Source organism: Halochromatium roseum, from assembly GCF_016653315.1.
Taxonomy (GTDB): domain Bacteria; phylum Pseudomonadota; class Gammaproteobacteria; order Chromatiales; family Chromatiaceae; genus Lamprobacter; species Lamprobacter roseus.
The window spans coordinates 1-41,148 of record NZ_NHSH01000067.1 but is presented as its reverse complement, the minus strand read 5'-3'; the positions used below and the strand labels follow the sequence as shown (position 1 = coordinate 41,148).

Sequence of the window (41,148 nt, the reverse complement as noted above, 5' to 3'; positions counted from 1 at the left end):
GCAGAATAAACAAACTGTTTGTTGCTGTCTACCTAGCGCTGTTTAGACTGCCCGGCATGAATCCAATGGCGAACGTCGAAGCAGAAATCCGAGCGCGCGGTGAGACGCTTGCGTCCTTTGCCGCCCGAATCGGCGTGCGTAGTCAAGACATCAACAACTGGAAGCGCCGGGGCATCCCCAGGACGAAGCAGACCGCTGTGGCCGAGGCGTTGGGCTGGAGTCTCGATCGGTTGTTGACGGGGGAGCCCGTGGCGCCTGACCTAACGGACCAGCTCCAAGCGGACCAGCCCCAAATGGATCAGCGCCAAGCGGATCAGCCGAACAGCCATGCCAGGTCGCTGGCTGATACGGGAGTCACTCATGCATATCCAGCGATCGCTGGATTTGCGATCCGTGAGACGGAAGACAGTGATCCGAGCGAGCCCGCACCATGGCTTCCCAAGCAACGCCTAGCGCTCCAAGCGGGGCAGGTGGTGATGATTGAGGAGCGACGCTCGCCCGTGGCCTTTCCTCCCGACTGGTTGCAGCGCCGCGGGCTGCGGCAAGAGAACCTGGCCCTGTATCAAGCCGAGGGCGATGCGATGGCGCCCCTCATTCGGGCCGGCGATATCCTGCTGATCGACCTCTCAGACTCCGGTCCTGTCGAGGAAGGCGTGTTTCTCCTGCACGATGGTCGGAAGTTCCTCATCCGCCGAATCTACGTCGACTATGATGGCGCCTGGATTCTCCGCGCCGACAACCTCGCTCGGTATCCGGATCGGAGAGTCTCGCCGGCAGCGCAGGGGACTCAGGTCAATTTGGTGGGGCGCGTCTACTGGCGTGGAGGGGAGATCAACCCATGAGGGTTGCCAGACACCCGTGATGCTGTGCGAGCGCGGCGACGAGCGCGCATTGATTCTGCCGCTCTTCCGCCAAGAAAGTGATGCCATTCCGGTTTTCTCACGGCTCACTCGCTTTTCACCTTGGCTAAACTGGCTAAGCATCCTAGACTGTCAGTCTGTCTAGCGCTTGGAGCAACCCTTCCATGCAAGTCAACATGCTTGAGGCCAAAAGTCAGCTGTCGAAACTCGTCAAAGCCGCGCTCGCCGGTCAGGAGGTTGTGATCGCCAGTCACGGTGAGGCCCAAGTTCGGTTGGTCCCCTGCACGCCCGCTGCCGGATTGCGCCACTGCGGCATCTGGGCAGATCGCGGCATCGGGATCGATGCGGCCTTTAGCGAAGAGTCGGATGCCGAGGTCGCCAATCTGTTCGCTGGCACATGACGCTGTTGCTCGACACCCAGATCATGCTCTGGTGGCTGCTGGGCGATGCCCGGCTGCGCAAGGAGACGCGAGAACTGATCGCCTCGACCCGTGCCCTGGTGTCCGTCGCGAGTGTCTGGGAAGTCGCGATCAAGCACCGGTCAGGGAAACTGCCTGTCGATCCCGTCAGCTTTCGCGATGAATGTCTCGGCGCCGGGGCGACGCTACTCGAGATCAAGGATCTGCATGTCATCGAAACGGGCAGGCTGCCCGGCATCCATGAAGATCCATTTGATCGGCTCATCATCGCGCAAGCCCGCACCGAGGGCATGGTTGCGGTCTCCTCTGATGCCCGATGGGCTCAGTACGACGTTGCGCTACGACGCCCCTGAGTGCATCGACGAAGGGCGTGATACTTCCGAACAACTCAGCGCCATCGACAGCCCGCTCAGCGGCATCATCCAGGTCGAGATCGCCTCAGGCGATCGCGCCTCCCTGCGAGCCGCCGTCCATCGGCTGGTGCGCCTGATCCAGACCGACCCCAACAAGACCCGCCTCGACCGGCTCATCACCCGCTGGCTCAAGCGCCATCTCCAGCGCCTTGGCGCGAAGATCGACCTCACACCGGTTCATTCACTGTCCCGGGTTTCCCAATAATGACGATGCGGAACTGATGGCCAGAGCAGAGGCACTAATGCTACCGTAATACGGTAATACCAGCTCGGAGGCACCATGAGCCAAATTGTCAAAATCACCACCAAGGGGCAGACGACCATCCCGCAAGAGATACGCCTCGCCCTGCACGTAGAACCCGGCGACTTCGTCTTCTGGGAAATGGTCGAAGAGGGCATCGCCCGGGTGCGCCGGGTACAACCGCTTGATCTTGATTACCTAAACGCCTTGCAAGGCACGCTCGGCGAGTGGGCTGGGGATGCCGACGAGGCCGCCTACCGTGACCTTTGAGCGCTACACCCTGGTGCGGGTTCCGTTTCCCTTCACCGACCGTAACGCAGCCAAAAACCGGCCCGCGCTGGTGCTCTCGGATGCCAAAGCCTTCAACACACCTGTCGGCCACTCGGTGATGGCCATGATCACCTCCCAATCCAACGCACCCTGGCCCCTCGACTGCCCGATCACCGATCTGGTCAGCGCCGGGTTGCCGGCGCCCTCCAAGGTGCGCTTCAAGCTCTTCACATTAGACCACCGCCTGGTGCGTGGCCGCTTGGGCCAGCTCTCGCTGCCGGATCAGCACGAGGTCTGGCGACATCTCGCACGCTTACTGCAGGAACCCCTTGACCATCAGTAGAGCTGCGCATGCCGGCGATCGCACCCCCCTGCAAGCCGCCGTCGATCGGCTGGTGCGCCTGATCCAGGCCGACCCCAACAAAGCCCGCCTCGATCGGCTCATCACCCGCTGGCTCAAGCGTCATCTCCAGCGCCTTGGTGCACAGATCGACCTTACCCAGATCAACTCACTCGTCGAGGACAAAGCGATGTTGGCCGAAAATCGACAACACTGGGCAGAACGCGAGCGTGAAGAAGGCCACAAAGAAGGCCGTCAAGAAGGACTCGAAGAAGGCCGACAACAAGCCAACCGGGAAACCGCCTTGCAACTCATTAGTATCGGTCTGCTCAAAGACAGCCAGATCCCTCAAGCCACCGGCCTGAGCCTTGCCCAGATCGAAGCGCTACGGTCTCAGCCTCCGTCTTGACACAATGCGCTGGCCCAATCCGCTAAACTCAGCCCACGGCGACCACCGAAACCAACACCGACAACACCCCGGCTGCAACGGTCGCAACCAATAACGACCAAGGCAGCCCCAAGCACGACGAAGGCGGCCCCAGAAACGACCAAGACAGCCCCTGGAAAGAAGCCCTCGAGCGCTTCTTCCCCGAGTTCCTCGCGCTATGATTCCCGGCCATCCACGCCGAGATCGACTGCAACACCCCCTACCGCTCGCTCGACAAAGCACTGCAGCAGATCACCGGCGATGCCGACAGCGGCCGACGCTACGCCGACAAACGCATCGATGTGCGTACCCGAGAAGGCCATGACCTCTGGGTGCCGCTAGTTTCGCCCCACAGACGACGAAGACGGGCGTTGGGGCTGTCGCATCCTGTTTGAGTTTCCTCAAGACTGCAGGCACCCAGCCGCCAGGCGCCGAGCCCCCAGCAACCCCCAACCCCTCAAGCCTGAAGATTCACCAAGTCACCGCGCGCGGCCTGGGTCATCTCCATGATCTTCTCGGCCATGCGCAGCACCTCCTCCGGCGGAATCTGGCGGATCACATCGCCCGACTCGATATCCACAAGACGCGTGATCAAGCGTTCGCCGGGCGGCTCGCTCATCTCGAACTGCACGCCATAATTGTTCATCACCTCGTTCACCCGCTGCAGCGGCTCCTCCAGATCAGTGCGGCCCGGGGCCTGATTACTCTGCGCTTGCGCCAGCGTGCTGCCGACGCTGGGCAACGCCTGCTGCAGCAAGCCCTCCAAGCGCTGGCGCGGATTGAGCTGGTTGACCGGAGCGGTGTTGGGGGCGGTTTGGCTGATATCGGTAATGGCGCTGGACATGGGAATCGGCTCCTTGTCAAACGGTTAGCAGATCGGACGCTAGGGCGAAGCGCGGCCCGATAGCCCCGAAGGCGAGGGCGGCACAGCGCCCACCGAGACGTCTTCTGAAAAGGGCTATCGGCCAACCGCGGCCAAACTTGAGCCTGAATGCTCCGGTCTGTGCGCTGAGTCCCGACTTGGCGCAGACCAACAAAAAAATTCAGCACAACCCTCAAGACTTGCCCGCCGCAGCCGTTATTACAGGCAACGGCCAACACTGGTGCCGTTTGCGACAGGCCCCGGCGGTAAGACACCTCCCCCTGACGCCTTCACCACGTACTCGGAAGGAGCGAACCATGTCCGTCATTAACACAAACATTACCTCACTGATTGCCCAGTCCAATCTTGGCAAGAGCCAGCAATCACTCGCCACCGCCATGGAGCGCCTGTCTTCCGGTATGCGCATCAACAGCGCGAAGGACGACGCCGCTGGCCAAGCCATCGCCAACCGCATGACCGCGCAGATTACCGGCCTGAACCAGGCCCAACGGAATGCCAATGACGGCATTTCTGTCGCGCAGACTGCGGAAGGCGCCCTGAATCAGGTCAACGATAACCTGCAGCGCATCCGCGAGCTGTCGGTGCAAGCAGCCAATGAGACCAACTCCTCCGCTGACCTGGGGTCCATCCAGGATGAAATTACTCAGCGGCTCAATGAAATCGATCGTATCTCGCGGGAGACCGATTTCAACGGCGTTAAGGTGTTAGAGAATACAACACAATTTAAGGTTCAAGTCGGCGCGAATGACGGTGAGGTGATCAACATCGGCTTAGAAGAGATTACCTCTGGAACGTTGAACGTTGACAAGCTTGATGTTAGAAGCATGGTGTTTAGCTCAGATCTAACCGCAGCTGCCCCGCTAAATCTGACGGATGTGACGAGCGTCCAAGCTGCGGATTGGGAAGATATTACCTTTGAGCTGGACAATTTGGACTTTCATCAGTACGTTGGCAATAGCGATCTAGCTGGCACCGATGCCGATGCTTACGCGAATAAACTTGTCCTGATGACCGGTGGTAACTACTATGAGGCGGCATTCGATGCCGATACGAATACGATTAGCCTTGGAACAGCGATCACTGGCTCGGCAGCACTCACTTTAGCGGCTAGTGTTGCAACCTTCGCGGCTGGTGTAGATTTCCTGGACGGCGATGACAACCTCGTTACGTATACAGAAGCAAGCAATGCTGCTATATCGGCTGATGTTGTAGACATTACCACTCTCTATCAGGCCAATACTGCCGGCGGCACCTCGGAGTATTATGCTGAAGACGCGGATGGCAACTTCTATGCGGCGACTGTCAATTACACCACTGGAGTGGTCTCGGTCGATTTTTCAGATTCAATCACTGCAGGCCACTCGCTACAAAGTCTGGGTGGTGTCAGCACGGACACAGCCGGTGTCGCGGTGACTGGACAAGAACTCCTAACGCAGATCGGCGTGGGTGTTGATATGAGCGCGACTGGCGGTGGCATTACCGCAGGCGCCACCGTCGATAGCCAGCTGGCCGGGACAAACACGCTGCAGCAAAACGAGGATGGTGACTATTTTGTCCGCAATGTGGATGCGGATGGCAACACCACCTACTATAACGCTTCGATTGTCGAGACGGGTGGCGTGGCTTTGGTCGACCTCGGTACTCAGGTTGCGAACCTTGATTCGCTCGCCCTTGAAGGCACCAATACGCTACTGCAAAACACGAACGTGAATGGTGATGCGAGTGAATACATCATCGAAAACGTGAATGGTGGGGTCACGACCTACTACGCGGCCACCTATGACCCAGACTCTGGGGAGGTCACGCAGGGCGATGAGATCGTAGTTGACCCGCTAGCGACCCTTGACAGCGCCTTGGCTCAGGTCGATAGCCTACGTTCCGATCTTGGCGCCATCCAGAATCGCTTCCAGGATGCCATCACGAACCTGGACACCAATCAGACAAATCTGTCCAGTGCGCGCTCACGCATCGAGGATGCCGACTATGCGCTAGAGGTTGCCAATATGACCCGTGCCCAGATCCTGCAGCAGGCGGGTACCTCGGTCTTGGCACAGGCTAATCAGTTGCCGCAGAACGTGCTCTCGCTGCTCGGCTAAGCGCTGATGTACCAACCTTGGCAGGGCGACGTGCCCTGCCATAGACCAGGCCGGTCCGTTATCAACGGGCCGGCCTAAATTCGTTTAGACGGCTGCACCCCGGCTTGCGTGCTATCCTCCGATAACGCGAGAAAGCAGCGATCTCTTCAGCTTGGTGTGTGCTGCGCGCGCTAAGCCCCCCCGGATGCGGGTAACACCAGATGGCAAAGTCTTCTTCCCGGCAGCGAGCAACCCGCCGGTTGTCTCCGCAACAGTTACGTCCCGTCACCACCCTTGATCCCGCCAAGGCTGCCAGTGCGGCGCTGGAAAAGGCGCGCCGGGCCACCGAGCGGCAGCCTGAGGACGCCGCTGCCTGGCGCCACTACGGGCTGCTGTTGGCGCGCACGCTGCAAAAGCCCGTCTTGCATGAGGCGCAAGCCGCGCTGACGCGCGCACTCGCATTCGATCCGCAAGCCCTTGAACCCAGAGCCTGGCTGGCGATGGTCTGCTACCATCTCGGCGACAGCGAGCGCGCGAGCGAACACGCCCAGACGGTGCTGGCCGAGCAGCCGCAGCAGCCGCAGGCGCTTTGGGCGCAAGCCCACCTTGACAACGATGCCGGGCGCCGCGAACAGGCGCTGGCCGGGGTTGAGCTTGCCCTTGAACATAGTCTGGATGATGATCGCCGGCTACAGGAGTTTCGAGGGCTGCTGCTGAGTGATGTCGGTCGTCTTGAAGACTCAGCGCAGGTCTACAAGGATCTGCTCGTCAAAGTGCCGAATAGTTGGAGCTATTGGAACAACCTCGGCACCGTGTATCGCGACCTGAGTGACTTGCCGGCGGCAGAAGATGCTTATCGACGGGCGACAGATGCGGTTGGCCAGAAGAATGCGACGCCCTATTCCAACCTCGTCACCTTGGCGCATTATGATCCGGCCAAGAGTCGAGAGCAGCTGTATGCGCTGAGTCAGGAATGGCAAACACGCTTTGCGCCCACCAGGGTTCCCGCACGCCCGCGACCAGAAGACCGCTCAGCGCATCGGCGCTTGCGCATCGGCATGTACTCCGACGGCTTTCGCGCACATCCAGTCGGTCACATGATTGGTGCCGCCTTAGGACGGCTGCATCCCGACGAGATCGAGCTCATCCTCTATCCGACACACGCGCAAGGCGATGTCATCACTCGCGCGCTGAAGGGGTTTGCCACGCAGTGGACGCCGGTCCACGCCATGAGCGAGGATGAATTCTACGAGCAGCTGATCGAGGATCGCATCGACATCCTGTTCGATCTCGCGGGCCATAACCGGGGCACCCGCGCCCGGGTGATCGCCCGGCAGCCGGCGCCACTGATCGTGAAATGGGTTGGCGGGCTGATCAATACCACCGGCATTCACGCCATTGATTATCTGCTCAGCGATGCCATCGAAACCCCGCCAGGCGCTGCGGAAGACGCCTTTTATACCGAGAAGCTGATTCGCCTGCCGGATGATTACATTGTCTACCATCCAACGCCCTATGCGCCGCCGGTTGGCCCCTTGCCGGCGCTTGAGCAGGGCAGGCTGACCCTTGGCTGCTTCAACAACCCGACCAAGCTCAATACCGAGCTGATCCACCAATGGTCGCAGTTGCTGCACGCGCTGCCGGGATCGCGCCTGCTGCTCAAGGGCAAGGCCTTCGACAGCGAGCCAGTCTGCGAGCGCATGCGCGCTGCGTTCGCCGCCGAGGGTATCGAGAGTGACCGCGTTTTGCTCGAAGGTTTCGAGCCTCACCAGGCCCTGCTAAACACCTACAACCGCGTCGACATCGCCCTCGACACCTGGCCCTATTCAGGCGGCCTGACCACCTGCGAGTCGCTACTGATGGGCGTGCCGGTGGTGACCTTGCCTGGACCGACCTTCGCCGGCCGCCACAGCGCGACTCATCTCACGAATGCCGGGTTGCCCGAGCTGGTGGTCTCGAGCTGGGACGAATACCGCGCGCGGGTCATCGAGCTCGCCAGCGATCTCGACAGCCTGGCCACCATCCGCCAACATCTGCGCCAAGTACTGCGCGAATCGCCGGTCTGCGATAGCCAGCGTTTCGCGCGTCATTTCATGATCGCCATGCGCGCCATCTGGCAGCGCTATTGCGAGGATAAGCCGCCAGCGGCGCTGACCCTCGACAAACAAGGCCAGGCCTGGTTCGACGGCGAGGCCGAGCCGATGGCGGTCAGTGTGCCCGAGCCGCTCCCGCTCACCAAGGCCGAGGCGCGCCAGCTCGACGCCTTCAACTGGAAACTCCCCAGCAAGCTGGTGGTGCTCGACAACAGCAGCAAGCTGCTGCGCGGCGGTGCCCTGCCGATCCTGCTCAAGACCGGCGCCTTTGGGATCGTCGCCTTCGACCCACAGAGCCAGGTCGAGCAGCCGGAACGCTTTAGCAACACCGAGCAGGTGCAACTCTTCCGTCACGCCCTGCTCGGCGACGGCCAGCCCGCGACCCTATATGCTTGTCTGGAGCCGAGGCTGAGTAGCACCTTGGCGCCGCTGCCCGCTGAGCAACTGCCGCGAGAAGTGCGCGAGGGCGCGCGTGTGCTCACCCAGCTGCCCATCCAGACTATCGCCCTGGATCAGATCGAGGGTCTCGAGAGCCTGGATTGGCTGCTCCTCGACGGACTCAGCGATGCCTCGACCATCCTTGAGCACGGGACCCAGGCGCTCAAGAACGGCCTGTTGATCGAGGTCCGCATCGATTTCGAGCGTACCCACCAGCGTCAGCCCAGCCTAGACGAGATCAGCTATTGGGCCAGTCGCAACGGCTTCCGGTTCTATTGCTTCCACGATATCGGTCGCCGCAGCCATCTGCCCGAGCGCGATGATCTGCTGAAAAAGCAGAGGAGCGAGCTGATCGTCGCCGATGCCCTGTTCATCCCCAGCGTTGCTCGCCTGGCCGAGCTGACCGACGAACAGTGCCTGAAGCTCGCCTTCCTGCTGCATACCATCTACGGGATTCGTGACCTCAGCTATGAACTGTTGGCGCGGGTCGACGCCGATAAGGCCGAGGCGTATCTGATCGCCGAAGGCATCGTCAAACGGCCCTTGGAAGAGGGACTGAACGAGGCCGAGGCTGAAGGCAACATCATCGTCGATGCCGGCGGCGGCGCGGTTGAGCTGGACGAGGATGGAATGGTGGATGACGTCCGCGCCCAGACGAAGGAGGATATGTCTACATTATTAGACTCAGAGCAAGAAGACGAATTCGTCTTTGACTAATCGCGGGGGAAGTCCCCGGCAAGCAAGCGTACTCTCGGCATCTGGGAGGCAGGCTGCCATGACTCTACAAGGAGCGCCGGGGGGTGAATGGCTGACCTGGATCAAGCAGACCCAGCGCAATCCGTGACAGCGCCTACAGAATCGCCGATTGAGCCGATGATACAGTGAGCAGATCTGTCAAAATCACTTCCGTCATGTCTTGCGTCAGTGTTAGAAGATCCCAACAGCAGGCCTGAGTGACCGTGCAGCCCCATTGGACCCTCAACCTCAACAACGGCCTCAAGGTCAACGTCCCGGCTGATCTGGACAACCCGGTCACCCTGACACTGCTGGAGTACGAAGACTGGCCCGAGCCCGAGCATGCCTTCCTGCGCCAGCTCATCCAACCCGGCATGCGCCTGTTGGATACCGACACCGGTCTGGGACTGGATGCGCTCGCTATGGCGAGGGGCTTGAACGGAGTAGGGCAGGTGACCGCCCTCAACCCGGATCCCCTGTTCGCGCGCTCGGTAGCGGACAATGGCCTGCAAGCGGTGATTCAGACGCCAACGGCACCTCACACAACGGCCCAACCGGCACCCGAGCAGGCCGCTAGCGACGGCGCCTTCGATCTGATTCGCCTCGGCGCCGAGACCCCGCTCGATCCGCGCTGGCTGCCACCCGCCGAGGCTGAAACAGATCCCGATCCGCTGATCATGCTCCCCAGCACAAGCCCATTGATCCCCGACCTGCAGGCCGCTGGCCTCGACCTCTACCGGCTGATCCCAGCCCTCAACGCCCTGGTGGCCGTGGCCGTAGAGGCCGACGCCGAACAACCCGCGACCCTGTTTGCCTGTCGAGCGTCCCGCGCTGCCTGGCTGCGCGAGCAGGGACGGTTGATTGCCACTGACTGATGTACCACACGACACCCGCCATGCCCGCCATCCCTCTCTGGTCCCAAGCACTCAGCCGCTATCCCTTTGCCACCGTGCTGATGGCCGGCTGGCGCGAAGCCGCCGCCGAGCTACCCGAAGTGTACAGCGCCGCACTGGATGCCGCACTCGCGGCCTTCGACCCCGAGCGCCCGCTGACCGAGCGCTATCAGCAGCTCTGCACCAGCCGCGCCCGGCTCGTCGAGTTAGCCATCGCCGGAGATCAGCATCTTGCCACCCAGTTGGTGCGCCTGCGTGTTTGGAGTGCGTTTGGCGAGCTTCGCGCGGCTCGGCAACTGTGTGTTGAATTGCTTGAGCAGCGCGAGCAGGCAACCCCGTCTGAAGGCGAGCGCCCACCCCAGCAGCAGCCCCGCGAACTCCCGCAAGATCTGGCCGCAACGCTGCGCGAACGGCCCTTTTTGCCAAGTTGCGCCCGGTTCGACAGCTGCCCGCCGCAAGCAGAGCAGGGCCTCCATGTTCAGCCTCACGACCTCAACGCTTGGCTAAACGGCATGCTGATCGAAACCGACATTCAACTCAACGTCGAGCGCCGCCACAATCAACCGCAAGCCGAACTGGCGCGTCTGGCTCAGCGCCATAAGTTACCCAATGCTGAGATTGAAAGCGAACGAATGTTGGCTTTGGCTGCGCTACGGCTGCAGAAAAAGGTGACGATTAAGCCGGGGAGTCGGTTGCTGGTGGAGGGGAAAAATACTGAACATTGGAAAAGACTTGGAGAGAAGCAGACTGCAATGCCGTCTCTAGAACAACAGAAATTGAAATCGGCTGATCAGCGTTCCCAGCAAATACCTGTCGCTAATCATGAAAAAAAAGCATCTGCCATTCATGCAGGATCTCAATCCAAAAAACCGCATGCGCACTTGCTGGATAAAGCCAGAAATAGCAGTGCTAAAGAAAATGAAGGCAAACTATTGTCATTGCTGCGAACAGCAAGTAAAAATGAAATTCAAGAATTTGCGAAGATATTAATGCCATTTATAGCGGATGCAGAGCTCAGGCAAGTGCGTGTGTGGGGCGATCGTAGTCGCCTGCATCTTGAGAATATAACAATCCCCGTTAATGATTTACTGATTAACACTCGCTCAGGACATGTCACAATAAAAGAAAACTGTTTTTTCGGGCATCGTTGCATGCTGTTGACAGGGACGCATGACTATAGGAAAAAAGGAATAGAAAGGTTGAAAGCTGTTCCCTCAGGCGGTCGGGACATAACCTTAGAAAAAGGGGTTTGGCTAGGGTCCGACGTCACTGTACTGGGTCCAGTGCATATTGGTGAAAATGCAGTTGTAGCCGCCGGTAGTTTGGTTACAAAAGATGTCGCGCCGAATACAATCGTTGCTGGAAGACCAGCAAGTTTGGTCAAAACGATTCAATTTGATGAATCTGCTCAGCATAAACCACTGGTAAAAAAAAGAAAGAGAGAAAGCCTCGATGGCAGAACAGGCACGAGCAACAATATAGATAAGTTATTGGTGCGGGTTAATGGTTTACATGCCAAAGGAAAAACACTTGAGGCTAAAAAAATACTGCACAATACCTTTAAATTGAAAAAAAGCGGATTTTCAGTAGAGCATTTTTTCAAAAAAACCGGTCTAGTTGAAAGAATTAATACTAAGGTTGGGGGGAGTGGTGAGCACAAAAAAGTATTGGTTTTAGGATCGAAGCCCGATGCTTGTATTCCAAAAAAATGGGATTTGGTTTTTGGTGCAAATTCTAGCATTAAGTATTATTCCAATGAGATTTCAAACTATTTATACAAAATTGGAGTATGGGGTCCCATTGGAATTGAGAGCTTAACACAGCTTGCAGAAGGGGGGGCAGATGAAATAGTAACGCTGGGAGATAAAGTAGGTTTGTTTGAAGGAAAAAGCGGACAGTTTAGAGTCGCGCAGAAAGGTGAAATGGAAAAAAATATTTTTTATTCGATATTAAGTTTCTCAGAAAGAAGAGAGATGATAGGGGATGTGGTTGGATTAGATACCCCCTTTTTTCATGATATATTTTTTAGTATCGATTACCAGTATCAATATCAGCTTTTGAAGCACTGCATTGATTTTAAATTTTGTCATGAGCGAGGAATAAATAAGGCTTATGATTGGCCTTTACCTCTGCGGCCTTCTTCTGGTGTTTTTTCTTTAATTGTTGCCATTGTATTATTCAATAAAAATGCAGAATATCGATTGGCCGGGATAGGCAGTGGACTAAAGGATGACACGAGATATATTCATCCGACGAGGCTTGGGGATTTGTCGCAAAAAAATCAGATGGAAAAAATTTTTGGTTTAGATGCGCATGTTACAGCAGATCTAGAGATTATAGAACTGCTCAGCAAAAAATTCATAATTACTACAACCGATGCCAGCTTAAGCGAAATGGCAAAAATAAAGCTGGTGAACTAACCAGGTAAACCGCTATCAACTGTAAGTCCTGCAAAATCCCATTCATGAAGCGAGTGTATAATCGCAGAGTCTTTGGTTAAAAAGTATCCATAATCGCAGCCATTAAGGTAAATAGATGAATCCTATCCAGGTCAGAATCGATCACAGTTTCCACATGGTTAACATTGATCGCATTGAACAATGGGAAAACAAACAACCTCCAGAATACCATGAATACCGGAGGATGTGGAACGATAATCCCAAAAATGATGTACTTGGAGCTGTTCCCTTACACCTCGATATCGAAGCCACCTCTGATTGCAACCTAAAATGCACGATGTGCCCAAGGACTGAGATGGTCGACTTGAATCGCTTCTGGAAAGTTGAGTCCTTTTCAATGGATCTGTTTTACAGGCTCATTGATGAGGCGTCTTCTAAGGGGTTGAAGTCGCTAAAGCTACAATACTTAGGCGAGCCACTTCTGAATCCAAGGATTTTTGAAATGGTAAGTTACGCGAAAAGTAAAGGCGTTATTGATGTCATGTTTAATACAAACGCAACATCATTGACAAAGGCTAAGATTGATGAAGTGTTTGAATCTGGACTTGATAAGCTTTTTTTTTCATTTGACTCACCTAACAAGGAGCATTATGAAAAAATAAGAGTCAATGCTAATTATGATAAAGTGCTTCGGAATATTCAAAATTTTTCTGAGGCTAAACGACAACGTGGTTTAGATAGGCCATTCACAAGAGCGAGCATGGTTAAGCTTCCGGGCTTCGAAGAAGAATGGAATCAGTTTCAGGCTCTATTTGAGCCATTAGTGGATGGAATTGCTGCCCTTGATGAAATGGATCACCATGAACCTGCCGAGCATTTTGAAGACCCTTTTTCATCTGAAGTGATGCTGAAGATAAAACAGCAAATTGAAGACGAAAAAACTACTGTGGATGCAGGGGGGAATAGTGAATCATTGAAGCCAGAGTTTTGTTGTCCACAACTTTGGCAACGTATGTTTATCCATCCGGATGGTATAGTAACCCCGTGCTGCGTGGACTCTTACCGGACGCTTAAAATGGGTAACATTCATGAAAATAGTATTGAGGAGATATGGCATGGTGAGCAGTACCAGTATCTGCGCGAGATTCATCGTAGTGGCAATCGGAAGTTGATTGAAACCTGCCGCCGCTGTGGTCTTGCAAATCTGGATTAGATAATGACTGTCACATCTGCCTAGCCGCTCATGAGACCCTTACTTGAGTACACCATCGCTGAGCATGCGTCTGTATGGGATGCAGTTCGGGTTATCGATAAAGCCGAAGCCCAGATTGCGCTTGTGGTTGACTCCAATAGAAAACTTCTGGGTACAGTGACGGATGGTGATGTTAGACGCGCGTTGCTTTGTGGGCATGACCTCAAGCGCCCGGTAAGAGAGATCATGCAGTGCCATTTTCGCTGGTTGCCAGAGCCGGCAACGGAGCGTGATGCATTAGCATTTATGGGACGGAACTCACTTCGACAAGTTCCTGTTCTGGATGCTGAAGGGCGTTTGATTCAACTGCATAGACTAGAGGATATTCTCAGGCCTAAATCTCGACCTAATTCGGTTGTGATTTTGGCTGGGGGAAAAGGAAAAAGGTTGAGGCCGATGACGGATCATTGCCCCAAACCGATGCTAAAGATTAATAATCGGCCCTTATTGGAGATCTTGCTGCTACAGTGTGTGGATGTTGGTCTGACAGAATTCTATTTTTCAGTCGGTTATCTAAAGAATCAAATAAAAGAATACTTTGGTGATGGTTCAAACTGGCAGGTTCGTATTCATTATCTTGAGGAGAGTATGCCGTTAGGCACGGCAGGGCCATTATCTCTTTTACCAGGCACCTTGAGCGAGCCAGTGCTTGTAGTAAACGGCGATGTCTTGACTCGAGTTGATTTCACGCGATTGCTTGATTTTCATGCGGAACATCGTTCTGCTGCTACCGTGTGTGTTCGTGAACACAGATCTCAGATTCCCTATGGAGTGGTGGAGACCGAAGATGTTCGCGTAGTTTCTGTCATAGAGAAACCGCAATTGACGCACTATGTAAATGCTGGCGTTTATGTTTTAGACTCAAATTTGATTCAACATGTACCAGTGAATACATTTTTTGATATGCCATCTTTGATCACTGAAGCTCTCCGTTGCGGTCAATTAGTCAATGCCTTTCCGATTCATGAGTATTGGCTTGATATTGGTTTGCCTGAAACCCTAGAGCAAGCGATAGGTGACTGGAGTTGAATTGTTTCGCTTTAATTCCAGCTCGGGGTGGCTCTAAAGGTATCCCAAGAAAAAACGTCCGTCTTTTGGCCGATAAGCCTTTAATTGCCTGGACCATTGAGTCGGCCTTGCAGGCTATATCTGTTGAGCGCGTGGTCGTCAGCACAGAGGATGAAGAAATCGCTTCAATAGCTGAGGCATATGGAGCGGATATTCCATTCATGCGTCCCCGTGCTTTGGCTGGAGACGACACACCGACCATGGATGTGGTCTACCACGCTTTAGATCAGCTGTGCGAGTACGATTGGGTTCTGCTATTGCAACCCACATCTCCATTGCGAACGGCAGAAGACATTGATGGTATGGCAGCGTTTTGCGAGCAAGCACAAGCCCCGGCTGCTGTTTCAATTTGTCCCTGTTCAAAGCATCCGTTTTGGTCTTATTGGCAAGCTCCTAACGGTTTATTGCGCCCGTATGTCACAGATCAACCATTGATTGCGCGCCGTCAAGATTGTCCTCCTGCATTCGAGCTTAACGGCGCGATGTATTTGGGTAAAGCTTCTTGGTTGAGACAGCAGTCGCATTTCGTGACGAGCGAGACGGTTGGCTATCGTATGCCGCGATCGCGTTCTCTCGATCTCGATACTCCTGATGATTGGCTTTTGGCCGAGTTTTTAATTGGTAGGCAACGTAGTGAAGAAGATTTTGATCACCGGAGCTGATGGGTTTATTGGCTCCCATCTCACCGAAACCCTAGTGCGCGAGGGTTACGATGTCAAAGCCTTCGTTCTCTACAACTCCTTTAACACCTTGGGCTGGCTCGATGAATGCGCGGAAGACATGCGCGGTCAATTCGAGGTCTTCGCCGGCGACATTCGAGATCCGCATGGGGTGCGCACTGCGATGATGGGCTGCGATGCGGTGCTGCACCTGGCGGCGTTGATTGCCATTCCTTATTCCTATCATTCACCGGATACCTATGTCGATACCAACGTCAAGGGTTCGCTCAATGTGGTACAAGCGGCGCGCGATCTGGGCATCTGCAAGGTCATCCACACGTCGACCAGCGAGGTTTATGGGACCGCGCGCTTTGTGCCTATCACCGAGGCCCATCCGCTACAAGGACAGTCGCCTTATTCGGCGAGCAAGATCGGTGCGGATCAAATCGCCCAATCCTTCTATCTGTCCTTCGGCACACCTGTTGTCACGCTACGGCCCTTCAACACCTATGGTCCCCGGCAGTCGGCGCGTGCGGTCATCCCGACCATCATGACCCAACTCGCCAGTGGCCAGCGCCAGATCAAGCTTGGCGCCGTGCATCCGACGCGCGATTTCAACTTCGTCGCTGACACTGTCAACGGCTTTATCAAGGCGTTGCAGAGCGAGGCCGGCATTGGCGAAACAATCAACCTTGGCAGCCATTTCGAGATCAGCATCGGCGATACCGCCCGCATCATTGCTGAGTTGATGGGCGCCGAGATCGAGATCCTGACCGACGAACAGCGTCTGCGTCCGGACAAGAGCGAGGTCGAGCGACTCTGGGCGGACAACAGCAAGGCGCGAGAACTGCTCGGCTGGGCGCCGCAGTACGGTGGCCTAGAAGGTTTCCGACGCGGCCTGTCCGAGACCCTGGACTGGTTCACGGAGTCGGCCAACCTGGTTCGCTACAAGGTGGATCGCTACAATATATGAAGGCGCTCCCTGTGGATGCGTTACCGGTGGCGATCATTGAGACATTGCGTGCAGTACTGGGGGAGGGCAATGCAGCGCTGCATGAACCCTGCTTCCAAGGCAACGAACAGCGCTATGTGCAGGACTGCATCGCCTCCACTTTCGTCTCCTCGGTTGGCGCCTATGTCGGGCGTTTCGAGCAAGCACTCGCTGAAGTCACCGGCGCCCGCCGTGCGGTGGCGGTGGTCAACGGCACCGCTGCCCTGCAGGTCGCGCTGCAACTCGCCGGCGTGGAGGCCAAAGATGAAGTCATCATTCCCGCCTTGACCTTCGTCGCGACCGCCAATGCGGTTCACTATCTGGGCGCGATCCCGCATTTTGCGGATAGCGAAGACCAAACACTCGGCCTCGATCCAGCAGCCCTGCGCGACTGGCTCAGCACAATCGCCGAACGTTCAGGTGCGGGCGCTGGCCGGCGTAATCGTCACACCGGCCGGCGCCTGCGCGCACTGGTGCCCATGCACTGCTTCGGCCATCCTTGTGACCTCGACGCCCTGCTCGCCATCGCGCAGGATTACCAGTTGGCTCTGGTTGAAGACGCAGCAGAATCCCTCGGCAGCCGCTACCATGGCCGCCACACCGGCACTTTCGGCCTACTCGGCACGCTGAGCTTCAACGGCAACAAAACCATCACCACCGGCGGTGGTGGCGCCATCTTGACCGCCGATATGCACCTGGCTGACCATGCCAAGCACCTGACCACCACCGCCAAACGCCCGCATCGCTGGGAGTCCATGCACGATGAAATCGGCTATAACTATCGCATGCCCAATCTCAACGCCGCGCTCGGCTGTGCGCAGTTGGAACAGTTGCCGAATTTTCTTGCCTCCAAGCGGCGCCTGGCCGCGCGCTATCGCGACGCTTTCGCGAATGCCGGTCTGGACCAAGCGCGCTTAATGCAAGAACCGCCCGGCTGCGAGAGCAATTACTGGCTACAGACGCTGATTCTTGATGAACGGGTGGCCGATCAACGCGATGCGATTCTGACGGCCACCAACGACGCCGGCCTGATGACCCGCCCAGCCTGGACGCTGCTGCACCAGTTGCCGCCTTACCGTGACTGCCCGCGCGCACCACTGCCGGTGGCGGAGTCCCTGGCAAGGCGCATCATCAACCTGCCGAGTAGTGCGGGATTAGCGTAAGGTCTTTTATCCTTTGCCCATCCAGACCAGGCGATTAATAAGCTTATGAGAAAACAACTCGATAACGCCTCGCGCTGGCGGCTCAAAAACATGCGATTCTTGCTTTACCCATTCCGTTGGCCCGAACAATCATCGCAGTCCGCGCTGATCGGCGCTGACGAAACCGCAACCAGGGCCTTGGTGGCTCGTTTGGCCAAGGGAAACGTGTTACTCCAAGCGGGACGTTATCAGACGCAGGATCAGTTGAATGAGCGCGCTGACCGCATGAGTGCTCATCGGTTTATCGATAATACGCATGACTGATCACCCAGAACGCTTTGCTGATCTTTATGAACTGTTTCGGCAAGCTGAAGTCCAGTTAAAGCAGACGGAGCAGATCGACCGAAATTTAACCATTCCGGCCATTAATGAGTTGCGCTATGTCGCTTTCCATCTGCTGCGAGCGTTATCTGAGCAAGACAGCACGGGATTCGATGCCGATATCGAGAGAGCAGAGAATCATGCCAAGCGAGCGATTTATGACGCGACCGAGGCGAGTATCCTCTCGCTATTGGAAAAAGCCGAAGCCTATCAATCCGATTTTAAGAATCTCGAATGTACTACCGAGGTTCTGCCAAATTATGTTGATCTACTCAATCAATTGGAAAGAATCCGTTGTGGCGTCTCGGACGTGAGGGCAAGCGACGAACTGTATCTCAATCGTCAGCAATATTACCCGCAAGTACTCAAATACATTGATGAACTCAAAGGCTTAGTAGCAACGTTTGAGCAGGCCGATCCGCTCATTCGCATCAAAAGCCGGAAAAGAGCGATTCAATTCCTGCTGACGGTTTTGTCAGTGTTCGCGGCAATTTTTGCGACTGTCGTCAGTATTGGGTTGCATTTCCTGTAGATGCAAATGCCTAAATGAATATACTGCTGCTCGGAGGCGGCCACTGCCGTTCCTGCATCGACGTGGTCGAAATGGCAGAGACAAATGGCGTTTCCAATAACTAACCGATCCACTTTTTTGGTTTTGATTTCGTGATTATCGGATACTTTGCAGATGGCCCTTGGTCTCATAGAGCACTCGATAAGTTGCTTGAGGAAAAAAGACTGAAGATCGCTTTTATTTGTGCGCGCTACGATCATCCGGATCAAATGCTGAAAGCAAAAGCAGAGAAAAATAGTATTCCTTTTTTGTTTCACCCAAACATTAATAGCGCTGATTTTTTGCAAAGCGTTGAGCAATATGGGAGTGAGTTATTTGTCTCGATGTCTTTCAATCAGATATTTAGAAAGTCAACGATTGAAAGGCCAGTCCTTGGCACGATCAACTGTCATGCTGGTAAACTGCCGTTCTATCGTGGGCGAAATATCCTCAATTGGGCACTGATTAACGACGAAAAGGAGTTTGGTATCACGGTTCACTATGTCGACACAGGAGTCGATACTGGCGATATTATTCGGCAGCAATGCTTTCCGATCACGGATGCCGACGATTACAGCACCCTCTTGGATCGTGCCTATGTTGGCTGTGCCGATCTGCTGGATCAGGCAATCGGTGATATCTTGGCCGGGACGGCCATGCGGCGACCTCAGGCCGAGATCCACCCGCGCGGCTTCTATTGCACTGCGCGCGGGCAAGGTGACGAACGGCTGAACTGGCAACAGCCCTCGCGCCGGGTTTTCAATTTTGTTCGCGCCATTTGTCCACCTGGACCTGCTGCCCGTTGCTTTCGCGGTAACGAGGAAATCCGTATCAACAGTGTCGATTATCTTTCCGATGCGCCAACTTACATCGGCATCCCTGGTGCTGTGCTTGCCAAGGATGCGGCAGGGTTTTTGGTCAAAACCGCTGACTCTTACGTTCGCGTTATCGATTGGGACGCGGATTTCAAGCTCAAAGTTGGGGATCGCTTGACGTGAGTGTACTCATCATCGCTGAAGCAGGTGTCAACCATAACGGCGACCTTGATCTCGCCAAACGGCTGATTGACGTCGCCGCCGAGGTTGGCGCCGATCTGGTTAAGTTTCAGACCTTCAGCGCCGAACGTCTTGCGACCCAGAGCGCGCCCAAAGCCGATTACCAAACCCGCACCACCGATCAGGCGCAATCCCAATTCGACATGCTGCGCCAACTGGAACTCAGCGCCGAGATGCACCAGACCTTGATCACTCACTGCCATGCGCGCGGTATCGGCTTCTTCTCCACCGGCTTCGATATCCAGAGCTTGGACTATCTGGCCTCGCTCGGCGCCGAGCGCTTTAAGATCCCCTCTGGCGAGATCACCAATCTGCCATATCTTCGTCATGTCGGCACCTTCGGCAAACCGATCATCCTTTCCACCGGCATGTCAACCCTGGGCGAGATTGAGGCCGCGCTTGAGGCGCTCGAAGCCGCCGGCACCCCGCACACCTGCGTCACCGTGCTGCACTGCAATACCGAATATCCCACGCCTATGGCGGACGTGAACCTGCGCGCCATGGTGACCATCGGCCAAGCCTTCGGCGTTGCCGTGGGCTACTCCGACCACACGCCCGGTATCGAGGTGGCCATCGCCGCTGTGGCCTTGGGCGCTAGCGTCATCGAAAAGCATCTGACGCTTGATCGCACGCTGCCCGGCCCCGACCACAAGGCCAGCCTAGAGCCGGACGAGTTCGCTGCCATGGTTCGTGCTATCCGCAACATCGAGCAGGCGCTTGGCGATGGTATCAAGCGCCCGAGTCCAAGCGAGGCCAAGAATAAGCCCATCGCCCGCAAGTCTCTGGTTGCCGCCCGACCCATCTGCGCAGGAGAGCCGTTCACACCGGAGAATGTCACCGCCAAGCGCCCTGGCACCGGCCTCTCGCCGATGCGCTGGGATGAGGTGATGGGGCGGATGGCTAGACGCAATTTTGAGGCTGATGAGTTGATCGTGCTGTGAAGACAATCTGTGTCGTCACTGGCACTCGCGCTGAATACGGCCTCTTGCGCTGGGTCATGGAAGGCATTCGCCAGTCACCCCTGCTGGAGCTGCAACTCATCGCCACCGGCATGCACCTCTCGCCGGAGTTTGGGCTCACCGTCGATGCGATCGAGGCCGATGGCTTCCAGGTCGATCGCAAGGTCGAGATGCTGCTGAGTTCGGGTACAGCAGTCGGTGTCACTAAATCCATGGGCCTTGGGCTGATCGGCTTCGCTGACGCACTGGCGGACTTACAGCCAGACCTCATGCTGGTACTGGGTGATCGCTGCGAGATCTTCTCCGCAGTCGCAGCGGCGATGATCGCGCGCATCCCCGTTGCTCATCTGCATGGGGGCGAGGCTACAGAAGGTCTTATCGATGAACCGATCCGGCACAGCCTGACCAAGATGTCACACCTGCACTTCGTCGCAGCCGAAGAGTACCAGCGTCGGGTGATTCAATTCGGCGAGCAGCCGGAGCGGGTCTTTCGCGTCGGCGGGCTCGGCATCGATAACATACTGCGCCTCAAGCTCTTGACGCGTGATGAGCTAGAAGCCGCCCTCGATTTTAAGCTCGCTCCCCGCAATCTACTGATCACCTTTCATCCGGTGACGCTGGAGCACAACACCAGCGCCGCGCAGATGGACGAACTGCTTGCGGCACTGGCAGAACAGCCAGACACGGGCTTGATCTTCACCATGCCCAATGCCGATACCGAAGGACGCGTGCTATTCCGCCAGATCGAAGACTTCTGCGCGCGTCATCCGCAGGCGCGGGCCTATACCTCGTTGGGACAACTCCGCTATCTGTCCTGCATTCAGCATGTCGATGGCGTAGTGGGTAATTCGTCGAGCGGTCTACTAGAAGTGCCGAGCTTCAAAAAGGGCACAATCAATATCGGTGACCGCCAACGTGGACGCCTACGTGCAGCTAGTGTGATCGACTGCGAGCCAGATCGAGTTTCTATTGGTGCTGCCCTTGATCGGCTTTTTTCCGCAGAGTTCCAAGCCCAACTGACGAGGGTCGAGAATCCCTGCGGTAGCGGTGGCGCGAGCGATGCCATTGTCAAAATTTTGGAGCAACGGCCGCTGGATGATCTGCTGAAGAATGAAGGCGCGGACTCGGGCGATATCCTATCGCAAGTGCCTGTGCCCATTGCCCCCGAAGATGATGCTAGTCGGCTCTATGAGCGTGTCACTGTGGTCGCACTGGAGCAGATTCGCGATTTCGTCCCGCGCCTGGCAAATAGCCGCTTCTACCGTCAACCCCAAGATGGACGTTTCGCCAATGCCTGGCGCAAGCGCGGAGCCGCGGATGGCCGGATCGATTGGCGCATGGCGGCCGTGTCTATCCACAATCTCGTCCGAGGTCTCACACGGCCGTATGTGGGGGTGCACTTTGATCATTCGGGAGAAAAGATCAAGGTCTGGCGAACTGAGGTTGAGCCCAATGTGGCCATGAATCTGGAGCCGGGTAAGATTCTGGCGATGGACGAGCGCGGCGTCCTAATCAAGGCAGGGATCGGTGGCATCCGTTTGCTCGAAACAGCGCCCAAGGTCACCTTGGACGTTGGGAGCTATTTGTGAAAACACTGGTCATTGCCCCCCACCCCGACGATGAACTGCTCGGCTGTGGCGGTACCCTGCTGCGACGCAGTGCCGAAGGCGGCACGGTCGGCTGGCTGCTGATGACCGCGATCACGGAACAAGGCGGCTGGAGTCCTGAGCGGATCGATGAGCGGGCGGGAGAAATCGAGCGGGTGCGTGAAGGGCTAGGGGTCGCGACGCAGCATCACTACTCGCTTGGATTCCCAACCGCTGAACTCGACCAGGTGCCGATGAGCACCCTAGTGGCGCGTGTATCGGAGGTAGTCAGGGACTTCCAGCCAGAGGAGGTTCTGCTGCCGCATCCGGGGGACGCGCACAGCGATCATCGGAGTACTTTCGAGGCGGCCAGTGCTTGCACCAAGTGGTTTCGGTATCCAAGTGTTCAGCGCGTGTTGACCTATGAGACGCTCTCGGAGACGGACGCCGGGCTTGACCCGTTCCGCGCCTTTCAGCCGACGGTGTTTGTCGATATCAGTGCTTATCTGGAGAAGAAGAGAGCACTGATGCGTGTGTATGCCTCAGAAATGGGCGCCTTTCCCTTTCCACGGAGTGATGAGGCGCTGCATGCACTCGCCCGTGTACGAGGGGCACAAGTGGGGTTTGAGGCGGCAGAAGCATTTAGATTGCTGCGAGAGCGGATTTGATCATCGATCGCCGCCGCCTGCGAAATAACCCGCCATCTCACACCTGGCCCGGCGTTTCGCAACACTCGCTCAAACGGCGGGCGCGCTAGCGGGTCAGGAACAGCGGGAATTGCTGGTTGGGGGCCGTGGCTGGTGAGCGTGGAGGTGTGTAGACTGAATATGGCGGCCTCTCAGGCGGTGGCGGTTCAACGGGATGGTTGCCCTGATCACCCTACGCCTGTGAGCGCCGCCTTGCCCAAGGGCGTCATTCTTCCCACCCTGGCGGTTGAGCCGCTCCTGCGCCTGTCGGCGCGCGCGGCAGGTTGCACCCCTCGAGTGATCCGGCATGGCATCCTGAACAGAAAGAGGAAAACCTACATGGAAAACCAGGAATCAGCTTGGAACCAATCCTATGACAAAGGGGATAATTTTGTTTTTTACCCGCACGAGGAGGTCATCCGCTTTTTCGCCCGGCACATTAGAAAGCGTTCAGGAGTCAATACTTTTATTGATCGCGTGGATTTTACCCCACCTCCGAAAATTCTCGACCTTGGGTGCGGCATCGGGCGCCATGTCGCCTTCGCGCATGACATGGGTGCAGAGGCCTACGGCATAGACTTGTCCAGCGTCGCGCTTGACGTGGCGCGGAAGTTGATGCAGGAGCAGATGCCCGATGCGGCGGAGCGCATCGTGCAGGGGGATATTCGCGAGCTTCCCTGGCCGGATCAATTCTTCGATTTTGTTGTCAGCCACGGCGTGCTGGACAGTATGCACTTTGACATCGCCCGGTCGGCCGTACAAGACCTTCAGCGGGTCATGAAGCCGGGAGGTAAATTTTACTGTGATCTTGTATCCGGTGATGACAGCGCGCATGCCCGTGAATACGCGGAGGAGGAAGTCGTTTCCACCGCTCACGAGAAGAACACGGTCCAATCTTATTTCAACTTTGCGAAGATACAGAAGCTTATTGATGTTTTATTCACGCTTGAGGAATGCGCGCTTATTCGACGCGCGGACGTAATAAATGGCGCTTCTAGCGCGCGCTATCACCTTGTCCTTACACCGGTAAGCGATTGACGGATTGCTAAAGACATAATTGAGCCGGCGGAAACGTTATGCTATCACAAATAGAAACAGACTTTCGAGATATGCTGCTTATCAGGCGGACTGAGGAGTTGATCCTGCAGTTATTTACCGAGGGCAAAGTAAGCGGTACAACCCATACCTGTATCGGTCAGGAGGCCAACGCGATTGCCCTGATCAGCCAGCTTGATCCCGCCATCGATTTCGTCATGAGCAACCACCGCTGTCACGGCCACTATTTGTCGTTTGGCTGTTCGCTGGAAGGACTTCTGGGCGAGATTATGGGACGCGCCAACGGCATTTGCGGCGGACGCGGTGGTAGCCAGCATTTAAAGTCGGGTAACTTTTTCTCAAACGGGGTTCTCGGTGGCGGTGCCGCCATCGCCTGCGGGCTTGCGCTTGGCGAGAAGTTGAAAAAGCAGAACGGCATTGCGGTGTGGTGTCTCAGTGACGGTGCGCTGGGTGAGGGTGTCGTTTACGAGTCTTTGAATATGGCGGCCCTGTGGAACCTGCCGATTCTGTTTTTTGTCGAGAATAACCTCTACGCGCAAAGCACGCCGATCGCGCTTGGTGTGGCGGGGTCGGTTGTCGATCGCGCGAAACCGTTTGGTATCCACGCCGATGAAATTGACACGACCGATGTTGAGCAATTGCGGCCGTGGTGCTCCGAGATGATTGAGTATGTGCGCACTAACCGGAAGCCGGCATGGGCGGTCGTCGATACCTACCGGCTTGCGGCCCACAGCAAGGGCGATGACAATCGGCCCGAAGAAGAACTGGCCCGGCACCGTGAGCACGATCCGCTTTACCTGCTGAGGCGGCGTGTGAGTGATGCGTGTATTGAAAACGCTGAAAAGTGGGTTGAGGATGTGTTAGCGAAAGCCGCGGAGGCTGCAGAAAATTCTCCCGCATCAACCATGGATGGGGAACTGTCATGAAGAGGGTGCTTGATTCGCTGAACGAAGGCTTTCATCGGGTTATGAAGGAGCGACCTGAGGTGGTCGTTATCGGTCAGGATATTCTCGATCCTTACGGCGGCGCGTTCAAGGTTACACGCGGCCTTTCAACCGATTATCCGGAACGAGTAATCACATCGCCGATCAGTGAGGCCGGCATAACCGGCGTCGGTATCGGCCTCGCACTGCAGAAGTTTCGTCCGGTAGTGGAGGTCATGTTCGGTGATTTCACGACACTGATTGTAGACCAGTTAATTAACCACGGTACCAAAATTTATGCCATGTACGGACAGCGTGTTCCGCTTCCGCTGACTGTCCGGACGCCCATGGGCGCGCGCAGAGGCTACGGTCCCACACACAGTCAGTCTCTCGAGAGGCTTTTCATGGGGGTTCCCGGTCTGAATGTTGTCGCAGTATCACCCCTGGTAGATCCCGGAGAACTGCTGACACAGGTGATCCTGAGCGACGGTCCTTCGCTGTTTGTTGAGAACAAGACCCTCTACTCACATCCGCTTTGGTCAGAGGAGTCGTCCATACAGGGCATGAAGGTGACAAGATCGGAAGACACGTTCCCTTCCTGCACCTTGTCGTATGGCGAAGAACCCGACGTCACGCTGGTTACCTACGGGGGGATGACGCCCATCTGTTTAAAGGCTGCGGCCCGGCTGAGGGAAGAGGAAGAACTGATCTGTGATGTTGTCATTCTGCATGAAATATCACCGTTCAAGGTTGATGCAATCGGCGCGTCACTCAGGAAATCGCGGCGCATGGTGGTGGCCGAGGAGGGAACATATTCCTGGGGATGGGGCGCTGAGGTGATTGCCCGCCTTTCGGAGTACCGTTTCGACGCTCCTCCGGTAAGAGTGGCCGCCCGCGAGGTTCCCATTCCGGCCGCTCGGTCCATGGAAGACGAGGTTCTTCCACAGGTTAGGGACGTGGTGGCCGCCGCTATTCAAACCGTTGATTCAGATTTACGATAAACAAGATGGAGTAAACTAAAGTTTCCTGATTTTTAGAGGGGCGGCACGGCAGGTAGGGGCAATTTTATTGGGGTTTGCTGCAGTCTGCGCAAAGCTGCACAAAAAGCCGCTCCCCAAGCGCCTGCCCTCCTTGCGGTTTTCAGAATCAGGAAACTTCAGTGGAGTAAACATGAACGAAGTCAAAGTTCCACGCATCAACGCAAATGAAGACGAGGTATTTCTCAGTGATATCCTCGTGCGGGAAGGCGATCGGGTGACTGAAGGGCAGGAACTGTTTTCCGTGGAGACAACCAAGAGCACGATCTCGGTGAACGCTGAACAGGACGGGTATGTCCGCAGAATCCTTGTTACTCAGACGGAGATGGTGGATGTCGGCAAGTTATTGTGTATTCTGACAGAATCCCCGGACGAACCGCTTGATGCCGATCTTGCTCAAGAGAGTGCTGCTGCGGAATCCGTCCAGGACGCCCCGAAAATGACGGCCAAACAGCGCCTGCTGGCAAAGAAGAAAGCCGCCAAGTCGCGCACGGCTGCTGATGCGGTTGAGGAGGAGACATGGGTGCCCAGTGAGGAACTCCCCTGGGTGGCTGAAGCGCGGGAGACGTTAAGCAAACAGGATGTGTCGGGGGCATGCAGTGTCTTTTCCGAAGAGGACGCCCGTCAGCAAGGATTTGTCGTCGGCGAACAGGTTCGTTGGGGCTCCGGCGTCTCCATCAAAGCCAGACGGTTGTGGATCGGAGAAGGAGCGGTTATTGGGTCCGATACCATCATTGATGCCGATGCTGTTTACATCGGAGCGTATACTAAGATCGGTAAACGAAGTGAAATGATCACCCGGGAAATTATTATCGGCGATGGCGTGGTCGTGGGGCAGGAAGTACTGGTTGATATCGCCGGCGGGCTTTCATCCGAATCTCGCCTGCTGGTTGGAAACGGATGCCTGATCGCCTCGCGCGCGATGGTTAATACATGCCGGGAAGTAGTCATGGAACCCGAATCCGCCTTGAGCCCGGGAGCGATGGTCTTCACGCACCGCTTCTGGCAGAGTGTACTTGACGGATACTCCACGCGTTTCAGTTCCGTACGTATTGGACACCGCGCATGGGCCGGGGCGGGATGTCAGATCCTGCCGGGCACGAAGATTGGAATCGGCTCCATTGTTATTTCCAATTCTACGGTCACCGATAACGTTCCGGCCGGCTGCCTGTTCGGCGGTATACCTGGCAAAGTGCTTCGTGAGAATGCCGCATGTGAGATAGCGCCCGCAGAGCGCGTGAACATATTGGCAGATCAACTGGACGGTTTTTCGCAGCTGCTTTCCTTCAAGGGATGCGCGACCGAGCTTGCGGCGGACAGGAAGAGCCTCACCGTCGGACTACCTGATGGTGACACGTACACCATTGAGTTGCTGGAGACGGAAAAAACTGATGCGACGTTTCGCGATAAGCGCATTGTTCTGCTGCTTGAGGGAACGGTTGAGGAGCCGGTCCAGGGAAGTGTTTTCCTGTTTGAATCGATGACATTCATCGGCGAAACCACACCTTTAAGCGCGGAACTGCGAAATTATCTTCGCCGCCAGGGTATCCGTTTTCATCCTTTCGCGTGGGATTCCAGTTACAAGAAAGGATTACCTGATGCTTAACGTACTGGCATTAAGCGGAATTCGTTCGGAGTACTTCCTTCAACGGCCGGCCCTGAACGCAATTGCCGCACATCCCGAACTCAACCTTCAGTTGGTCGTGGCCGGGGCGCACTTGTCACCTTTGCACAATTATACTGTGAAGACCATTGAAGACGACGGCTTCACGATCGTTGAGCGCATTGAGAACCTGCTATATTCTGATCGAGATGCGGCGCGGTTGAAAGGCGCGGCCATTGAGCTGGCCGCGCTGGCCAATGTCGTTGACCGGCTGCGTCCTGACTGGCTGTTCGCGGTGGGTGACAGGGAAGAGCCGATGATGCTGGCCCTGTGTGGAGCCTATTTGAACATTCCCACGATGCACTATTGCGCGGGCGACCGGGTGGTGGGCAACGTGGATGACATGGTGCGACACGCCGCTTCCCGCTTGGCCCATGTGTTGCTGACAACCAGTGAGGATGCACGGGCAAGGCTTATTCGGGCCGGAGAAGAAGAGTCCCGGGTACATAGAGTGGGGCACGCGGGATTGGACCGTATGCGGCTCGCGCCCTCCATTGACCGCGCTTCTCTGGCTGAAAGACTCGGTGTTCCATCCGTCCCGGAACGTTACGCCGTGGTTATTCAACACGCGCTCTCTTCCGAAATTTCCGAGTCGGGCATGCACATGCGCGAGACACTTGAGGGTGTACTTACATCGGGCCTGGATGTTTTTGTGAGTTATCCCAATTCAGATCCCGGGTGCGGTGATATTATAGAAGTAATCGAATCGTACCGTGAGCACGATGGCGTGCACTTATTCAGGAACATTGAGGATGACCTGTTTGTAAATCTGTTGCGCGGCGCCTCCGTGCTCGTGGGCAACTCAAGCCTCGGGCTGCTCGAAGCGCCATTTCTCAAGTTGCCGGTTATCAATGCCGGAAACCGTCAGAAACAAAGGCACCACGCAGAGAATGTCTTCTTCACGCCGAATGCCCGGGGTGCCATCGCCGATCAGATCGACCGGATCCTGCATGACGCGGAAATCAAAAAACGAATTGAAGGATGCGGCAATCCTTTTGGTGACGGCCATGCCGGCGAGCGTATTGCCGATCTGCTTGCAAAGACGCTGCGGGACGCAGCCCTCTTAAACAAAGACCTCGCATACTAATGGTGACACAATGAAAGTAGCATGCATATCCGTATTGTTCCGCTATTAACTATGCGGATTAGCAGATTTTTAAGATCATTACAAAATCAGCTGGTTGCGAAAATGAGGCTGTCCGGATAATTGTTAACTGGACAATACATGCCGATGACGAGACCCTCGGCCGCGGCGGTTCGCTTCTGAAACATCTTGCTGCGGGCGATGAGGCAGCAGATCCAAACTTAAAAGCGTGATGTTACGAAGGACTCTTCGAAAGTTAATGGAGAGTCCAATGATCCTCAAGCCGGAGTCCGTGCCCACTCCAGAGCGGTTTTGGGCGGCGACCCGTGTACGAGGGGCACAAGTGGGGTTTGAGGCGGCAGAAGCATTTAGTAGATTACTGCGAGAGCGGATTTGATCATCGATCGCCAGCGCCTGCGAAATAACCCGCCATCTCACAGTATAAAGCGACATTTTTGACTTGGTCTGAAAGTGTGCAAAAATCCGTGTTTTCTTTCTTTAGAAATGTTTGTACCTGGCGATAAAGGCCAGGCTTGAATTTTTGATCGAAAACATCGTCAAGTGCTATCGTTTCGACCTTTACGCTACCTAGTCGTGTTGCTTGCAGTTGCTCCATTGGTCTCAGTATCAGTCGTCGTTTTTGTGTCAGCAGTTCAAGCCCCCAGCGCCCTGCTGATTGCCAGTCGGCTAAATAAGCGAAGAGTACGCCACGCTCAGTCACGCCTGCCCCGCAAAAGCGTGCTGCAGCCGGGTGCCAGTCGAGGGTTCCGGCGTGCCAGGCCTGCCAGTCCCTCGGTTGACCCGATAAATAAAAAGCGAGATCGATGACATGCGTAGAATTCGCTAAAAACCAACGTTCTTTCACCCCAGGCGCTTTGGCGAGGGGGGCGATCCGATGTGCCCACTCAGTAAATTCAAATTGTGTGCTGAGCAGACCACCATCTTGCTCAATGTACTCGCGTGCCTTCAGCACCGATGCATAAAAGCGCCTATTGTAAGCAATGAGCACTTCTGCGTTGTATTCCTCGGCTAAATTATTCAGCTGAACGATATCGTTGAGATCTATTCCTCCTGGCTTTTCCAATAAGATGCGTCGCGTTCCCGCGTGGATCAAAGCACTTGCGACGGTGGTGAGTTGTTCGACACCCACCGCGACAATCGCTTGCTCAGGGGCCTCTTTCTGCGATAGCGCCTGTTCCAATCCACTTGTACACACAGATACCTTGGTTGCTTGCTGAAACGCTGCTGCAGAAGCTTCACCTCGCCCGATCACCTGAAATGGATGGTCTAGCGCAATCAGTACATGTGCGTATTCTTGCGCCATCGGTCCGGCGCCAATAAGCCAAACAGTCATCTTCGTCATGTGATCGGTACACGTTGGTCGTTGGGGTTTTGGTACCGCTGCCAGTGCGCCAGCAGCGCTTGGAGAAGCATACCATGCATCTGTTCGGACTCTTGCAGTGTCGGCAAGCCGCAGGTGCCATGCGCTAAGATTGACGAGATCAAAGGCGCCGTCATGCCGCTCTGTAATAGCATCTGCCCATCTATACGCTGACCACTGGGTCCAATCGCAGTTCCCGCTGTCTGATCAATGACCCAAGAGGCACCCGTTGAACAGCAAATCTGCATTTTGAAGTCAGCCTGTTCTGGCCGTGACCTGAGATGTAGCGTCGAGCCTCCAGAGTAATGAGCAATCAATTCTCCAGTAATTTCATAATATCCCGGGCGTTTGCTCTCGAACCATGTTGAATCGAGCCGGTCAGTTTCAATTTTTGCTAAGCTTTCTTCAGTCCACCAGGCTAATAAGTCGATGAAGTGAATGCTGTTACAGGCTAACCCCCATAGCCCACCGTCTTGAATAACGCTGATTGGTGTGCATTTTTTGAATTCTGCCTTCAAACGCTGATACCAAGGCATTAAACGTCGGGGTGTATTGACCCAGCAGCTACTCGAAGCGGAGACGGCGTGCGACAATACTTCTAGCTCATTGGGTTTTTGCACTAATATCTTTTCAAGCACCCAATAGCGGACTTTGACCTGGCGCGAAATTTCCTTCACTAAAGCCGCTCGGTCGCGTGCGGGAGTGGCGATAATCGCTATATCGACTGAGTCTAAATGATTCAGCAAGCTGTGCGTCCATGTGAGTTGATGCTCTGATTTCGCCCCTCCAACCTCTTTCCAACGCGCACGAGCAATTGCTTGCGCGTTAACGCACGGCTCCACTACTGTGATAGACAATGGATTTTTAACAGCAGCTATGCCCTGGAGATATCGCGATCCAAGCTGACCCGCACCAACAATCAGGATTTTACGTTTCATCTACTTTCTCTGTATCTACGATTAACAGATTGAACTCTCATATCCATAATGATAAGATCAGTGAGTTATTCTGTAGTAAACCCTAGCATCTGCAATGAATTTGATAGCATGTTCTTCAGGTAACGGGGCTCGATAAGATGATGTCTTCAGGTCAGGTTTGGGCTGATGCCATTGTTACGACTGTACCAAAATACCTTGGAGATCAGAGACTGCGCGAACGGGAAGGCGCAGGTCAAGGCCGTCGAGAAGACTGACTGGACATTGGCCGTCATGGTGGTTTGGATCAGACACGGCTGAGTTTGATGAGCATTTGGAGGGGGGGAGGTTGACACTGTCCGCTGGACTTAAACAAGGGTGCGCAGACGCGGACGATGGGACGGCATCTCTAGCTCCCTGTGCTGGAGCATCAACGCCTGGTACGGAGATCAGGCCTTCCGTTGGCCCTCGCGCAATTGACGCGCCAGCTGCTGATACTCCCGCGCCTGTTCCACGCGCCCCAACTGCTCATGAAGCACCGCCAGGTTATGCGCGGCCAGAAAGCTACCACGCCCTTGCACGCTGCCCTCGAGCTGCGGCTGTTCACCCAGCGCCAGGCAGGTCGACCAAGCGGATTCCACCAGTGGTAGGAACTCCTGCTCGGCCTGCGCCGGATGCGCCATCGCCCAGTCGAGCAATAGATCACCGAGCACAAAGAAGAAATCCGGTGACTGTTGCCAGTGCGGCATCTCCTGGTTCGCCAGCTGGATCGCCGTCTCCAACTGGCCCGCGCGCTTGAGCACATAGAGCAGCCGTATCACCAAGTCATGCCGATAGCCTTGCCGTGGCGCGACCATCGGTAAGGCGCGCTGATAGTGCTCGGCGGCCTCATCGAAGGCCTGATAGACCTCGCAATCCTTGCCGAGCTGATAGTGCAGGTAGGCATCCTCCGGACGCTCGTCGAGCATCGCCAGCAGCAACTGGCGATTGCGACCGCGTTTGCGCGCTAGCGCCGCGCGGCGATAGCCGCTGTGTTGGATCGGCATCGGCACGCGTACCCGTGGTAGCGTGGAGACTGGCTGTTCATGGACACGGCCCTGATAGCGCACCGCGGCCGGCAACAGGCGCGGCAGCCAGGAGGTGCTGTGCGCCACCTGGCCATCCAGATCAAAGGCACTGATCACCGGCAGCAGGCCGATCGCGGTTGCCGGCCCGCGCGTGGCCTCCGCCAAGGCTCGCGTCCCCGCCGCGTCCGGCGCCAAGCGCTCATCGGCATCGAGGATCAGATTCCAGACCGCGGGCGAGTGCGCCAAGGCTGCATTGCGCGCCGCGGCGAAATCATCGCACCAGGTAAACGGATGCACCTGCGCGCCACAGGCCTGAGCGATCGCCACTGTCTCATCGGTCGAGCCGGTATCGAGCAGAATGATGGTGTCGACCAAGCCCCGCGCGCTCTCCAAGCAATCGCGAAGCGTCGCCGCCTCGTTGCGGGCGATGACAACCAGTGCGAGTCGGCAGCCTGGGGGCTTGGGCGGCGCGGGCGTTTGTGCTGAGCGGTGTGGCATTGGCTTCTAGCGCGGTGGTGGGCTTGATCAGGTCGGTTGGGTGGTGCTTGAACTGCGCCAGGACATGCTGGCGCGGTTTGCGCAGGTCGACAAGCGCTTCGAGCAGGTCGACAAACGCTTCGATGAGATGCTCAAGCGTCAGGAGACGCACTTTCTCTGGATACTCGGCTTCATCGCGACCGGGGTGGGTCTCGTCATCACCGCGATGCGGTATCTGCCGGGACTTGACACTCGGACTGTATCGCCTCATCCCCGCCTAGAACGCCTGGGTCGCGCTGCCGGAGACCGCCGACGCCAACGGCCACAGCAACGCAAGCCCCGAGCGGCACACACAGACGGCTGCCAACGGCAACACCAGTGCTGACGCCAACGCCAACGCTGACAGTGAAACCGAACCCTGCGCACAAGCAGCGCTGGAAAAACCAGCTATACTTTTTGCCTGCAACGCCACCCGCGCCGCCTGGCTGCGCGAGCAGAGGCGGCTGATCCGGTCCGCCTGATGCCGCGCCCCCGTGACCATCAACCGCTCCCCATCCCGACCATGCACCGTCCACTGCGCGAAACCGACGACACCGCCGCCGCCTACGATGCCGATTACTATCTCTGGCTGCAAGCGACACGCGGCAAACTCGCGCGCCGTGACTTTGCGAGCGTTGACCTGACGCACCTGCTCGAGGAGATCGACGATTTGAGTCGCCGAGAGAAGCGCAAGCTGAAAAACCTGCTGCGGCAACTGCTCGCCCATCTCCTCAAGCTCGAGTACTGGGTGGAGGAAGCCCCCCGCAGCGGCAACCACTGGCGAGCCGAGGTGGCCAGCTTTCGCCAACAGATTCGTGATGAACTCGACGACAGCCCGAGCTTAAGGGTCTACCTCAACGACATCTATGAAGCCTGCTACACCGACGCCCGGGACATCGCCGCCGCGCGCTCGCAACAGCCGCTGAGTGCGTTTCCTAAGCGGCCGCAGCTGCCGCTCGAGCAGGTTCTCGACCCGTTGTCCTCTTGATGCACACCGACAAACAGATCGACCTGCTGCTCGGCGAAATGACCCCACTCGAAACAGACCCGCGCTTATCGGGAGATCGTCGCGAAGAACCAGCCGATTTGGCTGGCGGAAGGCCGTGCGGAAGGCCGTGCGGAAGGCCGCGAAGAAGGTCGCGAAGAAGGTCGCCGACGCGAAGCTGAACGGGTGGCGCTCCGCCTCCTACGCCGCCGCCTCGGCAGCCCCACCAAGGCGCAACAGGCCCGCGTACAAACCCTCCCGGTCGACCAGCTCGAAGACCTTACCGAAGCGCTGCTTGACTTCAGCGCCGCCGCCGACCTTGAGACCTGGCTCGCCATGCACCCCACGCCGCAACAGACCGCCTGCGATACCGCGCCATGATGCATGCGACCCATCACCACGAATCCGACTACTTGCAATGGCTGCAAACCCAGGTCAACCACCTGCGCGCCGGACGGCTCGATTGCCTGGACCGCGAGCAACTGGCGGAGGAACTCGAGGGGATGAGTCGCAGTGAACGACGGCAATTGCGCAACCGGTTGGTGGTCCTGATGATGCACCTGCTCAAGCTGCGCCATCAGCCCGACAAACCATCGCGCAGCTGGACCGTGACCATCATCACCCAGCGCACGGACATCAAACTCTTGCTCCGTGAAAGTCCGAGCCTGAAACCCAGCTTGCCCGAGGCGCTTGCAGCGAGTTACCCGCGTGCTCGCCAAGAAGCCGCCGATGAAACCGGCCTGCCGGTTTCGACCTTTCCAGACCAGCCTCCCTTCACCTTGGACCAGGTGCTCGACGAAGATTATTGGCCCGAGCCTGGGGAAGAGCGCTAACGCCTGTACTGGCTGCTGGCACGCTTTCAGGACCGGACTTTAGAGGAGATCCTCAGTATGATCGGTGAAATGACCCCACTCGAACAGGCCCGCGTACAAGCCCTCCCAGTCGAACAGCTCGAAGACCTCAGCGAAGCGCTACTTGACTTCAGCACCGCCGCCGACCTCGAGACCTGGCTCGCCATGTACCCCAACCCCACACCGCAACCAAACGCCTGAGCCAACCGTGCAACCCCACTGGACCCTCAACCTCAAGAGCGGCCTCAAGGTCAACGTCCCGGCGGACCTCGACAACCCGGCCACCCTGACCCTGCTCGAGCTTGAAGACTGGCCCGAGCCGGAATACGCCTTTTGTCGCCAACTGGCCCAGCCCGGCCTGCGCCTGCTCGATGCCGACACCGGCTATGGCCTCTACGAGCTGAGCCTCGCCCAAGCGCTGCAAGGGCAGGGTGCTCGCCGCAACAGTCCAATCCGGGTACAGTTCTGCCCATGGACGAGATCAACAACCCGCATGACGTCTACTTCCGCGAGAGTTTCACCCGGCGCGAGATTGCGCAGGACTTTCTGCGCCAGCAATTGCCGGCTGAGCTGCTTGAGGTGGTGGATCTCGACAGTCTGGAGATCAGCAAGGACAGCTACGTCTCCAGGGAATTGCGCGCGTCCTATTCTGATCTGGTCTATCGGCTGAAATGGCGTGTGCCCGATGAGGCTGATCCAACCGTGCCCGATCAGGCTGATCCGGCCGCCGCAGTTGATCTAGAAGATGCTGCAGCGACGCTCGCGCTCCACGTCTACATCCTGTTTGAGCACAAGAGCCATCTCGACTACTGGGTCTTGCTGCAACTGCTGCGCTACATCGCGCTGCAAGGCGATGCCTACCGCAAGCAGCATCCCGAGGCCAAGACCTTGCCGCCGGTCTACCCCTTGGTGCTCTATCACGGCCAGAGCCGCTGGCGGATGCCGAGCGATTTCCACGCCCTGATCCGACCGCTACCGGAGGCACTCAAGCCCTACGTGCCGCAGTTCCGCTATGCGCTGCAAGATCTCTCACCACGCAGCGATGTGGAGATCAAAGGCGATGTGCTCACCCGCTTGGTGCAGCTCGCGCTACGCTGGATCTTCAGCGACCAGCCGCTGGAGCATCTGGAGCGGTTGATCGCCTTGATCGACCAGATCGCCGACCGTGATACCGCGCTGCAGATTCTGGAATCGCTGCTGCGATACTATGTCCAAGGGACACAACGGGTGGAGGAGGATGACGCCCGCCGCTTGTTGGAACAGACCTCACCGGGAGACCCCATCATGCAGACGTTTATTGATCGCTATATCGAGCAAGGCCGCGAGCAGGGCAAGCGCCAATGCGGAGCCGAGATGCTACTGCGCCAGATGGAGCGCAAATTCGGTCCCACCGATGCCCGGCTACGTCAACAGATCCAAGAGGCCGATGCCGAGACCCTACTGGAATGGTCCGATCGCATCCTAACCGCAGAGACCCCGGAGGCGGTGTTTCACTGAGCAGCGCCAACAAAACAGCCTGCGGTTGCGGCCCTGTTTGCGCGCCAGCGCCGCCCGCCGATAGCCCGAGTGATGGATCGCGACCGGCAGCCGCACACGCCGCCATTCAGACACCGGCTGCTCATGCACCCGGCCTTGGTAGCGCACCCCTGCAGGCAACAGCCTGGGTATCCAAGCCGTACTGGTCTCGACCTGCCCGGCGAGATCAAAGTCGCTGATCACCGGCAGCACGCCGATGAAGTCCGCCGGCTTGGCCACTTGCGCGCGCACTGTCCAGGCAGCCGCCGATCAGCGCCGCCTCATTGCGGGCGATGACGACCAGGGTCAGTTTGGGTGCGTGTCGGGTTGCAGGCATCGGTTCGGGCGGTGGCCTAGCGGGGAGGTCGCTGTGCTAGCCACAGGTGTTGGCCGGTGCGGTGCTGCCTGGAAGCAGGCGGCGAAGGCGCGCAGGGCCGCTTGCTGGCGCGGCTGGTTGTCGGCGTCGCGATAGTGCAGGGTCAACAGCCGAATGCTGTGCGCATCGACAGCGCGCGGGTCGAGGCTCAGTGCCGTCTCATAGGCGGCGAGTGCCTTATCGAGGCGACAGAGATCGCGCAGCAGATTGCCACGGTTGCAATGCACCTGGACCAGATCGGGCTTCAGCCTCAGCACCTGCTCGACGGCGGCCAAGGCGGCCTCAAACTGGCCGAGGCGCTGCAGCACATTGGCGCGGTTGGTCTGCGCGGCGATGGACTGCGGCGCGAGTTGTAGGCTGCGCTCATAACCCTGCAGGGCCTGCTGCAGTTGGCCGAGATCCTTCAGCGTATTGGCGCGGTTGAGCTGCGCGTTGGCGTCGTTTGGCTTGAGTTTGACGGCACGGTCATAGGCGAGCAGGGCGTCCTCTCGGCGGCCGAGCGCGTAGAGGGTGTTGCCGAGGTTGTACTGCGCCTCGGCATAGGCCGGCTGCAGCGCCAGGGCGCGTTGATAGGCACCGAGCGCGTCGTCGAGGCGCCCCAAGGCACGCAGCACCAGCCCCTGATTGGCATGATTAGGTGGCGACCTTCGGGCGGATGCCGATGGCGCGCTCGATCAGCCAGAGGGCGGTGTCCTGGTCGCCACCCTGATGCGCGGCAATGCCGAGCCTATGCAGGGCGTCGGCATGTTGTGGCGATCGCTTGAGGATGCGCTGATAGAGTTCCGCGGCCCTGCCGCGCTCGCCGCGCCGGTGATGCTGCAGTGCGGTTTGGTAGAGCGCCGCCACCTGACCTGAGGGCTGGCCTGGGGTGCGCGGGTTACCTGAGGGTGGCCGTTGGCCACGGGAGCCTCTGCGTTTGCTCATGGGGTGCGCGTCCTCAAGGTCCGATCAGCACATCCGCGAGCTTGAGCACGACGCCGAGGATGGCGAGGCCGCCGATGAGCCAACGGGTCTGCGCGGCCAGTGCCTGGTGCAGGCTCACTTCGAGCTGGCTAATGCGCTCCTGTAAGCGCGCGTCGACCTCTTTGATCTGGAGTTCAAGGGCCTTGATGTCTTTCTGTAGGCGCGCTTCGACCTCCTTGATGTCCTTCTGTAGTCGCGCCTCAACCTCCTTGATCTCCTTCTGCAGGCGTGCTTCGACCTCCTTGATTTCCTTCTGCAAGCGCAACTCGGCTTCGCGGACATGGCCCTGGGTCGCGAGATCCGTCAGCTGAGGGAAGCGGGCTTCGAGCGCATCAAAGGCCTGCGCAATCACCTCAGCGCGCTCCTCATCGCTCGAGGTGTGTTTCAACTTGGTGTAGAGATCAAAAGCGGCGCTCATCAGGGATTGCTCTGGCTGGGGCGTTAGTGACCGACGCTGGAGCTGCGGCGGGACGGGACGGGAGTGAGGAGTATAGCCGGAGAATCAGCGACGTCCCCCTCAATGCTACAAGCGGCCGCCCCCCCTCGCACGCCACATCGACATCCTGTTCGAGCACAAGCGCCAGACCGACGATTGGGTCTTGCTGCAACTGCTGCGCGACATCGCCTTGCAGGGCGAGGCCTACCGCAAGCAGCATCCCGAGGCCAAGACCTTGCCGCCGGTCTATCCCTTGGTGCTCTATCACGGCAAGCACCGCTGGCGGATGCCGAGCGATTTCCACGCCCTGATCCGGCCGCTGCCAGAGGCGCTCAAGCCTTATGTGCCACAATTCCGCTACGCGCTGCAGGATCTCTCGCCGCGTAGCGACGCGGAGATCAAAGGCGATGTGCTAACCCGCTTGGTGCAGCTCGCCATGCGCTGGATCTTCAGCGACCAGCCGCTCGAGCACCTGGAGCGACTGATCGCCTTGATCGACCAGATCGCCGATCGCGACACCGCGCTGCAGATTCTGGAATCGCTGCTGAGATATTATGTCCAAGGGACGCAACGGGTCGACGAAGACGACGCCCGCCGCTTGTTGGAACAAACCGCACCAGGAGATCCCATCATGCAGACCTTTATTGATCGGTATATTGAACAGGGCCGCGAGCAGGGCATTGAGCAGGGCAAAGCCGAGATGCTACTGCGCCTGATGGAGCGCAAGTTCGGTCCCGCCGACGCTCGGCTGCGCCAGCAGATCCAAGAGGCCGATGCCGAGACCCTGCTGGAGTGGTCCGATCGCATCCTCACCGCGGAGACCCCGGAGGCGGTGTTTCACTGAGCCGCACGTTGGCCGGCTGGGAACGGCCCCATCGCCGCATCCCGGCGCACCGAATGAGATCCCGCTGCCGATGAGGCGCCCTTGCCGATGCGCACGCCTCCATTGACGCGCGCGCCGGTGGCGGTATGGCAGTGATCGGCGTGGCGCGAGCCGTAGGCGGTGGGCGACTGAATCACGGGGAGCTTGGCGCCATGGTGCTTGACCAGGTTGAACAGTCGCCCGCGGGTGTCAGGGCGCTTGATCTGGCCGCTGGCCCCGGCTTCGATCACGTCGATGCAGGCGCGGCAGTGGCCGCCGCCGCCGAGGAGCAGCAGGCGACTCATCTTGCCGCAGCGACTTCGGGTAGGCGATCGACCGACGCTGCATTTGTGGCAATCAGCGGATGCCCGAGTGGAACAACAAGGGACGAGGAGGCTAGGTGCAAAGGAATTTCAACAAGCCCATCATGCCCGGCGGGATAATAGGCGCCGGTGTCATAATGATGTTGTATTTTTGCAAGTTCCTGAAGAAACCGACTATTGTCCTTGGGGCCAAAGGTAATCATGGCATTGAAATAAAGAAGATCATCGCCTTGGAGTGGGCGAATTAATGCATCCATCAAATGGGTGATTCTGGACCTTTCGTTGACATCAAACCAATCGGCCCACAATATTAAATCCCATTGCGTATCCTCCGGCGTTCGGCGAACCAGGCACTTGACTTTGAAAGGCCCGTTTTGCTGCTCTAGCAGGCACAGTTTTTCTGAGAGTTTTACAGCGAGATGGCGCATAGTTGCCTCACGATTTTGCGCGTTGCTTCCCACATGTTTTGCGAATCCACATCACAGACGCGACGAGGATCGTTGTATCGATCAGTTTCCTTCCACTTATTGACAATCTGCCAATCATCCGTGCTTTTTATCGCGGCCTCTTGACCAGTCAACTGCAAGAGGAAATCCAATTCATGCGACTTCAAGCAGCTCATTCTTCCCGCTGTACGGAAGGCACTCCAATTCAACTGTTTGGTGATAGCATACTTTAATGCAAGTTCAGTACAATAGCCGCACAGATAGATCGCATTGGCGTAACAGCGGTTTTCATGGAGCAGTGCTGCATCATGGTACTTTTGCTTGAGGTTTTCCTCAATCTCTTCACGTTCCATATCGGTCATCTCCTCGGATCATCTAGCGAAACCAACCCCGCGCTACTCGGCAGATTGATGATCCGCCGTGCCAGCGATTCCGCCACCGGTAAGGGTGCGCGCGGGCAGTGCTGATAGGGCGGCAACTGGTGCATCAGCGTCCAGGCCGGACGGGTCATCAGTCCAGCATCGTTGGTGGCCGCCAGGATGGCATCGCGCTGATCGGCAAAGGCCTCGTCCAGGATCAGCGTCTGTAGCCAGTAGTTGCTTTCGCACCCCGGCGGCTCTTGCATCATCCGGACCTGCTCAAGACCGGCGAAGGCCTGCAGGTAACGCGCGGTTAGTCGCCGCTTTGAGGTCAGAAAGTCCGGCAACTGTTCCAACTGCGCGCAGCCAAGTAAGTGTCCATTAACTACTTCCCGATTTGTTTGGCCTGATTGTGTAGTTCAGGTTGGGGCAGAGCCGTCGTCGCCGGATGTTCAGTGTCGCCATTTCTCGTGTACTGACCTTGATGCCTTTGGCATACGCCGTTGTGTCGAGGACGGCCTTGACCTCGAGCCCCTTGGCGGTGGTTGTCCCACGGATGAATGCCAGCATGGTGTCGAGCGAGCACAGCGGATGTCCAGCCCAGTTACGGCTGATTTGGCTGAAGACACGGTGCTCGATGGGGTTGCATTTGGAGGCGCCCGTCGGATAGTGGCAAACGGTGATACTCAGGCCGGTGTCATTGGCGAGGTGTTGCAGCTCGCGCTTCCACAGGCGTGGCCGATGCCCGTTGCAGCCGCCTGCATCGGCTTCGATGAACAGGTGGTGGGCCTTGGGATAGCGCGCTCGACCCAGCTGTTCCCACCACTGGCGAATCGAGGCCACAGCAAACTGCGCTGTTGCGGCGTGGGTGCCGACGTTGAGCAGCGCTTGGTTCGCCTGTTCATCGTAGACCCCATAGGGAGTCGCTCGACAGTGGGCATCGCTGGGGAAATCATAGGTGTTGACCACATCGGCACGGCGGCAATAGCGAGCGCCAGGATTCTTGAATCGACCAATCAGCTCGGACTTCTTGGCGTCCACGCTGATGGTTGGCTGATCGTGGCGGCGAAACTGCGCCTTGAGACGCTGAATAAACCAATACTGCTGGTCACGCTGCGGGTGCGCTTTGCCGATCAGGCGTTTGACATTGGTCTTGAGCGAATAGCCCAGCGGCTTGAGCAAACGCCCGACCGTGGTGGCACAGCCACGCCCAAGGCGTGTGGCGAGTGTGCGTAAGCTGCTGCGGGTGTACTGGGCGTGACCTTCGGGATCACCTCCGGTGTCGGGCTCAACCAGCGCAAGCAGGTCCGCCTCAAGGTGCGGATCCTTTTTTTAAAAGGGGGCGCCCTCCGCCCTCGCGACGAATGCGATCACGCGGATAGTCCGACAACCCCGCTTCAACGTCCAGGCGACCTTGGCGCACCGTCTTCGGGTCCAAACCGCTGACCTGCGCCGCCCACTTCGTTCCACCGTAACCAACAATTTCTGACAACAGACCCGCAACCCAGCGGCGGTGCTTCTCGTTGAGTTGATCAAAAACCGCCTTGACGTGCTCTTCTACCGCCTCCGGAATCAC

Annotated in this window: 46 protein-coding genes and 2 pseudogenes; 33 read left to right on the top strand and 15 right to left on the bottom strand. The window is 57.2% G+C overall.

The window, feature by feature from the left end:
- The 7 genes from CCR96_RS18675 to CCR96_RS24740 form a co-directional block, all read left to right on the top strand.
- Window positions 1–842, top strand: an 842-nt coding sequence (locus CCR96_RS18675; RefSeq protein ID WP_207192012.1) for a S24 family peptidase, incomplete at its 5' end; no start/stop codon positions are given.
- A 182-nt stretch (window positions 843–1,024) separates the two neighbouring features.
- Entirely contained in the window at window positions 1,025–1,261 is a 237-nt protein-coding gene (locus CCR96_RS18670; RefSeq protein ID WP_201222141.1) for a type II toxin-antitoxin system Phd/YefM family antitoxin, read from the top strand.
- Window positions 1,258–1,632: a type II toxin-antitoxin system VapC family toxin gene (locus tag CCR96_RS18665; RefSeq protein WP_201222139.1), complete on the top strand. Its 375-nt coding sequence runs from the start codon at window positions 1,258–1,260 to the stop codon at window positions 1,630–1,632. The genes CCR96_RS18670 and CCR96_RS18665 overlap by 4 nt, the downstream gene beginning before the upstream one ends.
- Window positions 1,613–1,897: a hypothetical protein gene (locus CCR96_RS18660; RefSeq protein WP_201222136.1), complete on the top strand. Its 285-nt coding sequence runs from the start codon at window positions 1,613–1,615 to the stop codon at window positions 1,895–1,897. The genes CCR96_RS18665 and CCR96_RS18660 overlap by 20 nt, the downstream gene beginning before the upstream one ends.
- 75 nt (window positions 1,898–1,972) lie before the next feature.
- Window positions 1,973–2,203 carry an AbrB/MazE/SpoVT family DNA-binding domain-containing protein gene (locus CCR96_RS18655; RefSeq protein ID WP_201222134.1) on the top strand — a complete coding sequence of 77 codons (231 nt, stop codon included), beginning with the start codon at window positions 1,973–1,975 and terminating at the stop codon, window positions 2,201–2,203.
- The gene (locus CCR96_RS18650; RefSeq protein ID WP_201222132.1) at window positions 2,193–2,546 is read left to right on the top strand and encodes a type II toxin-antitoxin system PemK/MazF family toxin; all 354 of its coding nucleotides are present in this window, start codon (window positions 2,193–2,195) and stop codon (window positions 2,544–2,546) included. The genes CCR96_RS18655 and CCR96_RS18650 overlap by 11 nt, the downstream gene beginning before the upstream one ends.
- Entirely contained in the window at window positions 2,533–2,952 is a 420-nt protein-coding gene (locus tag CCR96_RS24740) for an RpnC/YadD family protein (RefSeq protein WP_242519201.1), read from the top strand. Before CCR96_RS18650 ends, CCR96_RS24740 begins: the two co-directional genes overlap by 14 nt.
- Before the next feature lie 475 nt (window positions 2,953–3,427).
- On the opposite strand, the gene CCR96_RS18640 is transcribed toward CCR96_RS24740, so the two are convergent.
- Window positions 3,428–3,814: a flagellar protein FlaG gene (locus CCR96_RS18640; RefSeq protein WP_201222131.1), complete on the bottom strand. Its 387-nt coding sequence runs from the start codon at window positions 3,812–3,814 to the stop codon at window positions 3,428–3,430.
- 335 nt (window positions 3,815–4,149) lie between these two features.
- On the opposite strand from CCR96_RS18640, the gene CCR96_RS18630 reads away from it, so the two are divergent.
- The 19 genes from CCR96_RS18630 to neuC (CCR96_RS18540) all read left to right on the top strand — a co-directional run bounded on the left by CCR96_RS18630 (window position 4,150) and on the right by neuC (CCR96_RS18540) (window position 28,581).
- The gene (locus CCR96_RS18630) at window positions 4,150–5,949 is read left to right on the top strand and encodes a flagellin N-terminal helical domain-containing protein (RefSeq protein WP_242519200.1); all 1,800 of its coding nucleotides are present in this window, start codon (window positions 4,150–4,152) and stop codon (window positions 5,947–5,949) included.
- Window positions 5,950–6,149: 200 nt separating this feature from the next.
- Window positions 6,150–9,176 (top strand): O-linked N-acetylglucosamine transferase, SPINDLY family protein, encoded by a 3,027-nt coding sequence (locus CCR96_RS18625; protein ID WP_201222129.1) that lies wholly within the window; start codon window positions 6,150–6,152, stop codon window positions 9,174–9,176.
- A 236-nt stretch (window positions 9,177–9,412) separates the two neighbouring features.
- Window positions 9,413–10,069 (top strand): hypothetical protein, encoded by a 657-nt coding sequence (locus CCR96_RS18620; RefSeq protein ID WP_201222127.1) that lies wholly within the window; start codon window positions 9,413–9,415, stop codon window positions 10,067–10,069.
- Window positions 10,070–10,089: 20 nt separating this feature from the next.
- Window positions 10,090–12,507: an acyltransferase gene (locus CCR96_RS18615; RefSeq protein ID WP_201222125.1), complete on the top strand. Its 2,418-nt coding sequence runs from the start codon at window positions 10,090–10,092 to the stop codon at window positions 12,505–12,507.
- A 154-nt stretch (window positions 12,508–12,661) separates the two neighbouring features.
- Window positions 12,662–13,699 (top strand): radical SAM/SPASM domain-containing protein, encoded by a 1,038-nt coding sequence (locus CCR96_RS18610; protein WP_201222123.1) that lies wholly within the window; start codon window positions 12,662–12,664, stop codon window positions 13,697–13,699.
- A 30-nt stretch (window positions 13,700–13,729) separates the two neighbouring features.
- Window positions 13,730–14,767, top strand: a complete 1,038-nt coding sequence (locus CCR96_RS18605; protein WP_201222121.1) for a nucleotidyltransferase family protein — start codon at window positions 13,730–13,732, stop codon at window positions 14,765–14,767.
- Window positions 14,764–15,468 (top strand): acylneuraminate cytidylyltransferase family protein, encoded by a 705-nt coding sequence (locus tag CCR96_RS18600; protein ID WP_274601152.1) that lies wholly within the window; start codon window positions 14,764–14,766, stop codon window positions 15,466–15,468. The genes CCR96_RS18605 and CCR96_RS18600 overlap by 4 nt, the downstream gene beginning before the upstream one ends.
- A complete protein-coding gene (locus tag CCR96_RS18595; protein ID WP_201222119.1) occupies window positions 15,440–16,438 on the top strand; it encodes an NAD-dependent 4,6-dehydratase LegB in 999 nt (332 codons plus the stop codon). The genes CCR96_RS18600 and CCR96_RS18595 overlap by 29 nt, the downstream gene beginning before the upstream one ends.
- Entirely contained in the window at window positions 16,435–17,619 is a 1,185-nt protein-coding gene (locus CCR96_RS18590) for a LegC family aminotransferase (protein WP_207192009.1), read from the top strand. Before CCR96_RS18595 ends, CCR96_RS18590 begins: the two co-directional genes overlap by 4 nt.
- Window positions 17,620–17,914: 295 nt before the next feature.
- A complete protein-coding gene (locus tag CCR96_RS18585) occupies window positions 17,915–18,511 on the top strand; it encodes a hypothetical protein (protein WP_201222117.1) in 597 nt (198 codons plus the stop codon).
- 131 nt (window positions 18,512–18,642) lie between these two features.
- Window positions 18,643–19,527 (top strand): methionyl-tRNA formyltransferase, encoded by an 885-nt coding sequence (locus CCR96_RS25360; protein WP_338035912.1) that lies wholly within the window; start codon window positions 18,643–18,645, stop codon window positions 19,525–19,527.
- Window positions 19,524–20,525 carry an N-acetylneuraminate synthase gene (gene neuB / locus CCR96_RS18575; protein WP_201222113.1) on the top strand — a complete coding sequence of 334 codons (1,002 nt, stop codon included), beginning with the start codon at window positions 19,524–19,526 and terminating at the stop codon, window positions 20,523–20,525. Before CCR96_RS25360 ends, neuB begins: the two co-directional genes overlap by 4 nt.
- A complete protein-coding gene (neuC, locus tag CCR96_RS18570) occupies window positions 20,522–22,132 on the top strand; it encodes a UDP-N-acetylglucosamine 2-epimerase (RefSeq protein WP_201222111.1) in 1,611 nt (536 codons plus the stop codon). The genes neuB and neuC (CCR96_RS18570) overlap by 4 nt, the downstream gene beginning before the upstream one ends.
- Window positions 22,129–22,797, top strand: a complete 669-nt coding sequence (locus CCR96_RS18565; protein ID WP_201222109.1) for a PIG-L family deacetylase — start codon at window positions 22,129–22,131, stop codon at window positions 22,795–22,797. The genes neuC (CCR96_RS18570) and CCR96_RS18565 overlap by 4 nt, the downstream gene beginning before the upstream one ends.
- Before the next feature lie 159 nt (window positions 22,798–22,956).
- Window positions 22,957–23,853 (top strand): class I SAM-dependent methyltransferase, encoded by an 897-nt coding sequence (locus CCR96_RS18560; RefSeq protein WP_201222107.1) that lies wholly within the window; start codon window positions 22,957–22,959, stop codon window positions 23,851–23,853.
- A gap of 38 nt (window positions 23,854–23,891) precedes the next feature.
- Entirely contained in the window at window positions 23,892–24,797 is a 906-nt protein-coding gene (locus CCR96_RS18555) for a thiamine pyrophosphate-dependent dehydrogenase E1 component subunit alpha (RefSeq protein WP_207192007.1), read from the top strand.
- The gene (locus CCR96_RS18550; RefSeq protein WP_201222103.1) at window positions 24,794–25,795 is read left to right on the top strand and encodes an alpha-ketoacid dehydrogenase subunit beta; all 1,002 of its coding nucleotides are present in this window, start codon (window positions 24,794–24,796) and stop codon (window positions 25,793–25,795) included. Before CCR96_RS18555 ends, CCR96_RS18550 begins: the two co-directional genes overlap by 4 nt.
- Before the next feature lie 169 nt (window positions 25,796–25,964).
- Window positions 25,965–27,437: a biotin/lipoyl-containing protein gene (locus CCR96_RS18545; protein ID WP_201222101.1), complete on the top strand. Its 1,473-nt coding sequence runs from the start codon at window positions 25,965–25,967 to the stop codon at window positions 27,435–27,437.
- Complete coding sequence (gene neuC, locus CCR96_RS18540; RefSeq protein ID WP_201222099.1) at window positions 27,430–28,581, top strand: UDP-N-acetylglucosamine 2-epimerase; 1,152 nt, start codon at window positions 27,430–27,432, stop codon at window positions 28,579–28,581. Before CCR96_RS18545 ends, neuC (CCR96_RS18540) begins: the two co-directional genes overlap by 8 nt.
- A 394-nt stretch (window positions 28,582–28,975) precedes the next feature.
- On the opposite strand, the gene CCR96_RS18535 is transcribed toward neuC (CCR96_RS18540), so the two are convergent.
- From CCR96_RS18535 to CCR96_RS18525, 4 genes are all read right to left on the bottom strand, one after another.
- The gene (locus CCR96_RS18535; RefSeq protein WP_201222097.1) at window positions 28,976–29,941 is read right to left on the bottom strand and encodes a Gfo/Idh/MocA family oxidoreductase; all 966 of its coding nucleotides are present in this window, start codon (window positions 29,939–29,941) and stop codon (window positions 28,976–28,978) included.
- Window positions 29,938–30,897 (bottom strand): Gfo/Idh/MocA family oxidoreductase, encoded by a 960-nt coding sequence (locus CCR96_RS18530; protein ID WP_201222095.1) that lies wholly within the window; start codon window positions 30,895–30,897, stop codon window positions 29,938–29,940. The genes CCR96_RS18535 and CCR96_RS18530 overlap by 4 nt, the downstream gene beginning before the upstream one ends.
- A gap of 146 nt (window positions 30,898–31,043) precedes the next feature.
- Window positions 31,044–31,169 (bottom strand): hypothetical protein, encoded by a 126-nt coding sequence (locus tag CCR96_RS25150; protein WP_274601151.1) that lies wholly within the window; start codon window positions 31,167–31,169, stop codon window positions 31,044–31,046.
- 153 nt (window positions 31,170–31,322) lie between these two features.
- Window positions 31,323–32,438, bottom strand: coding sequence for a tetratricopeptide repeat-containing glycosyltransferase (locus tag CCR96_RS18525; RefSeq protein ID WP_201222093.1), 1,116 nt, complete (start codon window positions 32,436–32,438; stop codon window positions 31,323–31,325).
- Between the two features lie 43 nt (window positions 32,439–32,481).
- Here CCR96_RS18525 and CCR96_RS18520 point away from each other — a divergent pair, with 43 nt between their 5' ends.
- The 6 genes from CCR96_RS18520 to CCR96_RS18495 all read left to right on the top strand — a co-directional run bounded on the left by CCR96_RS18520 (window position 32,482) and on the right by CCR96_RS18495 (window position 35,789).
- Window positions 32,482–32,802, top strand: a complete 321-nt coding sequence (locus CCR96_RS18520) for a hypothetical protein (RefSeq protein ID WP_201222155.1) — start codon at window positions 32,482–32,484, stop codon at window positions 32,800–32,802.
- A 135-nt stretch (window positions 32,803–32,937) separates the two neighbouring features.
- A complete protein-coding gene (locus CCR96_RS18515; RefSeq protein WP_201222091.1) occupies window positions 32,938–33,444 on the top strand; it encodes a DUF29 domain-containing protein in 507 nt (168 codons plus the stop codon).
- 75 nt (window positions 33,445–33,519) lie between these two features.
- Window positions 33,520–33,822 carry a DUF4351 domain-containing protein gene (locus CCR96_RS18510; RefSeq protein WP_338035913.1) on the top strand — a complete coding sequence of 101 codons (303 nt, stop codon included), beginning with the start codon at window positions 33,520–33,522 and terminating at the stop codon, window positions 33,820–33,822.
- Window positions 33,819–34,274: a DUF29 domain-containing protein gene (locus CCR96_RS18505; protein ID WP_201222087.1), complete on the top strand. Its 456-nt coding sequence runs from the start codon at window positions 33,819–33,821 to the stop codon at window positions 34,272–34,274. The genes CCR96_RS18510 and CCR96_RS18505 overlap by 4 nt, the downstream gene beginning before the upstream one ends.
- Window positions 34,275–34,331: 57 nt before the next feature.
- Complete coding sequence (locus tag CCR96_RS18500) at window positions 34,332–34,493, top strand: DUF4351 domain-containing protein (RefSeq protein ID WP_201222085.1); 162 nt, start codon at window positions 34,332–34,334, stop codon at window positions 34,491–34,493.
- A 270-nt stretch (window positions 34,494–34,763) separates the two neighbouring features.
- Entirely contained in the window at window positions 34,764–35,789 is a 1,026-nt protein-coding gene (locus CCR96_RS18495) for an Rpn family recombination-promoting nuclease/putative transposase (protein WP_201222083.1), read from the top strand.
- Here CCR96_RS18495 and CCR96_RS18490 read toward each other — a convergent pair.
- The 4 genes and pseudogenes from CCR96_RS18490 to CCR96_RS18475 form a co-directional block, all read right to left on the bottom strand.
- Window positions 35,754–36,059: a beta/alpha barrel domain-containing protein gene (locus tag CCR96_RS18490; RefSeq protein ID WP_201222081.1), complete on the bottom strand. Its 306-nt coding sequence runs from the start codon at window positions 36,057–36,059 to the stop codon at window positions 35,754–35,756. The two genes, CCR96_RS18495 and CCR96_RS18490, sit on opposite strands and share 36 nt — an antisense overlap.
- 54 nt (window positions 36,060–36,113) lie before the next feature.
- Window positions 36,114–36,803 (bottom strand): annotated as a pseudogene (locus CCR96_RS18485) (tetratricopeptide repeat protein); the annotation flags it as partial.
- A gap of 13 nt (window positions 36,804–36,816) precedes the next feature.
- Entirely contained in the window at window positions 36,817–37,107 is a 291-nt protein-coding gene (locus tag CCR96_RS18480) for a tetratricopeptide repeat protein (RefSeq protein ID WP_201222077.1), read from the bottom strand.
- 13 nt (window positions 37,108–37,120) lie between these two features.
- On the bottom strand, window positions 37,121–37,564 hold the full coding sequence (locus CCR96_RS18475; protein WP_201222075.1) for a coiled-coil domain-containing protein: 444 nt from the start codon (window positions 37,562–37,564) through the stop codon (window positions 37,121–37,123).
- A gap of 136 nt (window positions 37,565–37,700) precedes the next feature.
- Here CCR96_RS18475 and CCR96_RS18470 point away from each other — a divergent pair, with 136 nt between their 5' ends.
- A complete protein-coding gene (locus CCR96_RS18470) occupies window positions 37,701–38,426 on the top strand; it encodes an Rpn family recombination-promoting nuclease/putative transposase (RefSeq protein WP_201222145.1) in 726 nt (241 codons plus the stop codon).
- Here the strand turns inward: CCR96_RS18470 and CCR96_RS18465 are convergent.
- The 6 genes and pseudogenes from CCR96_RS18465 to CCR96_RS18440 all read right to left on the bottom strand — a co-directional run.
- Window positions 38,420–38,749 carry an LbetaH domain-containing protein gene (locus CCR96_RS18465; RefSeq protein ID WP_201222073.1) on the bottom strand — a complete coding sequence of 110 codons (330 nt, stop codon included), beginning with the start codon at window positions 38,747–38,749 and terminating at the stop codon, window positions 38,420–38,422. The two genes, CCR96_RS18470 and CCR96_RS18465, sit on opposite strands and share 7 nt — an antisense overlap.
- Window positions 38,746–39,195, bottom strand: a complete 450-nt coding sequence (locus CCR96_RS18460) for a hypothetical protein (RefSeq protein WP_201222071.1) — start codon at window positions 39,193–39,195, stop codon at window positions 38,746–38,748. The genes CCR96_RS18465 and CCR96_RS18460 overlap by 4 nt, the downstream gene beginning before the upstream one ends.
- Window positions 39,177–39,566, bottom strand: a complete 390-nt coding sequence (locus CCR96_RS18455) for a hypothetical protein (RefSeq protein WP_201222069.1) — start codon at window positions 39,564–39,566, stop codon at window positions 39,177–39,179. Before CCR96_RS18455 ends, CCR96_RS18460 begins: the two co-directional genes overlap by 19 nt.
- A gap of 5 nt (window positions 39,567–39,571) precedes the next feature.
- A pseudogene (locus CCR96_RS18450) lies at window positions 39,572–39,931 on the bottom strand (DegT/DnrJ/EryC1/StrS family aminotransferase); the annotation flags it as partial.
- A gap of 22 nt (window positions 39,932–39,953) precedes the next feature.
- A complete protein-coding gene (locus CCR96_RS18445) occupies window positions 39,954–40,868 on the bottom strand; it encodes an ISAzo13 family transposase (RefSeq protein WP_242519202.1) in 915 nt (304 codons plus the stop codon).
- A 16-nt stretch (window positions 40,869–40,884) separates the two neighbouring features.
- On the bottom strand, window positions 40,885–41,148 hold a 264-nt coding region (locus CCR96_RS18440; protein ID WP_201222067.1), incomplete at its 5' end, for a transposase.

Excerpts from the sequence above, each read along its gene's own strand:
- CCR96_RS18670 (WP_201222141.1), top strand. The coding sequence starts at position 1,025 with ATGCAAGTCAACATGCTTGAGGCCAAAAGTCAGCTGTCGAAACTCGTC.
- CCR96_RS18665 (WP_201222139.1), top strand. The coding sequence starts at position 1,258 with ATGACGCTGTTGCTCGACACCCAGATCATGCTCTGGTGGCTGCTGGGC.
- CCR96_RS18655 (WP_201222134.1), top strand. The coding sequence starts at position 1,973 with ATGAGCCAAATTGTCAAAATCACCACCAAGGGGCAGACGACCATCCCG.
- CCR96_RS18640 (WP_201222131.1), bottom strand. The coding sequence starts at position 3,814 with ATGTCCAGCGCCATTACCGATATCAGCCAAACCGCCCCCAACACCGCT.
- CCR96_RS18630 (WP_242519200.1), top strand. The coding sequence starts at position 4,150 with ATGTCCGTCATTAACACAAACATTACCTCACTGATTGCCCAGTCCAAT.
- CCR96_RS18625 (WP_201222129.1), top strand. The coding sequence starts at position 6,150 with ATGGCAAAGTCTTCTTCCCGGCAGCGAGCAACCCGCCGGTTGTCTCCG.
- CCR96_RS18615 (WP_201222125.1), top strand. The coding sequence starts at position 10,090 with ATGCCCGCCATCCCTCTCTGGTCCCAAGCACTCAGCCGCTATCCCTTT.
- CCR96_RS18610 (WP_201222123.1), top strand. The coding sequence starts at position 12,662 with ATGGTTAACATTGATCGCATTGAACAATGGGAAAACAAACAACCTCCA.
- CCR96_RS18605 (WP_201222121.1), top strand. The coding sequence starts at position 13,730 with ATGAGACCCTTACTTGAGTACACCATCGCTGAGCATGCGTCTGTATGG.
- CCR96_RS18590 (WP_207192009.1), top strand. The coding sequence starts at position 16,435 with ATGAAGGCGCTCCCTGTGGATGCGTTACCGGTGGCGATCATTGAGACA.
- CCR96_RS18585 (WP_201222117.1), top strand. The coding sequence starts at position 17,915 with ATGACTGATCACCCAGAACGCTTTGCTGATCTTTATGAACTGTTTCGG.
- CCR96_RS18560 (WP_201222107.1), top strand. The coding sequence starts at position 22,957 with ATGGCGGCCTCTCAGGCGGTGGCGGTTCAACGGGATGGTTGCCCTGAT.
- CCR96_RS18555 (WP_207192007.1), top strand. The coding sequence starts at position 23,892 with ATGCTATCACAAATAGAAACAGACTTTCGAGATATGCTGCTTATCAGG.
- CCR96_RS18550 (WP_201222103.1), top strand. The coding sequence starts at position 24,794 with ATGAAGAGGGTGCTTGATTCGCTGAACGAAGGCTTTCATCGGGTTATG.
- CCR96_RS18545 (WP_201222101.1), top strand. The coding sequence starts at position 25,965 with ATGAACGAAGTCAAAGTTCCACGCATCAACGCAAATGAAGACGAGGTA.
- neuC (WP_201222099.1), top strand. The coding sequence starts at position 27,430 with ATGCTTAACGTACTGGCATTAAGCGGAATTCGTTCGGAGTACTTCCTT.
- CCR96_RS18535 (WP_201222097.1), bottom strand. The coding sequence starts at position 29,941 with ATGACGAAGATGACTGTTTGGCTTATTGGCGCCGGACCGATGGCGCAA.
- CCR96_RS18530 (WP_201222095.1), bottom strand. The coding sequence starts at position 30,897 with ATGAAACGTAAAATCCTGATTGTTGGTGCGGGTCAGCTTGGATCGCGA.
- CCR96_RS25150 (WP_274601151.1), bottom strand. The coding sequence starts at position 31,169 with ATGACGGCCAATGTCCAGTCAGTCTTCTCGACGGCCTTGACCTGCGCC.
- CCR96_RS18525 (WP_201222093.1), bottom strand. The coding sequence starts at position 32,438 with ATGCCACACCGCTCAGCACAAACGCCCGCGCCGCCCAAGCCCCCAGGC.
- CCR96_RS18515 (WP_201222091.1), top strand. The coding sequence starts at position 32,938 with ATGCCGCGCCCCCGTGACCATCAACCGCTCCCCATCCCGACCATGCAC.
- CCR96_RS18505 (WP_201222087.1), top strand. The coding sequence starts at position 33,819 with ATGATGCATGCGACCCATCACCACGAATCCGACTACTTGCAATGGCTG.
- CCR96_RS18500 (WP_201222085.1), top strand. The coding sequence starts at position 34,332 with ATGATCGGTGAAATGACCCCACTCGAACAGGCCCGCGTACAAGCCCTC.
- CCR96_RS18495 (WP_201222083.1), top strand. The coding sequence starts at position 34,764 with ATGGACGAGATCAACAACCCGCATGACGTCTACTTCCGCGAGAGTTTC.
- CCR96_RS18480 (WP_201222077.1), bottom strand. The coding sequence starts at position 37,107 with ATGAGCAAACGCAGAGGCTCCCGTGGCCAACGGCCACCCTCAGGTAAC.
- CCR96_RS18475 (WP_201222075.1), bottom strand. The coding sequence starts at position 37,564 with ATGAGCGCCGCTTTTGATCTCTACACCAAGTTGAAACACACCTCGAGC.
- CCR96_RS18465 (WP_201222073.1), bottom strand. The coding sequence starts at position 38,749 with ATGAGTCGCCTGCTGCTCCTCGGCGGCGGCGGCCACTGCCGCGCCTGC.
- CCR96_RS18460 (WP_201222071.1), bottom strand. The coding sequence starts at position 39,195 with ATGCGCCATCTCGCTGTAAAACTCTCAGAAAAACTGTGCCTGCTAGAG.
- CCR96_RS18455 (WP_201222069.1), bottom strand. The coding sequence starts at position 39,566 with ATGGAACGTGAAGAGATTGAGGAAAACCTCAAGCAAAAGTACCATGAT.